Source organism: Alteromonas sp. CI.11.F.A3 (assembly GCF_032925565.1).
GTDB lineage: Bacteria > Pseudomonadota > Gammaproteobacteria > Enterobacterales > Alteromonadaceae > Alteromonas.
Window position 1 is genome coordinate 2,766,158 of sequence record NZ_CP136708.1, and the last position, 57,671, is coordinate 2,823,828.

Genomic DNA, 57,671 nt, shown 5'->3' on the forward strand with positions numbered 1-57,671 from the left:
TTTAAGATGCCCATAACCTGCGGGCGGGATAAGTCTAATTTGTGGGAGGAGAACTGCATTTACTTACTCTTAAAATCAATCAGCCAGCACGGCCTGGTATCGGTCATTTAAAATTATTACGGCACAAATAAAAAACGCCAGAAATACTGGCGTTTTATAAACTTTTTTAGCAACGTTTAGCTTGGTAAGTCACCTGGTTTACCAACAGAAGGCTTATCAACACCATCGTTAGTAATTTCGCCTTCGCGAGTAGGCTTACCGCCACTAGGCTTGTCGCCATCAGAAGGACGACGATCATCCCAATCTGAAGGAGGACGAACTTCACGACGTTCCATCAAATCATCAACTTGCTTCGCGTCGATAGTCTCGTACTTCATTAACGCATCTTTCATGGCTTCCAAAATATCCGCGTTATCTTTTAGGATCTTTTCAGCTCGTGCGTAGTTGCGGTTGATGATGTCTTTAACTTCTTCATCAATTGCTAAAGCTGTTTGATTTGACATTCTGATTGAACCAGATGAAGAACGACCTAAGAACACTTCGCCTTCTTCTTCTGCGTAAAGCAATGGTCCCATCTTGCTCGACAAGCCCCATTGCGTCACCATTTTTCGCGCAATATCGGATGCACGCTCAATATCGTTTGAAGCACCCGTAGTTACGCCTGCTTCGCCAAGGGTCATTTCTTCAGCAATACGTCCACCATACAAACTAGAAATCATGCTTTCTAAATGCTGTTTACTGTGGCTGTACTTGTCTTGTTCTGGAAGATACATAGTTACACCCAGCGCACGACCACGAGGAATAATAGAAACCTTGTAAACAGGATCGTGTTCTGGAACCAAACGACCAACAATTGCATGCCCTGCTTCATGGTAAGCCGTGTTGGTCTTTTCTTCCTCAGTCATCACCATAGACTTACGCTCAGAGCCCATCATGATTTTATCTTTCGCTTTCTCGAACTCTTCCATCGCTACTAGACGTTTATTACCACGTGCAGCGAATAAAGCAGCTTCGTTAACTAAGTTAGCTAAGTCGGCACCGGAGAAACCTGGTGTACCACGGGCAATAACGCTTGCTTCAACGTTATCGGCCACAGGCACTTTGCGCATATGCACTTTAAGAATCTGTTCACGACCACGGATGTCAGGTAAACCAACAACCACTTGACGGTCAAAACGACCTGGACGTAACAATGCAGGGTCTAATACGTCTGGACGGTTAGTCGCGGCAATAACAATAATGCCTTCATGACCTTCAAATCCATCCATTTCAACAAGCATCTGGTTAAGTGTTTGTTCACGTTCATCATGACCACCACCTAAACCTGCGCCACGTTGACGACCTACCGCATCGATTTCATCGATGAATATGATACAAGGCGCGGCTTTTTTCGCTTGTTCGAACATGTCACGAACACGCGATGCACCAACACCCACAAACATTTCTACGAAATCTGAACCTGAAATGGTAAAGAAAGGTACTTTCGCTTCACCAGCAATCGCTTTAGCAAGCAACGTTTTACCCGTTCCAGGAGGACCTACCATCAGTACGCCTTTAGGAATTTTACCGCCTAATTTTTGGAACTTAGATGGGTCACGTAAGAAATCTACCAATTCAGACACATCTTCTTTTGCTTCGTCACAACCTGCAACATCAGCGAATGTGGTTTTGATTTGGTCTTCACCTAATAGGCGAGCTTTGCTTTTGCCAAAAGACATTGCGCCGCGACCACCGCCACCTTGCATTTGACGCATGAAGAAAATCCATACACCAATAAGCAGAAGCATTGGGAACCAAGAAATGAAGATAGATGTGAGAAATGATTGTTCTTCTGGCGGCTCACCGTAAACGCGCACATCGTTTTTAACTAAGTCAGAAACTAACTTGTCGTCAAAATACGGTACGTACGTTTGGAATGTTTCGCCTGAACGTCGGGTACCACGAATTTCGCCGCTATTATTAATGCGAACTTCACGGATGTTACCCTGCTCAGCTTCTCTTAAAAAAGTTGTGTAATCGGTCTGTGTTTTCGACGATTCACCAGGTGAAAAGCTCTGAAAAACAGACATCAACACAACGGCGATAACCAACCATAAGATTAAATTTTTTGCCATATCGCTCAATGCTACTAACCTCTAAAAATCCGAAAGAATATACTTGTGAAAGATAAAACCACGAGAGTTTCACTAACACACATAAACTTTCGCAACGAAAATCGCTTACTCAAAGCGTACTACACTTTATACCCAAGAGCCACCAAATACACCTCACGAGACCGTGATCGTGATGAATCGGGCTTACGTGTTTTTATGGTTGTGAACGAGTCACGTAATGCGCGCAGAAAGGTATCAAAGCCTTCCCCTTGAAAAACCTTGATCATAAAACCTCCACCTGGTTTCAATACTTGATGACACATATCCAGTGCCAATTCACACAAGTACATCGACCCGGCTTGATCTACTGCTGCATTTCCAGACAGGTTCGGTGCCATATCAGACAACACTATATCTACGGTGTTCCCGCCAATTCTGTTCAATAACGCATTTAAAACAGCTTCATCTCTGAAGTCACCCTGCAAAAAATCAACGCCAACGATAGAATCCATCGGTAAAATATCGCATGCGATAACTTGCCCGTTGTCTCCTACCAGTTCAGAAGCGAGTTGTGACCAGCCTCCTGGCGCAGCCCCAAGGTCCACTACTGTGTTACCCGGACTGATAAGTTTGTCTTTTTGCTGAATTTCTTCCAATTTGAAGAAGGCACGCGATCGCTTACCCTGCTTCTGCGCTTTTTGCACATAATGGTCGTTAAAATGTTCTGTTAACCAGCGTTTACTGCTGGCAGAGTGCTTCTTTTTTGTCATTCCAATACATTGTCATTAGGATTGTAGAGAAGATGGCGTTAGAATACGTTAATTCAAGCTTAAATTTATAGATTAATTGTAAGAAAATTGACTACATGAAACTTTCAAATAAACAGAAACAATTTTTAAAAGGCCTAGCGCACCCGCTAAAGCCTATCGTACAGCTAGGTTCAAACGGCCTTACTGAAGGTGTTGTTGCGGAAATCGACAATGCATTAAATTTCCATGAACTGATTAAAGTTAAAGTTCCAACTGATGATCGTGAAGAAAAATCACTCATCATGGATGCGATTGTTCGCGAAACTAAGTCAGAAAAGCTACAAGTAATTGGACATACGCTAATTCTTTACCGTCCGAGTGAAGAGCGTAAAATTCAATTGCCAAAATAAGTCATACCGTGGTGCCGGTTTTTGCCGGCACCATAGTTTTCGTACCGTATTACCGTTAATATTATGTTAATAGACATGATAATGTCGATGTGGACATAAATTAACAAAAAAATAATACGGAACCTACGCGGAAACCCTATGATAGAAACAAAGCCTATCCCCGACTCGCTTCATACTACCTATTTACAGCAAAAGCCTCTTGAAAACCGAACCGCCATAGTCACGGGTGGATGCTCTGGTCTTGGTCATGCTACTGCCATTGCGCTTCGTGCGGCTGGTGCCAATGTGTGTTTACTCGATCTTAATGAAGAAATGGGTAAACAACGTGTTGAAGAACTTGGTGCTGAACATACGCTGTTTGTTAAGGTTGATGTGAGAAGTGAAGATGACATTACCCATGCTATCGATAAGTGCATTACTCGCTTTTCCGCGCTTTCCCTGTGCGTAAACTGCGCCGGCATTGCCCCGGCTAAACGTTTATTGGACCGCGACGGCAACCCAGCCCCCTTAGGTGACTTTCAAAACACGATTGATATTAATTTAGTGGGAAGTTTTAATGTGGCGCGCCTTGTGGCTGCAGCCATGGCGAAGCAAGCCCCATTGAATGAGGAAGGCGAGCGTGGCGTTATTATTAACACTGCCTCTGTGGCAGGCTATGAAGGGCAAATTGGCCAAACTGCGTATGCAGCCAGTAAAGGCGGGATTATTGCGCTTACGCTTCCTATGGCAAGAGATCTTGCTCCACTAGGCATTCGCGTCAACACTATTGCACCTGGGGTGATGGGAACCCCTATGCTGCTTTCCATGCCAGAAAAAGTTCAAGACGCCCTTTCTGCTAACGTTCAGTTTCCAAAACGCTTAGGCTTACCGGAAGAGTTCGGAAAATTGGTGCTGCATATTGCCGAAAATAATTATTTAAATGGCGAGACCATTCGCTTAGACGGCGGCTTAAGAATGCCGCCAAAATAATTAGCTATATTGGCTATAACAAAAGAGAGCATCATTGTGATGCTCTCTTTTACGAATAGCCTTTATTCGCCGTCGCCACCATTTACCATGAGTGCAATATTATATAGACGATTCACTGCATGATAATTAATGGTGTTTTTAGGGTAACGACCTCGGCTACTTAATGTACCGGCGTCTTGCCCCATTAATACGGCTAAGGCTTCATCTACCGTTTCAACCGTATGAATGTGGAACAAGCCTTTTTTCACCGCATCAATGACCGTGGCATCTAATACCAAATTTATCGCATTCGATTTAGGAATAACCACACCTTGGGTACCGGTTAGACCGCGGTGCTGACATAAATCGAAGAAGCCTTCGATTTTTTCATTCACCCCTCCCACCGCTTGCACTTCACCGTATTGGTTTATCGAACCTGTAATGGCAAGCGTTTGAACGCAGGGAATTTCGGTTAGCGCAGAAATTAATGCTACTAATTCGCCTAATGATGCACTGTCACCATCGATGTGCCCATAAGACTGTTCCAAGGCAATATTGGCCGATAAAGTTAGCGGGAAATGTTGGGCATATTTATAACCCAAATACCCTGTTAACAACATTACGCCTTTGGAGTGAATGGGTTGCCCCAGCTCTACTTCACGTTCAATATCGACTACGCCACTAGCGCCTGCAAATACTGTTGAAGTAATGCGCGCAGGCGTACCAAAGGCGGTATCGCCAATATCTAGCACCGTAAGCCCATTCACTTTACCTATGGCTTTGCCGTCGGTAGCGATAAGCACATGCCCTTCTTTAATATCATTCAGCAAGGTTTGGCTTACTCGCCCTGTTCTGCGTTTTTTGGCACTCAGCGCGGTGCGTAAATGATCAAGCTCTAGGGTTTCGCCACCTGACTTTACACAAAAATAATGGGCTTCGTTTACCAGCTCAATCACTTCGGCAAAATGCGCCGAGAGCTTTTCTTGGTGTTCAGCCATACGCAGTGAATATTCAACTAACCGGCACATGGCATTAGCGGTAATACCGGTTAAATTAAGCGCCAATATGTGTTTGCGCACTTTGCCCACAAAATCGAACAACGCTTGTCGGGTCACCAGTATTTCTAAATCAAAATCGACCAGTACTCGAAATAGCTCATCGAATTCATCATCAAAATCTTGCAAGGTGTAATATAAGTCTCGTGACCCCAGAAGCACAATCTTTACGTTCAAATCGATAGGTTGCGGGTTCAACGTAATGGCATTTACCATGCCTACATCTTGCTGCGGCAAATCCATTTTTAAGCGGCCTGATTTCGCCGCCAGTTTAAGGGTATCCCACACATAAGGCTGTTCTATTAACTGATCCACATCAAGCAGCAAATAACCGCCATTGGCACGATGAAGTGCACCTGGGCGAATCATTCTGTAATTGGTATAAACACTGCCATGAATATTGGTGTATTCAATTTTTCCGAACAGGTTTTGATACGTTGGGTTTGGCTCATAAATTACCGGCGCTGTGTCATCTAAACGATTTGCAACCAATACATTGGGCAAAAATTGCTCTTCTAAGAACAAGCGTTTGTCAAACTCATCATTTTTTTCTTCTTTTTGCTCTTCAGCTAAAATAAGCAAAATAGCATTCACGAGCGCGGTTTTAAGCTGCTTTAAATATTTTAAAATACCTAAATCTGACGCATATTTGTGCTCAAGCACTTTTAATAGCGGCTTGATGCCTTGCTCGGCAGTTTGCTTATCTAGCTCACGCAAGCGCTCTGAATTTTCACGCTTCCACGAAGGTAAACTTAATAAACTTTCACTTAATCTATTTTCTAGCTCATCTATTAAATTATAAAAGAATTGGCGCTTTTCATCGCTCGCGGTAGCAAATTCAGCATCACTAATGGGTTTGCCATCAACAATAGGTGAAAATGTAATGGTGCCGCCATCTTCACTCATGGCCACATCGTTAGCTTTTGCAAAACGTTCTACTGCATCAATAGCGCTATCGTATTTTTGATCGAACTCGCGGGAAATGCTGGTTCTGCGGCGCTGGTAGCCAGGATTGTCAAATGCCACTGGAAAGGTATCAAGCACATCATCAATTAAATGAGTGATATCTTTTTGGAATGCTTTGCCGCCGCCAGGGGGAAAACGAAGGGCTACGGGTTCGCGCTCTTCATCAAAATTATTGATATAACACCAATCATCAGGTGCAGGCAGCACGGCGACTTGGCGTTCAATGTAATCCTTTACCAATGTGAAGCGACCCGTGGCCGGTTCACCCATCACATAAAGGTTATAGCCTTTCGCGTTAATGCCAAGACCAAAAGTTAACGCTTCTCGCGCGCGCTCCTGCCCTATAAAAGTGGCATTTAAGGCTTCATCGTCTTTTAAGGCAGCATTCACTGCTTTTCGATTAATGGTTGGGGTGAGGTCAATTGGATCTAGGGCCATAGTGGTGCTTTCGCCTGGCATAGTGTTCTATTTATTGTGCTTTAGGGTAAGTGAAACCCTATTTAACTAGTGTGTCAAACCCTTATGCTGTAAAGCACTGTTTCAAGCCTCTAATCGGTGAATTAACGAGCAACTACCGCTATTAATTTTTCGTCAGTAAACGATGATGAAGGGAAACCTTTGCCAATACGCTTACTTTTTCAACAAGTAGTCACAAAAAAGTCGTGCTAACCTAGCACTAGCTATTGAGGCTAAGTGTAGCGCTGGGTTATTCTATGCGGCTACATGCAAGTTAAACCTGCAATATTGTGATTCAGCCTAATCGCGACTCACTTCCCCAGAATGAAATTTTCTAGGGAGCAGGTTTCATGAACGTTTTAACTCTAATAATGCGGAAGCCTAAGTTTCATGGCCGAAAATCAGTACAACCCGAAAGATATAGAACAACGTGTTCAGCAATACTGGGAAGAAAATAACTCATTTCAAGCAAATGACGATGTAGAAAAAGAGAAGTTCTACTGTCTCTCTATGTTCCCCTACCCAAGTGGTCGCTTGCATATGGGTCACGTGCGTAACTACACCATTGGTGATGTTATTAGTCGTTATCAGCGCATGCAGGGTAAAAACGTTCTCCAACCTATGGGTTGGGATGCTTTCGGTCTTCCAGCAGAAAACGCCGCTATTAATAATAATACTGCGCCTGCGAATTGGACCTACTCCAATATTGATTACATGAAAACACAGCTTCGCTCTTTGGGTTTCGGTTACGACTGGGACCGCGAAGTTACTACCTGTAAACCAGATTACTACCGCTGGGAACAATGGTTCTTCACTCGTCTTTATGAAAAAGGCTTGGTATATAAAAAGAACTCAACGGTTAACTGGGATCCAGTAGACCAAACCGTTTTGGCTAACGAACAAGTTATTGATGGTCGAGGATGGCGCTCAGGTGCATTAGTGGAACAAAAAGAAATTCCACAGTGGTTCATCAAAATTACCGACTACGCCGAAGAGTTATTGGCCGACTTAGAACAGCTTGAAGAATGGCCTGATCAAGTACGTGCAATGCAGGCAAACTGGATTGGTCGCTCTGAAGGGGTAGACATTACCTTTAACTTAGGTAAAAACGGCAGCGACATAAACGATTTAACCGTTTACACCACACGCCCTGATACTTTCTACGGCGTAACTTACGTGGCAGTGGCTGCACAACATCCACTAGCTGAATTTGCAGCGAAAACAAACGCTGAACTTGCCACCTTTATCGACGAGTGTAAAAACACCAAAGTAGCCGAAGCAGAATTGGCGACTATGGAGAAAAAAGGCTGCGATACAGGCATTAAAGCGGTACACCCTTTAACGGGTGAATTACTTCCTGTTTGGGTGGCTAACTTCGTATTGATGGATTACGGTTCAGGTGCAGTAATGGCAGTACCTGGTCACGATCAGCGCGATTGGGAATTTGCGACTAAATATGGCTTAACCATTAAGCAAGTTATCGCGCCTAATGCCGATGCAAAAGAAGAATGTGATTTAACTGCTTCTGCGTATACCGAAAAAGGCACGTTAATAAATTCTGAAAAGTTCGATGGTCTAGCGTTTGACGATGCGTTTAATGACATCGCCACCGCACTTGAAGAAAAAGGCTTTGGCAAGCGCAAAGTAAACTACCGTTTACGAGATTGGGGTGTAAGCCGTCAGCGTTACTGGGGCTCACCTATTCCAATGCTCAACTTGGAAAATGGCGAGTCGGTTCCTGTACCTGAAAGCGAATTGCCAGTTGTACTTCCAGAAGATGTAGAAATGAACGGTGTTACCTCACCGATTAAAGCCGATCCTGAGTGGGCAAAAACCACTTACAACGGTGAACCTGCGCTTCGTGAAACCGATACCTTCGATACCTTTATGGAATCGTCGTGGTACTACGCTCGCTACGCAAGCGCCACAAATCACGATGCCATGCTAGACCCAACTTCATCAAACTACTGGCTACCCGTGGATCAGTACATTGGTGGAATCGAGCATGCCATCTTGCATTTATTGTACTCTCGCTTCTTCCACAAACTTTTACGTGACGAAGGCTTGGTAAATTCTGATGAGCCGTTTAAGCGTTTGTTATGCCAAGGCATGGTACTAGCAGATTCTTACTACCGTGAAGACAGTGCGGGTAAGAAAACCTGGTACTCACCGACTGAAGTGTCTACTGAGAAAGACGAAAAAGGCCGTATTGTAAAAGCATGGCTAACTGCCGATGGTGAAGCCGTTATTCACGGCGGCATGACTAAAATGTCGAAGTCGAAGAACAACGGTATTGACCCACAAGAAGTTATCGACCTATATGGTGCCGATACGGTGCGTTTATTTACCATGTTCGCTGCGCCTCCTGAGCAAACATTAGAGTGGGTAGATTCAGGTGTAGAAGGTGCTAACCGCTTCTTACGTCGTATTTGGAAGTTAGTTACTGAGCACGTTGAAAAAGGCGTACCCGTTGCCCTTGATGCAAAAGCGTTGAATAAAAATCAACAAGCATTACGCCGTGAAGTACACAAGACCATTGAAAAAGTGTCTGATGACTTAGGTCGTCGCCAAACGTTCAATACTGCTATCGCTGCTATTATGGAATTATTGAACCATCTTCAAAAAGCACCACAAGAAGATGCGCAAGATATTGCCATTATGCGTGAAGCCGCAGAGTCATTAGTGTTGCTACTTAACCCTATTACCCCGCACATTTCTCATGAATTGTGGAAAGTATTGGGTCAGACAAGCGATATCGACCATGCCCCTTGGCCTGAAGCCGATAAAGCGGCCTTGGTTGAAGACGAAAAGCTTATCATCGTGCAAGTTAACGGTAAGGTTCGCGCTAAAATGACCGTGGCTGCTGATGCCAGCAAAGACGCCATTGAAGAAGCGGCAAAAGCACAAGATAACGTGCAGCCGTTTATTGAAGGTAAAACAATACGTAAAGTTATTGTGGTGCCAGGAAAACTTGTCAACATAGTGGCTAACTAATATGCGCCGTTTACTTCGTTACACAGTGGTATTGAGTGCACTTGTTGCACTCAGCGGTTGTGGATTTCATTTAAGAAGTGCGCCTAGCCTTCCAGAAAATGTTAAATCAGTGCTTATTAACAGTGCTCGCGCTCATGCACCGCTTGCAAGAGCGCTTCATAACCGCCTTACCGTGTACGGGTTAAATGGCGTTTACCAACAAGATACTACGTCGTCTACTGACGGCGTATCTTTGTATTTACTGCCTGAAAAATTAGAGCGTAGACTGCTTTCGGTTTACGCTTCGGGTCAGGTTGCTGAATACGAACTGATTTATACCGTACGTTATCGGGTTCAATTTCCTGACGAGGAAGCCATTATGGCTACCTTCGACGTAATGCGTGATTATCAAGATGACCCCGATCAAGTATTGGCGAAATCAAGAGAACTAGAATTAGTACTTGATGAAATGCGTGCCGAGGCAGCGGACATTATTATCCGTAAACTTTCAAGCCAAGCCTCTGCCGCTAAGCTGATTGATTAAGCATGCAACTCTACCCAAACCAATTTTCCAGTGAAATAGGTAAAGGATTAGCCTCCTGTTACTTGGTATTTGGTGATGAACCTCAGCAAAAGTTTGAGGTGATAGAGCAAATCCGTACCACGGCAAAAGCCAATGGTTTTGATGAGCGCACAGTGCTTGTGGCTGACACTGGTTTTTCATGGAACCAGTTGCTTGAAGCAACGCAAAGCATGTCATTGTTTTCAAACCAACAGTTTATTGAATTAGAACTCCCCACGGGCAAGCCCGGCGCTGAAGGCAGCAAAATGCTGCAAGAAGTCGCCAAAGGGTTAACCCGAGACACCTTGCTGTTAATTCACGGTCCCAAAATTGGCAAAGATGTTCAGCGTGGTAAGTGGTTTAAAGTACTCGATGAAATGGGTGTTTCTGTTCTGTGTTATCCCTTAGAAGGTAGACAACTCACTGCATGGCTGAGCAATCAAGTGAAACAACATCAGCTGACCATTAATGCAGCTGGAATGAAAATGATTGCCGATTTTTGCGAAGGCAATTTACTCGCAGCCAAACAAGAAATTGATAAGCTTGCCTTACTCTACCCGCAACAATCCGTCTCTGAAGCGCAAATTGAACGAGCGATGGTAGACCAATCTCGCTACAACGTGTTTCAGTTAGTGGATGTCATGCTAAGCGGCGATGCCAACCGCTGCGTGAAAATGCTTTACCGCCTTGAAAGTGAAGGTTTAGAGCCAAATATTATAATTTGGGCTCTCATTCGAGAGTGGGAAGTATTGTGGAAGTTAAAAAGTGCTGCCGCTAATGGTGAAGCAATTCAATGGCAAAAGTTTGGCATTTGGCGTAACAGGCAAGGCTTCTATCAAAGCGCGTTAAATCGCCTTAGCATAGAACAGCTGCTACAAATTCAGGATGCCCTTACCCAGGCCGATTTAGCGTTTAAACAAAACGTTATTTCACGCCCCTTCGTAAAGCTTTGCCATTTATGCATGATGTTTATGGCAATGGGTATTTTTCACCTTCCTTTGATGGAAGCTTAAGTTCTTGGCTATTTGCGCCATTTTAGGGGGCACTTTTAACCCGCCCCATTTAGGCCACGTTTCTCCTGCGCTTCATTTACTGTCAGAATTGAATATTGATGCATTAGGTTTAATGCCCTGTAAGCTTGCGCCGCATAAAGCCGTGGCTGTTAGCGAAAAGCATCGGGTAAACATGGTGAAGCTGTGTTGTGAGCAAGATAAACGCTTGTATCCAGAGCTTATCGAACTCTCGCTTCCCTCGCCGTCTTACACAGTAAAAACCCTTCGTGCATTAAAAGAAAGAGACAATAAGACAATCTGTTTTTTCATTGGCGCCGATTCCCTGTATAATCTTAAGTCTTGGTTTGAGTGGGAGCGTTTGCTTGATTTCTGTCACCTAGTGGTAATGCGTCGCGACAGCGATACGTTTACACCACCCGATGACTTAGTTGAGTGGTTAAAAGCCAACAAAACAGAGGACGTTCTGCAACTTCATGCTCAGCCTAATGGCTTAGTATTTCTTGCAGATACCCCATTACACCCTGTTTCATCAACGCAATTGCGCAGCGCCGTTCAAACGAACGCATCATCGACATTGCAAGAAACACATTTGAACGAAACAGCATTGCATGACGCAAAGTTTCAAGCCACGAAATTAATAGCAAAGTGGCTGCCCACGGCAGTCGCAGACTATATTCATACACATCGGTTATACCAAGAATTATCAAATAAGTGAGGAAACACTTGGAGAGTCAACAACTCAAGCAGTTCGTAAAAGATAAAGTAGACGACATGAAAGGCCGCGATATTATAGAACTGGATGTTCGTGGCAAATCAACCATTACCGACACCATGATTATTTGCTCTGGTAACTCAAAGCGCCATGTTGTTGCTATTGCTGAAAATGTAATAGTAGAAGCTAAAAGCGCAGACGAAGCACCAACAAGCGTTGAAGGCAAAGAAACTGGCGAATGGGTATTAGTAGATTTTGGCGACGTAATTTTGCACGTGATGCAAGATGAAACCCGCGATTTCTATCAGTTAGAGAAGCTGTGGTCTTAACAAAGCCAACCGCAGACTTATAAGAAAGGCTGCGGTCAACTTTGTTGGTAGTTTGATGTACTAAAGGATTTACCCACTGTGCGTATACAAATTGTCGCCGTAGGTACAAAAATGCCCGCCTGGGTCACCACAGGGGTAGATGAATTCCTTCGCCGCTTCCCCGCCGATTTGCCGGTAAGTTTCACCGAAATTCCCGCTGGTAAACGGGGCAAAAATGCCGATATTAAACGCATTTTAGAAAAAGAAGGCGAACAAATGCTCGCTGCTATTCCTAAAGGTAACCGAGTAGTGACATTAGAAGTTACCGGTAAACCTTGGGACACCCCAACATTAGCCAAACAGTTAGATAATTGGAAAATGGATGGCCGAGATGTCAGTCTTTTGATAGGTGGGCCGGAAGGTTTAGCGCCTGAATGTATTGCTGTGTCTGAACAAAAATGGTCACTATCGGCACTTACCCTACCTCATCCACTTGTAAGAATTATTCTTTCTGAAAGTTTATATCGCGCTTGGTCTGTTACTCAGAACCACCCGTATCATCGCGAGTGAGAGAATAGTCTTTTATGCATCGCAAGCGCCAAGCAATTCGAGACCACTCGGCCGAAGCAAACTTATTTGCAAGACGTGCGTCTATCGCCTTTATTATTGTTGTAATGATGTTAGGCGTGGTGCTGAATAACCTTTATTCCCTGCAAGTTGAACAACACGACGTTTACCAGACCCGTTCAAACGGAAATCGCATCAAGGTCTTACCTGTTGCGCCAAACCGGGGGTTAATTTACGACAGAAACGGTATATTGCTTGCGGAAAACCGTCCCGTGTTTAGCTTAGAGATCACGCCTGAGCAAACCAACGATTTAGACGCCACCTTAGATGGCTTAACCCAATTAATGGGTATCACCCCCGAGGAACGCGAAAGCTTTAATAGCAGTTTAAAAGGCCAACGACGCTTTAAACCCATTGCCCTTCGTACCAAATTATCTGAAGTAGATGTTGCGCTGTTTTCTGCCAGCAAACATTTATACCCAGGGGTACAAATTGAAGCACGTCTAGCGCGTCATTACCCCTATAAAGAAGCCCTTACCCATGTGTTGGGTTATGTGGCTCGCATCAATAAGAAAGACCTTCAAAAGTTAGTAGAAGCGGGCCAAGAAGATAACTATGCCGCCACCCACGACATTGGCAAATTGGGGGTAGAGAAATACCACGAAGAGCTGTTACACGGTTCCGTTGGCTACCAACAAGTGGAAGTAAATAACCAAGGCCGGATAATTCGCGTGTTAAACGTAGACCCTCCTGTGCCCGGTAAAGACATTGTATTAAACATCGACCTTTCGCTACAAATTGCTACCCAGCAAGCACTGGAAGGTCAGCGCGGCGCAGTCATTGTGAGTGATGTAAAAACAGGAGGGGTATTGGCGTTATTTTCAAACCCCAGTTACGACCCGAACTTGTTTGTGCACGGTATCAGCAGAAAGAACTACGCTGCCCTGCTCAACTCCCCTGATCGCCCATTAATAAACCGCGCCACTCAAGGTCAGTATCCGCCAGCATCCACTATTAAACCGCACCTTGGCTTAATTGGACTTGAAGAAGGCATAATTACCGAAGAATATACGATTCAAGATAATGGCCGCTATCAATTACCCAATGTATCGCACACGTGGCGAGACTGGCGAAAGTGGGGCCACGGCGAAGTAGATATTGCCAAAGCAATAGAAGTGTCCTGCGATATCTATTACTACGACTTAGCGTATAAGCTGGGTATAGATAAAATCAGTGAAGCCATGTACGAATTTGGGTTTGGTGATTTTACCGGTATCGATTTATATGAAGAATCTGATGCGAATATGCCTAGCAGGGGCTGGAAGCGTGCGAGATTTAACCAGCCTTGGTATATCGGCGACACCATTCCTGTGGGTATTGGGCAAGGGTTTTGGTCTACTACCCCTATTCAGTTATCGCACTCAGTGAACACCTTGGTTAATCGTGGCGAGCGTATTATTCCGCAAATTATTCGCGGGTTCATGCATGAAGATAGCTCGGTAGAAATTATTCCACTTAAAACCCTTCGGCCTATCGAAATTAAAAATCAGCATAATGTCGATATTGTACTTAATGCTATGCACGACGTGGTGCATGGTAAAGAAGGTGGTGCTCGCCATACCTTTGCCGATGCCCCCTATCAGTCTGCAGGAAAAACCGGTACTGCACAGTTATTTTCTGTGGGGCAAGATGAAAAATACGACGCCGAAAAAATTGATGAGCGTTTGCGAGACAATGCCATGTATGTAGGCTTTGCTCCTTTTGAAAACCCAGAGATTTCAGTGACAGTGGTGCTTGAAAACGCCGGAGGCGGTAGTAAAAATGCCGCTCCTGTGGCCAAAAAAATCATGGACTTCTATTTTCGTGATCGGGTTTTCGACACCGAAATTAGCAAGGTTGACGAATAATGAAAAAGAACACGCTCAACCCAAATAAAACCAGTTTCTTACAGCGTATCCATATTGATGGCTGGCTGTTTTTAAGCCTGTTAGTGCTAATGTCAGTGGGGCTGGTAACGCTATATTCCGCCTCAGGACAAGACACCGGCCAAGTAGAACGCCAAATTACGCGCTTAGCACTGAGTGTGGCCGTTATGTTCGGTATTGCACAAATTCCCCCTGGCGCATTTCGCCGGCTGTCGACTTACGCTTATATTGCCGGGCTGCTAATGCTTATCGCGGTATTGTTATTTGGTGACATGGGTAAAGGCGCGCAGCGCTGGCTCGACTTAAAATTTATACGTTTTCAACCTTCAGAGTTAATGAAGCTTGCCGTGCCTATGATGGTTGCATGGTATATTAGCCAGTTTACCTTGCCCCCTCGCACCATGAATATTGTGGTGGGCTTTTTAATGGTGGCTATTCCAACGGTGCTTATTGCCAAACAGCCCGATTTAGGGACATCGCTGCTTATCGCTAGCTCGGGGATTTTCGCTATTTTCCTTGCCGGTATGAGTTGGCGGCTTATCGGTTTTGTTGCTCTGTTGCTAGGTGGTTTTGCGCCCATTATGTGGTTCTTTTTAATGGCAGAGTATCAAAAGCAACGGGTGTTAACGTTTTTAAACCCAGAGAGCGATCCACTCGGTTCGGGTTACCATATTATTCAGTCGAAAATTGCCATTGGCTCAGGTGGCGTAGATGGAAAAGGCTGGTTACAGGGCACCCAATCACAATTAGAGTTTTTACCCGAACGACATACCGACTTTATTTTCTCGGTTTTCAGTGAAGAATTTGGCCTTACTGGGGTTATTGTTCTGCTGGTTATTTACCTTTGCGTTATTTTACGTGGGCTTATTATTGCCAGTCGCGCTCAAGACGCCTACTCTAAATTACTGGCAGGCAGTATTACCTTAACCTTCTTTGTTTATGTGTTTGTAAACATGGGAATGGTATCTGGATTACTGCCTGTTGTAGGGGTGCCATTACCTTTAGTGAGTTATGGCGGCACTTCCATGGTGACATTAATGGCCGGCTTTGGCATGCTAATGTCTATTGCCACTCAAAAACGACTAATGTCTCGATAATATGCGCACACTACTGTTGATACTGTTTGCTTCATTCATACTCGCTGCGTGTAAATCAGCGCCTACTGGCCGCTATACTCAACATCAAGATACTGCCCCAAACCATGTGGCAAAAGTGCCTGAAACCTTAGATGCAGTCCCCAAGTATGAAGCATATAGAATGTTTAACAGCCGCCCTTATAAAGTGCTCGGTAAACATTATACGCCGCTTACATCTGGTAAAGGGTTTGAAGAAGTAGGTTACGCCAGTTGGTATGGTCAGAAGTTTCATGGCCATTTAACCTCAAACGGTGAAACTTACAATATGTTTGCCATGTCAGCAGCCCACAAAACGCTTCCGCTGCCTTCTTATGTGCGTGTGACTAATTTAGATAACAACAAACAAGCCATTGTTCGCGTGAATGATCGTGGCCCTTTTCACGATAATCGTATTATCGATTTGTCTTATGCTGCGGCAGTAAAATTGGGTTATCACAACAAAGGCACGGCAAAGGTTAAAATTGAAGTCATTCACTTCGACCCCGACAATAACGTTACGGTTGGCGTAAACCCAACGGTAACTTACGATGAATACATTGGCATTGCGCCTCTTCCCTCAGCGCCAATACCTTCATCAGAAGTGGCCGCGAATGCGCCTGTACAAAGCGACAACCTTCCACAAACGTCAATGTCATTAAACGGCTACTTTATTCAAGTGGCAGCACTATCGAATCAGAAAAAAGCCGAGTCTATTTCGAATGTACTGTCGGCGCTTTATCAGGTGCCGACACACATGCCAGTGGTAGGCAATGTGTATAAACTTCAACTTGGCCCTATTGAAGATGAAGCCCTTGCCCACGAATTGCTAGAACAACTTAAACAAAACGGCTACCCGCAAGCGTATAAGATAAAACAAACCTTATAGTCTCCCATTTAAAAAAAGCGCTTGTACAAAAAAGCGCTCACTCAAAAATTCACCCGTTTAAAAAATCGCCACAACTGTGGCGGCAATGTGGCGAAACGCGTTTCAAATCTGTCATTTATGGCGCTTTTTCGTTGTTTCGTAGCCTAATCTCTATTAACAGCTAAACTTTTTGGTTTAACCCTAGTCGAACTATGCGCCTTACGTTAGAATTCTAAACTAAGTAGTAGTATTAACTGTATAGCGTGCCTGCTGTGCAGTTTTAAACGGATAATAAACGGTCAAAGAAAATAAAATCATGCTCAGAATAATTCAACGCGCTAAACCGTCTTTTCTCTCCTTCGCTTTTATGCTTTTCAGTGTGCTAGCACTGTCAGCTAATGCAGCAGTGGTTACTCCACCCGCTCCATCTGTAGCGGCGGGAGGCTTTCTTTTAACCGACTTTGAAACCGGACACGTAATCGCGTCGAAAAACGCAGACATGCAATTGGCACCTGCCAGCTTGACTAAAATCATGACCATTTATGTTATTGGTAAAGAACTGCAAGCCGGTAACATTAGCCTTTCTGACGAAGTAACCATTTCTGAAAATGCATGGGCCAAAAAATTCCCAGATTCTTCAAAAATGTTCATTGAAGTGGGTACACAAGTTACGGTAAGCGATTTATTACGCGGAATTGTAGTGCAATCAGGTAACGATGCTTGCGTAGCAATGGCCGAGCACGTTGCTGGTTCACAAGCCGCATTTGCCAGCATGATGAATGCCCACGCCCAAGCGCTTGGTATGACAGGCTCACACTTTGTGAATGCACACGGTCTTCACGACCCTGACCATTACACCACACCTCGTGATATGTCATTAGTGTCTCGTGCGCTTATTGCTGAAACCCCTGAAATGTATAAAATTTACAGCGAAAAAGAATTTACATTTAATGGCATCAAGCAATATAACCGTAACAGCCTATTATGGGACAAAAGCTTAAACGTTGATGGTATTAAAACTGGCCATACGTCAGACGCGGGTTACAGCCTTATTACTTCAGCATCACAAGGCGATATGCGCTTAATTTCTGTGGTTATGGGCACCGACAGTGAAAGAGCCCGTAAAGTAGAAAACAAAAAGCTACTTAAATATGGCTTCCGTTTTTATGAAACGCTAACGCCTTACAAAGCTGGCGATAGTTTTGTAGCACACCGCATTTATATGGGCGATAGAGAAACTGTAGACCTTGGAATTAACCAATCTACCCCCATTACCATTCCACGCGGCCAAGCGGCTAACTTGGAAGCCAATTTTGAACTAGATAAAAAACTAGAAGCGCCACTGGCTAAAGGCCAAGTTGTAGGCACACTTTTCCTTCAACTTGAAGGCGAAGATGTTGCTAGCTACCCCCTTGTCACTTTACAAGAAGTGAAAGAAGGCAGCATGCTAAACCGCATTAAAGATTACATTATGCTGCAACTGGGTTTCGACGAAGCGTAACATTACGCATCGCTACACTAGTTCAAGGGCGGCCTGATTGGTATAATCGGGCCGTTTTTGTATTTAATGATTGTATAAAAAGGATATCGCATGGATACCCGTTTCGATGAACTTCTAGATTTTCCAACAAATCAAACTTTTAAAGTAATGGGCATTGCCCATGACGATTTACCTAATCACGTAATTGAGTGCTTACAGCAGCACGCGCCAGGTGATTATTCACCTGCAGTGAAGCCAAGCAGTAAAGGTAATTACCATTCTGTATCGGTAAGTGTACGAGTGACCAGCAAAGAGCATATGGAAACTATTTACACTGAACTGGCTAAGTTAGAACTTGTAAGAGTCGTACTATAAGTGAGCACCCTAACCGACTCTGTCATTATTCGGCAACTTGGCAGACAAAGCTACGAGCCCACATGGGCTGCCATGAAAGCGTTCACGGATGAGCGTGACGATACGACTGAAGATGAAATTTGGCTGGTTGAGCACGACCCTGTATTCACACAAGGTCAAGCAGGCAAAGCTGAACACATCTTGATGCCCGGTGACATTCCCGTGGTACAAGTCGACAGAGGCGGTCAGGTAACCTACCACGGCCCAGGCCAGCAGGTTATTTATCTTCTTATTAATATTCGAAGACGCAAGCTAGGTGTACGTCACTTAGTGACTGCGATGGAAGACGCGGTAGTAGGCTTGATGGCTAAATACGGTGTTACCGCCTACCCTAAACCCGATGCACCTGGGGTTTATGTAGATGAGAAAAAAGTCTGCTCATTAGGGTTAAGAATTCGTCACGGTTGCTCATTTCATGGTTTGGCATTAAATGTTAATATGGACTTGTCACCGTTTCAGCGCATTAACCCATGTGGTTATGCAGGTATGGAAATGATTGATACCGCCAGTCTGAATGGCCCTGATTCGATAAGTGTTGCCGGTGAAGTTCTTACCGACTTACTACTTGAAGCGCTTTCCATTACGGAAAAACGACATAAAGAAGGTTTTGATGAGTAACGCACGACCTGTAGCTGGAGTTAAACTCCGCGACGACGAAAAAGTAAAACACATTCCTGTCACCATTATTCCTACTGAAAAGGAAGAAATGCTGCGCAAGCCTTCGTGGATCAAAATTAAGCTGCCACGCAGCACAGATAAAATTGATCACATTAAGAAGACATTAAGAAAGAATAAACTGCATTCTGTGTGCGAAGAAGCCAGCTGCCCTAACTTAGCTGAGTGCTTCAACCATGGTACGGCAACCTTTATGATTCTGGGTGACATTTGCACCCGTCGTTGTCCGTTCTGTGATGTTGCCCACGGTAAACCGCTTCCGCCAAGCGCGGAAGAGCCAGAAAAGCTAGCGAAGACCATTGCTGAAATGAATCTTCGTTACGTGGTAATTACCTCGGTAGACCGCGATGATTTGCGTGACGGTGGTGCACAACATTTCGTTGATTGTATTAACGCTATTCGCGAGCACAGTCCGACTACCACTATTGAAGTGCTAGTACCAGATTTTCGTGGCCGTATGGATCGCGCATTAGAAATTTTCAAAAATGGTGTTCCTGATGTGTTTAATCACAACTTAGAAACCATTCCTCGCTTATATCGCGAGTGCCGCCCTGGTGCGAACTACCAGTGGTCACTAGACTTACTTAAGAAGTTTAAAGCTCAGCATCCTGATATTAAAACCAAATCAGGCTTGATGATGGGCATGGGCGAAGAAAACGTGGAAATTGAAGGCGTGCTTCGTGATTTACGTGCTCATGACGTGGACATGTTGACCCTTGGCCAATATTTGCAGCCAAGTCGCCATCACTTCCCTGTTAAGCGTTACGTTCATCCTGATGAATTTGATGCACTAGGCGCTTACGCCAAAGACATAGGCTTCACTCATGCAGCCAGTGGCCCTATGGTTCGCTCTAGTTACCATGCAGACCAACAGGCAGCAGGTAAAGAAGTAAAATAAATATAAAAAAAGCGGCTTTCACAGCCGCTTTTTTATTTGCCTTTCTTTTTACTTAGCCAGTTATCAACTTACTCGCCTTGGCTTTTAGATTTTACCTCGTCTATCCACATCGACATTTTGTCACTTAAAATAGGCATTGGCATTGCCCCATCGGTCAGAATATTGCTGTGGAACGCTTTGATATCGAAGTCGTCACCTAAGGCTTCAGTGGCTTGATTACGCAAATGTCTGATATGACGCTCACCCACTTTATACGCTAACGCTTGACCGGGAATAGAAATATAACGCTCTACTTCCGCAACCGCATCAGACTCAGCCATAGAAGAATTCTCAAGCATATACGCAATAGCCTTCTCACGGCTCCAGCCCTTGGCATGCAACCCAGTATCGACCACTAAACGCATAGCACGAAGCTGTTCATCGTTTAAGCGCCCGTACCACATGTAAGGGTCGGTAAACATACCTAGCTCTTTTCCTAAGCTTTCAGCATACAAAGCCCAGCCTTCACTAAACACGGTATAGCCGTTGAATTTTCTAAACAAAGGTAAGCCTTCCACTTCTTGCTGAATAGCAATTTGGAAGTGATGACCAGGCGCAGCCTCATGAATACTCAAGGTTTCCAAACTAAATTTAGGTTGGGCTTTAAGGTCACGGGTATTGATATAGAAAATACCAGGTCTGCTGCCATCTGGTGCAGGAGACATATAACTGGCTGCGGCCGAGGACGCTTCACGATACGGCTCTACCGCTTTTACAATATAATCGGCTTTAGGAAATACGCTGAAAAGTTTAGGTAACCGAGCGTCTATATCCGTTTTAACATCGGTATAGGCTTTTATGAGGGCTTCATCAGATTCAAAGTAGAACTTATCGTCAGTACGAAGGTGATCAAAGAACGCCGCTAAGTTGCCTTCAAAGCCTACGGTTTCTTTAACCGCTTTCATTTCATCTAATATGCGCGACACTTCAGATAACCCAAACTCATGCACTTCATCGGCACTTAGCGGCAAGGTAGTGTTGTCTTTAATTTTGTATTCGTACCAGGCCTTTCCATTTGGTAAATCTGAATACCCTACCGTAGCGCGTGTATGAGGCAAATATTCTTCTACTACGAAGTCGTGCAGTTTTTGATACGAAGGTACAACCATTTCAGTGATCATTCCTTCATAGGCAGCAGCTAAGCGTGCTTTTTCATCATCGCTAATATCTTCATTTTGCTCGAGCTGTTTTACAGGTCCGTAGAACACACTCTCAGAGGCTTTCTTCACAACATGAGCGCTTAATTGCGGTACCATTTTTTCGGTGATAGCGGTCGGTAATACTACCCCTTCCTCAATCCCTTTTTTCATATACAGAATTACGCTATCGATAAATTCGACGTAGCCTTTAGTACGTGAAATAAAGTTTTCATAGTCTTTAACTGTCGCGAACGGCTGCGCAGATTGGCCAGAGCCCAGCATGGGGAAAAAAGTATGCACGCCATACATTTGATTAATTGGCATGTACTGGCTACCAAACTGGTAACCGGTAATGGCATGTTCTCTGTCACTTTTGAAAATATGGTAACTGATCCAATCTTGCCCAGTAAGTTTAGACGCATCAATAGCATTAATGGCTTCTAAATAAGTTTGCTCATGCGCCTTTGATTTAGCAATAAATGCCTCGCTTAAAGGCTCGTTAAACTTATCGTTGTAATCGCTTACGCCATAAAATGTCGCCATTATAGGGTTTCGTTCTAACGACTCGTTGAAATATTTAAGCGTTAGGGCGGCTAATTTTTCTGCCTCTGTTTTCTTTGCCTCAACGTCTGTGATGTCTTTGGCATCACTAACCGCAGACTGCAATTGAGTAGAAACCGACGTATCGGCTTGCTGATGGCCTAAGGCTGGGACAGCTAGTAGGCTACTTACGATGGCAGCACTAAGTAAACTTATCTTCATTGTTTTCATTATTAAAAATAACCTGTCGTGTATTTATTATTGATTTACCGTCTAATATTGCCTGTTACCGCCTATTGATTACAAGGTTTTTGCGCGAACAGGATGACTTTACTTTTCGGGCTGTTAGAATGCCGTCATTCTGCCTAAACCCACACAAGAAGTGAGGTTACGCAATGCGTAAACATATCTATATTGCCTATACAGGTGGCACCATCGGCATGAAACCATCAGATCATGGTTATATTCCAGCCGCAGGCTTCCTTGGTGATACATTGAATGACATGCCGGAATTTCATCGCAGTGAAATGCCATTATTCACACTGCATGAATACGATAACCTGATTGATTCATCGGATATGGATCCCTCTGATTGGCAGCGCATTGCTGATGATATTGCAGAAAACTATGATAAATACGACGGTTTTATTATTCTGCATGGCACTGATACCATGGCCTACACTGCCTCAGCACTAAGCTTTATGCTGGAAGATTTAATCAAGCCTGTGATTGTAACAGGTTCGCAAATTCCTCTTGCAGAACTGCGATCTGACGGCCAAGTAAACCTGTTAAACGCGCTTTACGTTGCCGCTAATTTTCCTATTGCTGAAGTGGGCTTGTTTTTTAACAACCGCTTGTTACGGGGAAACCGTAGCCGTAAGGTGGATGCTGATGGATTTAGTGCCTTCGACTCACCTAACTTTCCACCGCTTCTTGAAGCGGGTATTAACATTCGCCTTAAAGCGGGTGAACTCGCGACTAAGTCGGATAAAACGCTTAAGGTTTCCAGTGTAACAGCGCAACCTATTGGCATGGTGAGTTTGTACCCTGGTATTTCATCCGAAGTCCTTAAAAACACGCTACAGCAACCTGTCAACGCACTCATATTATTAAGTTACGGCGTAGGTAACGCACCCCAAAGCCCTGCCCTTATTGCGCAACTAGAATATGCGCGAGACAGACAAATACCGGTGCTTAACTGCACACAGTGCATGCGCGGTCGCGTAAACATGGGCGGCTATGCCACCGGACATGGATTGCAAGAAGCCGGCGTATTGTCTGGCAGTGATATGACCCCAGAAGCAGCATTGGCAAAATTACATTACTTATTAAGTAAGAATTTACCGTTTGAAACCATCAAGGCCAAGCTTACCCAAAATCTTTGCGGCGAGCTTAGTGAATAGGAATACACCATGACCACATCTTATAGCGGTGCGCTGAGAAAAATGCACACTCATGCTGACGACAACAATACGGTTAACTACCAGCTTCCAATTGGAAACCACAACGTCGATATAAATCCGGTTATCGGACAAAAAGTTTCTCTGGGTTTTACGGGCGACATTAACTGCGTACATTGCAATAGAAAGACTAAGAAAAGTTTTAGCCAAGGCTATTGCTACCCTTGTCTAATTTCACTAGCCCAGTGCGATAGTTGTATTATCAAGCCTGAAAAATGTCACTACCATGAAGGGACATGCCGAGAACCCCAATGGGGCGAAGAGCACTGTTTTAGCGAGCACTTTGTGTACCTGGCTAATACCGGCAATGTAAAAGTGGGGATAACTCGCCACGTTACCGATGGCGTATCGTCACGCTGGATGGATCAGGGCGCTACCCAAGCCACCGTCATGTTACGCGTAACAGACAGGCTCACTAGCGGCCTAGTGGAAATGCTTTGCAAAGAACATATTGGCGATAAAACCAATTGGCGCACTATGCTGAAAAGTGCTCCAGATCAAGTTGATTTACTTGAGCTTAAAACCACTATATTGTCGAAAATTGCTGATGGCTTAGCAGAAATTCAGCAGACAAAAGGGATACAAGCGGTATCTGAAGCCGATGGTGAAGTGCATAACATTCATTACCCTGTTGATACTTATCCTGAAAAAATAAAATCGATTAACTTAGATAAGACGCCAGAATTTGAAGGAGTACTCACTGGAATTAAAGGGCAATATTGGATGCTAGATGGCGACCGTGTTATCAATATCCGTAAATACGCCGGCTACAATGTAAATCTGCATGTAGGATAAAATCTGGCTTAAAATCTAGGTTGAAATGCAGGTTAAAAAGCGGCTTAAAGTGTAATACATAGCTTTCCCGCTCGATCCGTGCAGATAAAATTATCTTATCTGCACGGTTAGCTTTCTACCTAAGCCTGTAATGAAAAGCCTGTAACGCAAAGTTTGCTACATTAACCATGTAAAACCCTATAACACTGGGCGTGAAGCGGAAGCCCAGCTCTCAAGTGATTAGCACGCCAATACTGAAAGTTAGCGCCAGTATTCGAAGTAGTCAGATGTATCACGCTCTGGTTTTGCTGCTGGTTCAAACGCTGGCGTACCTAAATATAAAAACCCAACAATTTCGTCGTCATCGCTTAAATCAAAACCACGCTTTACCGTATCGCAATGAGCATAACTCCCCGTTCGCCACATGCCATTGAACCCCTGGGCTACCGCAGCCATTTGCATTGCCATCACCCCGCAAGACGCTGAAGCAATTTGCTCTACGCGTGGCACTTTTTCATGCTCAACATGTTTAGCAATGGCCACCACAATCATAGGCGCTCGATGTGGTAACTGCACTGCCCGCTCAATTTCTTTTTCAGATTTATCGTTATCGATAGCTGATTGCTCGTATAAGCTGCCTAGTTTATCTAAGCCTTTCCCTTCACAAACAATAAAACGCCACGGTGTTAAACACGCATGATCGGGGGCACGAAGTGCAGCTTGCATGATATTTTCAAGCGCATCACCTGACGGTGCAGGTGCATTAAGTCTAGGTTGAGAGCTTCTGTTAAGCAGTAACGTAAGTGCATCCATTTCAGTATCCTATTATCGAACAAAGCGTTATAGGAAGATCCTACGTTCTATAATGAGAAAAGACCAGCATAGCTGGTCTATTTCAAGGTCAAATTACCTAAAGCCGTTATCTTGTAATTTAGGGCGAAAGAAATAATCAATACTTACATAGCGACCACCACCATAGAAAAATAGCACCAGTAACATGACGAAATAGGTAGCACCGAATTCAATACCGTTGTTTAGCACCACCAAACTGCCACTGGAAGTAAGCCAATCGTAGTTTCCATAGGTTTGCAGTAGAGATTTTGCAGCACTAAGTTTCTCTGGAGCAGCCATCACACTGTCGTTCATCAAAATAGTGCCATCGGCTAACCAAGAAGATGCATCAGCAATGGCCAACCACCCATTGTCGATGTGTACCGTAAATATGGCCACTAACATGGTTACCATTAACGGTATCGCCACTAATCTTGTTAGCAAGCCTAATAATAAGAAAATACCGCCTATCAATTCAGCTGCCGTGGCCAAAAAGGCAAGCACTAATGGAAAGGGTAGTCCCAGTCCGTAGTCTTCATTCCCGAACCAGTCAACGATGCTCGAAAAGCTACTGGCTTTGTTCCAACCAGCCTGAATCATTACAGGGGCTAAATAAAGCCTTAATAGCAGTAATGGAATACCATCTGCCACACTGAGTTTTTTAAAGAGGTTTGCGTATAATTGCTTTATCATTATCAAGAGCCTTGTTATTGGGACTTCGTTTTTAACGTCTTGTTATAGGAACGTGATGAAGTGAATAAACTTTCACTTAACAATAGGAAACAACCGCAGGGAAAGCAAAATGCATCGCCGCTTAAACGGCTATTCGTTCGTGGGCACAAAAAAGTGGGTTACAAAAAGACCACTGGCGACTTGATGATGCAGCTAAGCGCGAATGATCATAAACACATCGCTGAAGTGATTGCGCAATGGCTCACAGATGACGAGAATGCCCATAAGTGAGTGACTTTGCGGTACAATCACAAACAATTACAAATTAGTTAGCGATCTAGTTTCGATTCGGTAACATAATAGAGTTAAACAAACAGAAGGTAATGTAATTTATGGCAGCCAAAGGAAACTGGACTAAATCCTTATTTATTGGCCTGTGGACGGTTTTAAACTTCACCCGTAAGCTTTTTTTCAACGTCATTTTTCTGGTGATTTTTGTTGGCATAATCATCGCGATTACCTCTCAAGAAGATGACCAACTTACGGTAAAAGCCAATAGTGCGCTTTTACTTACCTTGAACGGACAACTTGTTATTGAAAAAGAAACTGTCGACCCGTTTGAACAGTTTTTACAAGATGCCATGGGTTCAGAGCCTGACAATCCAGAAGTACTTGTGCGTGATGTGGTAAAAGTTATTGAAAACGCTAAGCAAGACCGACGGATTAAAGCATTAGTATTAGACCTTCAAGGTTTATCTGGCGGCGGTTTAGATAAACTTCGCACGGTAGCGCGAGCCATCAACGATTTTAAAACCTCTGAAAAGCCTGTGTATGCCATTGGTGATTATTACACCAAAGAACAGTACTACCTTGCAGCGCATGCGAATCAGGTTTATCTCAATCCTATGGGTTCATTACTGCTAGATGGCTATGGTCGTTATGGCATGTATTTCAAAGATTTCTTGGAAAAGCTTAAAGTGACTACGCACATTTTCCGTGTAGGTACTTATAAGTCTGCCGTAGAACCACTTATTCGCAACGATATGTCTGAAGCAGCTAAAGAAGCTGAGCGTAAATGGTTAGACGGTTACTGGCAGCAATATAAAGAAGACGTTGCCGCTGCCCGTGGCATTCCGCTTTCCAACTTTGATGAAACACTAGAAGGCTTGTTGGCTAAGTTTGAACAAGCTGGCGGTGATTTTGCCAATTACGCTTTACAAAATAATTGGGTAGATGCACTTAAAACCCGTGAAGATGTTCGCGTAGAACTTACTGATCTTGTGGGCGAAAACGAAGACAATCACGGTGTTAACGTCACTCACTTTAACACCTACTTAAAAGTCGTTAATCCTCCCCTACCTTCTATCAACAGTGACATCGACCAAGTTGCGATTGTAGTAGCAAAGGGCACTATTTTAAACGGCAATCAAAAAGCCGGCACCATTGGCGGCGACAGTACCGCACGCTTATTGCGTAAAGCACGTTTAGATGAAAACGTTAAAGCAGTAGTACTGCAAATAGATTCGCCAGGGGGCAGCACATTAGGTTCAGAGATTATTCGCCAAGAAGTACTTGAGTTGAAAAACGCAGGTAAACCGGTTGTGGTTTCTATGAGCACGTATGCTGCATCAGGCGGTTACTGGATTGCAGCAAACGCTGACCGCATATTTGCTAGCCCAAGCACTATTACTGGCTCTATCGGGGTATTCGGTATGTTTATGACATACGAAAACTCGCTTGATTACTTAGGCATTCACAGTGATGGCGTTGGCTCGAATGAACTAGCAGGCTTTTCAGCAGTACGCCCTCTTGCGCCAGAATTTGGCCAAATTTTGCAACGTAATGTTGAAACGAGTTACGGCAACTTCCTATCTTTAGTATCGAACGCTCGAGATATGACGGTAGATGAAGTAGATGACGTTGCACAAGGTCGTGTATGGATTGGTACCGACGCCCTAGAGCTTGGATTAGTTGATGAGCTAGGTACGTTAGAAGACGCGGTTAATGCGGCGGCAGAATTCGCTGCACTAGATAACTACGACACTTTCTATGTTCAGCGTACACTTTCAGCACAAGAGCTGTTTTGGAAAGAGTTCTTTGGTCAAGCCTTTACGTTTGTTGGAAAGTGGCAGTTTGCTAATTCAGACTCTGCGTTAATCAATGAATTTAAACGAGTACTTGGCGAGTTCGATATCTTTAACGAACTGAACGATCCCATGGGTACCTATATTCTTTGCTTGCAGTGCCAAGTAGAATAATTAGTAACTCAGTTAAGGTACTACCATAGCAAGCCATGATTTAACCTCTCTACAGCGTCAGCATATTGCTGATGCTGTAGAAGGCTGCTACCAACGCGCTGATAAATATTTTAAGCGTACATTTCCCCGCCCTGCGCTTACCTTTAGACGCTCTGGTAAAAATGCTGGCACCGCGTTTCTACAACAAAATCGCATTAATTTGCACCCCGAATTATTTAAACAGAACGAACAGGAATTCATAGAAGATGTTATTCCTCATGAAGTGAGTCATTTGCTTACTTGGCAGTTGTTCAAGAAGGTAAAGCCCCACGGCGTGGAATGGCAAGCCATTATGATTGATGTGTTTAACCGTCCGGCTAAAGCTACCCACAGTTTTGATGTTGAAGGCGTTATTGGCAAGCAGTTCAGCTATGCCTGCCTTTGCAGTTCACACCAGCTGACAATAAGACGACATAATAAAATTTTGAAAGGGGCGCAGTACAAGTGCCGAAAATGTAATGGCGTGCTTGTAGAAGAGAAAATGGTGAGTTAGCTGTTTATTCAGTTAGTCAGTTACTTTGTAAATTAACCCGCTAGCTAGCAAACATACCTGGGCACAGCAGAACCTAACGGGATTTTAGCGGAACCAATGTTTAGTAAATACGTTATCTAAATCGTTAAATGCGGTTTTGAGTAACGCTGCTAACTCTTTATATTTCGGTTTCGATTTAACCGACGATACGTTGCAACCTTCTGATCGCATTTTACTGTGAATATCTTGATACCAGCTGTTTAATTGCGGTGGTAGGTATTGGTTTGAACGATGACCCAACCACAATAACCCTTGTAGCGGAAGGCTTAAAAAGAAAGCACCTATGGTGATGGTTTGCGGAATATAGTCTGTGCCCATATTCTGAAGTAACAATGCACACGAAAGTATTGCCACAGGCGGCATGGTTTTAATAGCAAAACGCGTGGCGGCAACTACCCGGCATTCGGGGAAGTAGGCATACAGTTCTTTTTTGACGGGCCAAGTTTTCATATAGTGCTGGCCATCTTTTAGCATTGTAATCACAGACTGTGACATAAACCACCTCGTTTCACTTCAGTAAGTAGCGCACTCTGGATGCCTTATACTTGGTATTCAATAGCAGGTTAGCGCTGCTTTAACGCCGGCCAGTTGGCGCTGTTTTAACGCCGGATATATCGTGATTATAATAAGTATAAACGTCATGTTTATTTAAACGTTGTTTTTGCAAAAAAGCCCAGTGATAACACTAATACTTAATTATAACCCCAATACTAGGCGTTACATACTTGGCGTTAACATACATAGCATTAATATGGTGCCAAACACTGATTTCTAAAGCACAGATTTAACGTATTGCTACAACATGAATTGTAATACGAATTTCGTCTAATACAACGCAAGTTCGTCGCAATAACGCCGCTTTTCATTATAAATAATTTAAAAACAACATTAATTACCTAATTAATGATAGCCAAGCACATCAGATGGGTGACTTTTCATCATCATGAAGGCATCATAATGCCCTTCTTTCAATGCTATTTTCCGAAGGTATCGTGTTTTTCGAAGGTATTGGCCGATTAGCAGTTGAAAAAGCAAGGTTCAGTCCTTACCTAGCTACCTATAGCGACAGTTGGCTACTGCGACAGACAGTTAGCAAGTTTCGTTTCAAAATTATAGCAGAATTCAGCCCGGATAAATGGGCATTAGTTGGAGATACAAATGGCAGATAACAGACATGTTCGCCTACTTATTTTAGGATCGGGCCCAGCAGGCTACTCAGCGGCAGTGTATGCAGCTAGAGCAAATCTAGAACCTGTGCTTTTAACGGGGATCCAGCAAGGCGGACAGCTTACTACGACCACAGAAGTAGAAAACTGGCCAGGCGATCCTGAAGGACTAACGGGTCCTGACCTTATGGTTCGTATGCAAAAGCATGCAGAGAAGTTCGATACTGAAATTATCTTCGACCATATTAACAAGACAGACTTAACTAAGCGTCCTTTCACCCTTTATGGTGACAGTGGCACGTACACGTGTGACGCCTTAATAATTGCTACAGGTGCATCTGCTAAATATCTTGGTATGGAATCTGAGCAAGCGTTTATGGGTAAAGGGGTTTCGGCCTGTGCTACCTGTGACGGCTTTTTCTATCGCAACCAAAAAGTAGCGGTCATTGGCGGTGGTAACACGGCCGTTGAAGAAGCCTTGTATTTATCTAACATTGCATCTGAAGTTCACGTTGTGCATCGTCGTGATACTTTCCGTAGTGAAAAAATCCTTGAGCAGCGTCTTCGCGACAAAGCTGAAAATGGCAATGTGGTATTACACTTAGACCGTACCCTTGATGAAGTCATGGGTGACGAAATGGGTGTGACGAAAATTCGCATTAAAGAAACCGATGGCGAAGCAACTGAAGAACTTGATGTAATGGGTCTTTTCGTGGCAATCGGTCACAAGCCAAATACTGACATTTTTGCTGAACAGCTTGAAATGAAAGACGGCTACATTGTGGTAAATAGCGGCCTACATGGCAATGCTACACAAACCAGTGTTGAAGGGGTATTTGCGGCCGGTGATGTGAGCGATCATATTTATCGTCAAGCAATAACGTCTGCGGGAACGGGCTGTATGGCCGCGTTAGATGCAGAAAAATTCCTAGATGGCTTTATGCCTGAGCAAGGCTAAGCCTTGTTTGATTTCAAGCCCTGCACTGTAATTTTCAGGGCTTGATGTCTTTCCTTTTATGATAGCGCTGCCTTATTTAGACATTGATACACCCTTCCCCCCTGTATCTGAAGCACTTGACGATCCAAACGGCCTATTAGCCTTTGGCGCAGATCTTAGCGCCCAGCGTCTTTTTTCGGCCTATTCTAGCGGTATATTCCCTTGGTTTAGCGATGATGAACCCTTGCTGTGGTGGTCACCTAACCCACGCTCTATTATCGAATTAGATGATTTTGTGTGTTCAAAAAGTTTACGCAAGCTAGCTCGACAAAAGCGCTACAAGGTCACTCTTAATAATGCATTCGATTCGGTAATTAATGCCTGTGCCAATATTCCTCGTAAGAACCCTAATTCACAAGCCCCCAGTCAAGACACCTGGATAACCGATGACATGCAAAAAGCCTATAGCTATTTGCATCAGCTTGGTTTAGCCCATTCTGTTGAAGTGTGGGATGGTGAAGAGCTGGTAGGAGGCTTATACGGCGTTGGTGTAGGGAAAGTGTATTGCGGTGAGTCTATGTTTCACAAACAAAGCAATACCTCTAAATTGGCTATGCTAGCGTTGGTTGAGCACATGAAACGTAACAAGATGGCATTCATTGATTGTCAGTTGCCAACGGAGCATCTTAGCTCGCTAGGTGCGAAAACCATTTTCCGTAACGAATTTATTGAAAAACTGCAGACTAGCAACCACACTCTAACCGATGAAGGCTCTTTGACTGATGAATACAAGCATCAGTGGCACCCGCAGGTTATCACACCGTGAGATTTGGAATTACGCAATCTTTTGATTGTAGCTATTTGCCCAATCAACAAGAACAATTACTGGTTTATGCTGAATCAGATAACCAGCTTGCGTGGCGTTACGGTCAACTTATTCAAGTAGGGTTTAGACGCAGTGGCGAGCAAATCTACCGCCCACACTGCCCAGACTGTCATGCCTGTGAATCGGTAAGAATACCTGTGGTTACGTTTCGTCCTTCGAAAAGTCAAAAACGCATTCTTAATCGCAATCAGCATTTTGTGGTAACCAGCGCCAAGAGCGCCAATCATTTATATTACCCGTTGTACGAGAAGTACATTTGCGCCCGTCACACCGATGGCAGCATGTACCCGCCTTCTAGCGAACAGTTTGAAAACTTTATTTTGTGCGAATGGAAACGCCCACAGTTTATTGAAGCCTACGATGGCGATACGTTAATTGCGGTGGCAGTAACAGACACCATCGACAATGGTGAAGAGCATCAAGCCTTATCGGCACTTTATACTTTTTACGATCCTGATTACCATTCATCGTCTCTTGGGACGTGGATGATCATGATGCAAATCGAACAGGCAAAGCAACAAGAACGAGATTTCGTATACTTAGGGTATTATGTAGAAGAATGTCAAAAAATGTCTTATAAGCACAAATTTTACCCTTATGAGCAATTTTCTGGCAACAAATGGCACCGTTTTGATAAAAAACCTGCTTAATCGCTTTACACGCAAGGCAAGATTGGTTAATGTCTGCGCGGCAAAAAATTTGAATTACTGAGGTAACTGCTTTACATGGCAAAAGAAGATTGTATTGAAATGGAAGGTACGGTTCAAGACACCCTACCTAATACTATGTTCCGTGTTGAACTAGAGAATGGTCACGTAGTGACAGCACACATTTCTGGTAAGATGCGTAAAAACTATATCCGAATTCTTACTGGCGATAAGGTCACTGTTGAGATGACTCCTTATGACCTAACAAAAGGTCGTATCATTTATCGCGCCAGATAATGAGCCATTAAGCGGTCAACGCATTCCAAAAAAAAAGCCCAATGTAAATCATTGGGCTTTTTTGTCTGTGTCTGGTTATGGTCTGCGATGGTATTTAGCGATGTCTTTGCGCCTGTTGTTAACGCCTGTTGCTAGCGCCAGATGTTAATGCCTAGTTTAGCGTTTAGTGCTTAGCATTTGGTATTGAGCATTAGATGCTTGGCGTTGGAAATTGGGCACTTTGCGTCAACATGTAATGAAACGACTTATTAAACGCAAATTTAACGACTTTCGCCTTCAACATTAAACGCTCGAATGTTTTATTATAAAAGACACAAAAAAATGCCACACCCTTTCAGGTGCAGCATTTTAAAATCGACATTAAACGTTTAATAAAACAAGTTCACTAGGTGTTAGCTAGACTCGGTTTCTTCCTTAACCGCGTCAACGCCTGAATATTCAAACTCCAACTTATCGTCGTTCAAATCTACTTTAACGTCGCCGCCTTTAGTTAATTCACCAAACAGCAATTCGTTCGCTAGCTCTTTCTTAATCTCTTCTTTGATTAAGCGAGACATAGGACGCGCACCCATGGACTTGTCGTAGCCCTTCTCGGCTAAATAAGCTCTAGCTGCAGGGGTAACCTCTAAAGATACACCTTTCACGTCCAGCTGCGCCTGAAGCTCAATTATGAACTTATCGACAACCTGTAAGATAACCTCAGCATCTAGGTGATTAAACCAAATAATGCCGTCTAGACGGTTTCTGAATTCAGGGGTAAACACCTTATTGATTTCAGATAGCGCATCGTGGCTATGATCTTGCTGTTTAAAGCCAATAGACTTGCGCACCGTTTCCTGCACACCCGCATTGGTCGTCATTACCAATACAACATTTCTGAAGTCTACTTTACGGCCATTGTTGTCGGTAAGCGTACCGTGATCCATTACCTGCAACAGAATGTTGTAGATATCACTGTGCGCTTTCTCGATTTCATCTAGCAGTACCACAGAGTATGGGTTTTTGATCACAGCATCGGTTAACAATCCACCTTGCTCAAAACCCACATAACCTGGAGGTGCACCAATCAAACGGCTCACCGCGTGGCGCTCCATGTACTCAGACATATCGAAACGAACCAATTCAACGCCCATAATTTTAGCGAGTTGCTGCGTAACTTCGGTTTTACCAACGCCCGTAGGCCCTGCAAACAAGAAACTACCGATTGGTTTTTCTTCAGCACCTAACCCAGAACGCGATAGCAAAATAGCATCGTTAAGCGTCTCTATGGCCTTGTCTTGGCCAAACACCATCATTTTAAGGTTACGGCCAAGGTTCTTAAGTACTTCTTTGTCAGACGCTGACACAGACTTTTCAGGAATTCGGGCCATTTTCGCAATAATCTGCTCAATATCCCCTACCCCAATCGTTTTCTTACGCTTCGATTGTGGCAACAAGCGCTGGCTTGCCCCGGCTTCGTCCATTACGTCAATCGCCTTATCGGGCAAATGACGTTCGTTAATGTACTTAGCCGATAGCTCGGCTGCCGCCTGAATAGCTTTTTGCGTGTAGCGTACGTTGTGATGATCTTCATATCGGCTTTTAAGGCCAAGTAGAATTTTAGTGGTATCACTAACGCTTGGCTCAGTCACATCCACTTTTTGGAAACGACGGGCCAAGGCTCTGTCTTTTTCAAAAATACCTTGGTATTCCTGATAAGTTGTTGAACCAATACAACGAAGTTCGCCGCTTGAAAGCTTAGGCTTCAGCAAGTTAGATGCATCCATAACACCGCCAGATGCTGCACCCGCACCAATGATGGTATGAATTTCATCAATAAACAAAATAGCGTCTTCGTCTTTCGACAATTCTTTCAATATCGCTTTTAAGCGTTTCTCGAAATCACCACGGTATTTAGTACCGGCTAGCAGGCCACCTAAATCTAGCGAGTAAACGGTACTGTTACTGATAACCTCAGGCACGTCTTCGTTGACAATGCGATAGGCCAACCCTTCAGCAATAGCGGTTTTACCTACGCCAGCTTCACCCACCAATAGCGGGTTATTCTTTCTACGACGACACAAAATTTGAATAGTACGCTCTACTTCTTTATCGCGTCCAATTAATGGGTCTACTTTGCCTTCTTTGGCATGGCGATTTAAATCGGTAGCGTACTTACTTAATGCCGACCCACTTTCTTCCGCACCATCACCTTCTTCACCAGAATCTGAATTAATGGGTGCGTCGTCTTCGGCTTTACTTACACCATGACTAATGAAGTTAACGATATCTAAGCGGGTTACATCAGACTTTTTAAGAATGAAAACGGCTTGAGACTCTTGCTCACTGAAAATAGCGACTAGTACATTGGCACCAGTAACTTCTTCTTTACCAGATGATTGCACATGGAAGACTGCACGTTGGAGCACGCGCTGAAAACCTAAAGTAGGCTGGGTTTCTCGTTCGTTCATTTGCTCGTCAAGAATCAACGGGGTAGTGTCTTTAACGAAAGAGATCAGCTCACTTTTAATTGCTTCAATATCCGCACCACAGGCATGCAGTGCTTCACGGGCTGCCGAGTTATCAAGTAGCGCCAGCAATAAATGCTCGACCGTCATAAACTCATGGCGGTGTTCTCTGGCAAATACAAACGCATCATTCAACGTTTGTTCTAATTCTTTATTTAACATATCGCTCGCCCTCTACAAATTGACTTACGCCTGTTCCATAGTACACATAAGCGGATGACTGTGCTTACGTGCATACTGATTCACCTGCATCACCTTGGTTTCTGCTATCTCAGCAGTAAAAATGCCACAAACCGCCTTACCTTGGTAGTGTACTGTTAGCATTATTTGATGCGCTTTCTCAGCATCCATATTAAAAAATTGTATGAGCACTTCAATTACAAAGTCCATTGGCGTGTAATCGTCGTTGTTCAACAACACTTTATACATTGGCGGCGGCTGCGTTTTTTGGCGCTGCGCGTCTTTGAGTTTTTCCCTTTCGATGCTAATGGCGTTGTCTCTACTCATAATTAATAATAGTGCTTTGTTGGCAGATGTCTCACTAACTTTAGGATAAAATTAATTCACATTTGCTCTTGACATAATATGGTTAAAAAATCTACATTTTAGGGGTGACGTTGTTGTTTTCAAAACACGTCACACTGCCTTCAATTATATTGTGGGGGCATAATCGTGTTAGTTCAAGGATTAAGAGGAAGTCGAAGTATGGCGATTGGCAAAGTTAAATGGTTTAACAACGCGAAAGGATTTGGTTTTATTGTACCTGAAGATGGTGGTGAAGATATTTTCGCACACTACTCAACTATCCAGATGGAAGGATATCGCTCACTTAAAGCTGGTCAAGAAGTCACGTATGACGTGCAACAGGGCCCTAAAGGCCTACACGCCGAAAACATAGGCTTTAAAGAAGAACCAGAGCGTTAAGTAACACCAAAAAAATTCTACAGAAGCCTGTTGTTGCCAATTAAGGCAGCAGTGGGTTTTTTCTTAGGGAGTCGACAATCGTTCACTCTCATAGAGCTGTATGGCCTACTCTTTTTATTAAATTTTATTTATTTCCTCCCAACACTTCTTTTAATTATTACTTATTTTTAAATATTCTGAGCTTAATTCAGATAATTTACTTTTCTGCTTACCCATATTTTTAGATTAAATCGCGCTAACCAGTAAAAAACTAAAATTAATAAGCATAAAGCTAAGTAAATATTCTGGAATATTTTCACTAGTAACTTTTTTTTAAATTTTAATATTTATAAAAAAAAGCGCCCCTGACTATTTGGTCAGGGGCGCTTTTAAAAATTAGGTTACTAAAATATCAGCAGCCTATTTAATTTTATTAAGCGTTAAGAATCGCTTTCAACGTTTCACTAGGTGACATAGTCGCTTCTAGTTTCGCTGAATCAGGGTAGTAGTAACCACCGATATCTTGAGGCTTACCTTGAGATTCATCAATCTCAGTAATGATAGTATCGATTTTTGCCGATAATTCGTCATATACCGCTTTAAACTGGGCCGCTAAATCAGCGTCTTCAGTTTGGTTAGCCACTTCTTCTGCCCAGTACAAACCAAGATAAACGTGGCTACCACGGTTATCTAGCTGGCCAGCTTTACGCATTGGTGACTTACCATTATTTAGCAATGTTTCCGTCGCTTTATCTAACGCAGTAGCAATAATTTTCGCTTTCTTGTTGTCGTGCTTAATCGCCACGTCTTCAAGTGAAACCGCTAGCGCTAAGAACTCACCGAGTGAATCCCAACGTAAATGCCCTTCTTCAACAAACTGTTGAACGTGCTTTGGTGCACTACCACCAGCGCCAGTTTCATACAAACCGCCGCCTGCCATTAGAGGCACAATTGAAAGCATTTTAGCGCTGGTGCCAAGCTCAAGAATTGGGAACAAGTCAGTAAGGTAGTCACGTAGCACGTTACCGGTTACTGAAATAGTGTCTAGGCCGCGAATTGCACGTTCCATGCTGAAACGGATAGCGCGAACAGGTGCCATGATAGAAATGTCTAAACCTGACGTATCGTGGTCTTTTAAGTAAGTCTCTACTTTAGTGATTAGCTGTGCATCGTGAGCACGCTCGTCATCTAACCAAAATACTGCTGGCATACCAGATTGGCGTGCACGAGTAACCGCTAGCTTAACCCAGTCTTGAATAGGTGCATCTTTCACCTGACACATACGCCAGATATCGCCTTCTTCAACAGCATGTTCCATCAATACGTTACCGTCTTGATCAACAACTTGTACCGTACCGTCAGCTTCCATTTCAAACGTTTTATCGTGTGAACCGTATTCTTCCGCTTTCTGCGCCATCAAACCAACGTTAGGTACTGTACCCATTGTTGTTGGATCGAATGCACCATGGGTTTTACAGAAGTTGATCACTTCTTGGTAAATAGTCGCGTACGTGCTTTCAGGAATAACCGCTTTAGTATCGTGCGACTTTCCATCTGGTCCCCACATTTGACCAGAGTTACGGATCATTGCAGGCATAGAAGCATCTACAATTACATCACTTGGTACATGTAGGTTAGAAATACCTTTATCAGAGTTCACCATTGCGATAGGTGGACGGTCGGCATAACAAGCATTGATGTCTTTTTGAATTTCAGAACGCTGAGATTCAGGAAGACTAGCAATTTTATCGTATACGCTACCAAGACCGTTGTTAGCGTTAACGCCTAGCTCTTCAAAAAGGTCGCCCCATTTTTCAAACAAATCTTTGTAGAATACTTTAACGCAGTGACCAAATACGATGGGGTGAGACACCTTCATCATTGTCGCTTTAACGTGTAACGAGAATAAAACGCCGGTGTTTTTCGCGTCTTCAATTTGTTCTTCGAAGAATTCACACAGTGCTTTCTTGCTCATGTACATTGCATCGATAACTTCACCAGCCAGCAAATTCACCTTAGGCTTAAGGGTTTTCTTGCTACCGTCACTACCGGTAAATTCAATGCTTACATGGCCTTCTTTTTCTACCGTTACTGATTTTTCACCTGAGTAGAAGTCGCCGCCGCGCATGTGCGCTACGTGAGTGCGAGATGCTTGTGACCACTCGCCCATTGAATGCGGGTGCTTACGGGCAAAGTTCTTAACCGCAGTAGGAGCACGGCGATCTGAGTTACCTTCACGTAATACAGGGTTTACTGCACTACCTAGTACCTTGCCGTAACGCTCACGAATCTCTTGGTCTTCGTCAGTTTTAGGCGAATCTGGGAAAGCAGGTACGTTAAAACCTTTTTCGTTTAATTCAGCGATAGTGGCGCGTAACTGAGGAATAGACGCACTTACATTTGGTAGCTTAATGATGTTAGCTTCAGGGTCTTGCGTCATCTCACCAAGTTCAGATAACGTATCAGTTACACGTTGCTCTTCAGAAAGAAACTCGGGGAAAGTAGCCAAAACACGGGCTGCAAGAGAGATATCACTTAGCTCTACTTCAACATCGGCAGCACTAGCAAACTTCTTAATAATAGGAAGCAACGAGTACGTCGCCAGCATTGGCGCTTCATCTGTTTTAGTATAGATGATCTTAGACTTGGTCATTATGTACCTCAATGTTGTCGGTAGCGTACTACCGTTTTAGTCCATTAGTCGCACTAACACAAAGCATGTGAAAAGCCTTCGGTCACTACGATACGTAATTGATGTTTTATGTTCTGTTGCACATAACAGCAGAACCACTTGTTGTTTTCGTCCTCGTGCTGAGATTAGCGCAACCTTCATGCACTCAACACGAATGGGCAGTCTGTTATTTTTATAACTGCGAACATTAGTATAAGGTCGAAACTTTTAGTTACAAGTCATACCATTGTCTTAACCGACGACTTGCCTGAATTTCGCCGAATTTCCCGCACATTTTTATGCCCTTTATTGTTTTAGCTTTGTCTTACTCGGGCAGTTTTTCACGCATTGTGGTAGGCTTTTGTGATAGAAGACATCCTAAGAATAAGAGTAATTATTCACACCATGGCAAACGAAAGCAAAATCGTACTTTTCAACAAACCTTTCCAAGTACTGTCTCAATTTACTGATGCAGATGGCCGAGAAACCCTTAAAGATTATATTGATGTACCAGGGGTATATGCTGCCGGTCGACTAGACCGAGATTCCGAAGGGTTATTGGTGCTGACTAACGACGGAAAGCTACAACATAAACTGGCACACCCCGAGGCCAAAACCAGTAAAACCTATTGGGTGCAAGTGGAAGGCACTCCTAACGAAGCAGCGCTAGACGCCTTACGTAACGGGGTTGAGCTTAAAGACGGTATGACCAAACCAGCCAAGGTTGTGGCCATAGAACCACCTGAATTATGGGACAGAAACCCACCAGTTCGTTTTCGACAGACTATTCCTACTAGCTGGCTGTCTATCACAATCAGTGAAGGCAGGAACCGCCAAGTCAGGCGTATGACCGCCCACATTGGTTTCCCTACATTGCGTTTGGTGCGCTATCGCGTGGGCAACTGGACCATTGATGGCATCGATAATGGTAAGTACGTGTGTTTCTAACAGTAGTAGTAACACAATGCTGATTTCACCAAACGCTAACGAGTGTATGGCTCATTTTGTAGACCGCTATAACGATGAACCTTAACGACTATTGCGTTCATTATTAGTTATAGCTTTTTGGTTTATTGAATATTGAAATTTCACGCTTGAAATACAATGTTAAACGACCAATTTACTCATCCCGACAATAAAATTTGTCGAGAAAGCAAAACGATTGAACACAATCGCTTTATTATGTGAATTGGTGGGCTTTATCTGGTAAAATCCGCCACCCTGAAATCAACCTAAATGAGTGTTATCTACGTTGTGACTGATATTGAATCAAACGCGAGCAAAAAAGTAATCGTCGGAATGTCCGGCGGCGTCGACTCTTCCGTTTCTGCCTACTTGTTATTACAGCAAGGTTATCAGGTGGAAGGCCTGTTCATGAAGAACTGGGAAGAAGATGATAATGATGAATATTGCTTAGCCGCCGAAGATTTAAAAGATGCACAAGCCGTAGCGGACAAATTAGGTATTGAGCTTCACACCATCAATTTTGCCGCTGAATACTGGGATAACGTGTTTGAGTATTTCCTAGAAGAATATAAAGCAGGCAGAACCCCCAACCCCGATATTATGTGCAACAAGGAAATTAAGTTTAAAGCTTTCCTTGAATTTGCTGCTGAAGATTTAGGGGCAGACTACATTGCTACCGGTCATTACGTGCGCCGTCGTCATCAAGATGGCAAGTGGCAGCTATTGCGTGGGTTGGATGAAAACAAAGATCAAAGTTACTTCCTCTATACCCTAGGTGAAGAACACGTCGCGAAAACCTTGTTCCCAGTGGGCGATATTGAAAAGCCACTGGTACGCAAAATTGCTGAAGAACAAGGGCTAATCACGCACGATAAGAAAGATTCCACCGGCATCTGTTTTATTGGTGAGCGTAAATTCAAAGACTTTTTAGGCCGTTACTTACCCGCCCAACCCGGTATTATTGAAACCGCGGAAGGGGAAGAAATTGGTAAACACGAAGGCTTGATGTATCACACTTTAGGTCAACGTAAAGGGCTGCACATTGGTGGCCACGCAAAATACGGCGAAGAACCTTGGTACGTGGTAGATAAAGACGTAGCACGCAATGTATTAATTGTAGGCCAAGGTGCCGACCACCCTCGCCTATACTCTAAAGGCTTGGTGGCAAAACAACTGCATTGGGTAGACCGCACTGCTATTACAGAGCCTATGCGCGCTGTGGTTAAAACTCGTTATCGTCAAACTGATATTCCCTGCGCAATCGCGCCAATCAATGATGATATGATTGAAGTCATTTTTGATGAACCGCAAAAAGCGGTTACACCTGGTCAATCTGCCGTTTTCTACCTAGATGAAGTGTGTTTAGGCGGCGGAATTATTGAGAGCTATATTCGTTAATGTTAGATACCGACGTAGAAAATAATTTAGCCTTGGCTGGTGTTTGCCAGTCGGCGGCACTTGTGCAAAGCCTTGCAAGAAAAGGCACGGCAAACGAGGAAGCGGTAGAAGCGAGTCTTTCCAGTATATTGGTTACCGACCCTGAAAACCCGCAGCAAGTGTTCGGCAAGTTAAGCAACCTTGAGGTTGGGTATAAAACCTTATTCGCACAACTGTCAGATAAACAACAGAGCAAAGACACCGAGCTAACCCGTTATATTGCCAGCATTCTTGGTCTTGAAAGAAAACTCGCACGCAAACCTGCCGCCATGAAAGAGCTGGCAGAGCGTATTTCTCACGTGCAGCGCCAGCTGGCGCACGTAGACTTTCAAAACCCACAAATTGTGTCGTCTTTGGCCAGTATATACAGCGATATTATTAGTCCATTAGCACCGCGTATTCAAATAGCGGGCAATCCGGACCATCTTGGCCAACCGGCTACGCAGCATAAAGTTCGCGCTATATTACTTGCTGGCGTGCGCGCCGCGGTAATGTGGCGTCAAATGGGTGGTAAACGTCGGAACATTTTGTTTCGCAGAAAACAAATTTTAAATAGTGCTGTAAAGGCGCTCAGGCTGATAAACTAGTTAAGGAGCTGAAGGTGGAACTGAGTCAGTTAACTGCAATTTCCCCTGTCGATGGTCGATATGCTGGAAAAAGCGTAGAATTACGTAGTATTTTTTCAGAGTACGGCTTACTGAAATACCGTGTTGAAGTGGAAGTACGTTGGCTGCAAATGCTATCGGCGAACACCAAAATTGAAGAAGTTCCTGCGTTTTCTGATACCTCAAACGCATTATTAGATGCTATTGTGGCTAACTTTAGTGTTGATGATGCCATGCGCATTAAAGACATTGAGCGCACCACCAACCACGATGTTAAAGCGGTTGAATACTTCCTAAAAGAACAAGTGGCTAGCAACAGCGAATTATCTGCTGTAAACGAGTTTATCCACTTTGCATGTACGTCTGAAGATATTAACAACCTTTCTCACGGCCTTATGCTTACCGAAGCCCGTGACACTGTGTTACTGCCTTACTGCGACAAGCTTATCGATGCCCTTATTGCACTTGCCAAGGAATACCAACATATTCCAATGATGGCACGTACACACGGCCAACCTGCCTCTCCTTCTACCATGGGTAAGGAAATGGCTAACGTGGCAATGCGTTTGAAGCGTCAACGCGCACAAATTGCTAACGTAGAAATATTAGGCAAAATTAATGGTGCTGTAGGTAACTACAATGCGCATTTGTCTGCTTACGCTGATGTAGATTGGCACAGTGAGTCTGAAAAGTTTGTAACATCACTAGGCTTGTCGTGGAACCCATACACCACGCAAATTGAACCGCATGATTATATTGCTGAGTTGTTTGATGCAGTAGCCCGCTTTAATACCATTCTTATCGATTTCGATCGTGATGTGTGGGGTTACATTGCCCTTGGCCACTTTAAGCAAAAAACTATTGCCGGTGAAATTGGTTCTTCAACCATGCCGCATAAAGTTAACCCTATCGATTTTGAAAACTCGGAAGGTAACTTAGGCCTAGCCAACGCTATCTTTAACCACTTAGCCGCTAAGCTTCCTATTTCTCGCTGGCAGCGTGATTTAACCGACTCTACCGTACTTCGTAATTTAGGTGTGGGTGTGGGTTATGCGGTTATCGCTTATCAAGCTACCCTTAAAGGTATTAGCAAGTTGGAAGTTAACGAGCAAAGCTTGTTGAATGAACTTGATAACAACTGGGAATTACTTGCAGAGCCAATTCAAACGGTAATGCGCCGTTACGGTATTGAAAAGCCTTACGAGAAATTGAAAGAGTTAACCCGTGGTAAAAAGGTTAATGCTGAAATCGTGGCTGAATTTATCGATAACTTAGACATGCCAGAAGCAGCAAAAGCTGACCTTAAAGCATTAACACCAGCGAGCTACATTGGTGATGCAATCAGGCTGGTAGATCAGTTATAAAGGCATCGCCTTTTCCATACACTTAAAAACGCGGCCAGTCCGCGTTTTTTTATGGTTGGAATTTAGGCATGCATACACACAAAACATTTCATTCAAAAGCAGCAATACTTCACACAACCGCGTGCTATTTTGCTCTGTGCTTATTGTTACAGGCGCCGTTATTAGTGGCCTATGCTGAACATAGCGCGCATCATATAGCACTGTGGTGGAATCTGACCTTCCATATTCTTTGTGCTTTCTCCGTTCTATGCCTTTGTATCCAAGGCCAGCCCACCCATGCTCGCACACTGCTGTTTACCAGTTATTACAGCTATATAGTGCTAGCAACGTTTCTGTGGCGTGGTGACGTATACATTCAGCACTTTTTATTAATTGGCTGCTTATGCTGCGTGGGGCTATTTAGCCAGCATGAACAACGCCCACGACTTTATTGGGGGTTAGTTTTCGCCCTAACATTCTGTGTTATTGATGGCCTATTTAGCTACTCGCTTCACGGTTGGCAAGGCGCTATTCGTCGCAGCAACAGTATTACCCTAACCCTAGCAAGCGTGGGACTTATACTGACCTTGCATGCCCATAGTCGGCGCCACCTTCATCACCTTGCGGTGAACTACCGTCATACGCGGCAACTATTAATAAAAACCACCCCTGCAGCCAAGCTTACGAATGCGTTTACTCGCCCTTTGAGCCATGATTCGAATACTCCTTTAACTGGGTTTTCAAGTAGTGCATCAACAGGCTTTTCGACCGGGCTGATGCGGCAAAGCTTTACCTCGGCCTGTGTGTTATTCGCAGATATAAAAGGCTATCAAACATTAGCTCCTTTGTTTGGGGAACAAAAGGTGATAGAAGCACTGGATGCCTTTTACAGCCAAATTGATGTGCTCGCCGCTGCGCATAATATGTACCCAGTAAAAACGAATGGCGATGAATACATGGCGGTTAGCGAACTGTGTATGTTTCCTCCTTCAAGTGCTTCATGCACTTCAAATGGCGAACAAAAAGGCGAGCAAAAAAGTACACATCATATAAATAATGGCGTGTTGTTTGCGCTTGCTGTTACCGCCACCTTTAAAATTTTTGCGTTAAAAGAAGGCTGGCCTTGCCAAATTCGTATCGGCGTTGCAGCAGGCCCAGTTACTGCTGGCATGCCTAGAAGGCAGCACGGTATTTTCGATGTGTGGGGTAAGACCGTGAATTTGGCGTCTATGCTAGAACAACATTGCAACGGCAATGCGGTTACCGTTTGCGATAGCACATTTCCTCATTTAGCCGCTGAAACCCAAGCTAAGTTCTGCCCTATTTTAATTGATAGCAAAATTGGTGAATTGGCTGCCTTCGAGCACCGGCTTACCGATACACACTACGCTAGTAACCCTTTATAGAATAAACGATAATACCCCCATAGATGCGTGGAGATTACTTAATGAAAGAATTCGATATAGAACATTTTCTATCTCATTATTGGCAACAAAAGCCTGTTGTATTACGTGGCTTTTTTCAAGATTTTGAAGATCCTATCGATGAGCACGACTTGGCCGGCTTAGCCCAAGAAGAAGAAATAGATAGCCGACTACTAAGCTTCGAAAATACCAGTGGCAATACAGCTGATGGCACAGGCGAATGGAAAGTACATCAAGGGCCAATTCATGATTTTGAAGCCGTTTGCGAAGGGGCTTGGACACTACTTGTCCAAAGTGTAGACAGGTACGTACATGATGTAGCAGACATTCTTGAACCCTTCCGCTTTCTTCCAAACTGGCGTTTGGACGACCTAATGGTAAGTTTTGCCACTAAAAATGCAGGTGTTGGGGCGCATATCGACCAATACGATGTGTTTTTGGTGCAGGGAAAAGGTCAGCGTCGTTGGCGTGTAGGCAAGCCTGGTGAATACAAAGAAGTATTCCCACACCCTAAACTTCGTCAAATTGAAGGCTTCGATCCTATTATTGATGAAGTACTAAACCCAGGTGACGTACTGTATATTCCGCCGGGTTGGCCGCACGATGGCAAAGCGTTGGAAGACTGCTTAACCTACTCTGTAGGCTTTCGTGCCCCTGAAACCGCGCAGCTCGCTGATAGCCTGTCGTTAATGTTAGAAACCAGCGACATTAATGTGCGATTTACCGATGCAGGTAGAAAGTTGTCAATGCCTTCGGCGGTGGTTGACCCCAGTGATATCGCCGCGTTGAAACAGCAGCTCATCACAGCGATTAATTCCGATGACTTCACCCAAACATTGCTTGAATCGCTAAGTGAACAAGGCCTTCCAGAGTATCCACCTGAACATTTATATACTGATAGCCAAATTACTGCCGGATTTGAAGAAGGTGTGGAGTTTGCAGCCGCCCCAGGAGTACGTGCACTCATTGCAACAGATACTGAAAACACGCCATCCTCTCACCATGCTCGCTTCTTTTACGTTAACGGCGAACGTTTCAGTTATAACAAAGAAGATGAGCAATGGGTTCAGCTTTTAGTGAACAACGATGTACTTTTTGCGGACATCCTGCCTGATCTCCCCTCTTTTGCGTTTTTAGCAACATTAACTACACTTATTAACAAAGGATACTGGGAATGGATAGAAGCATAAAACAACGATATGGCTTATACGATAGAGAACGTCGATTGGGCAAGGGATAAGCATCGGCTAAAAGCAATCAGGGAAGATGTATTCGTTTTGGAATGGCGAGTACCCCAAGACAGTGAATTTGATGAGCGCGATGCCAGCGCTTTTCATGTACTGCTTTTGGAAGACGGTGGAGAAGCTAACCAACCCATTGCAACAGGACGGTTAACTCAGTGTGGGGAAATTGGCAGAATTGCAGTGAAACGCGGCTACCGAAATATGTCTATTTATCGCGCGCTGTTTGCGGCTTTAATAGACGTCGCCAATCGCCATAATGTCACTATTTTAAAAGTAAGCTGCAGCCTTGATAGTGTGTCGTACCATCAAGGCTTAGGGTTTAAGCCCGAGGGGCAAGTATTCATGGACGGTGGCGTAGCACGTCAGCGCATGCAATGCCCTGCAGAGCGTTTTCCATTCCCCGACGTTTCACAAATGCATTAGCTAATTATTAGCCATTGCATCATTAAAGGTTAGCTTAAACGCCTTGCCATAGTTCATCTTGGTTCTGTATGGCGTGCAAACCTTCTGCTCTACTTTCTAATAATTCTGCATACTCCAACGATGAAGCATCCGCACTGTCTGACTCACGTAAATTTGCCGCCTTTAACTGCCATGCCATTGCGAAATGCTTAATTGCATCGCGAGCAGTAGCCGCCGTAGACTCAGCAATGTAGTCAGTAGGTAAATCGCCACTCATTACCCAATACATCGCATTGTTGGTGTCTTTTATCTTCCATACCGCCAAGTAAGGCACTAAATAGCGGCTTTCATTGGTTACGACTGATTCAAAAAGCACACCATTTTCTGCTAGGTGTTTATTTGCTTTTTGAAATTGCTCACGCACCCATTCACTACGTTGCTGGTCGGTTATTTCATTTTGTGGTGTATTGTCTGTCATAGTATTCTCTAATCTATTTCGTTTTATTTTTAGTTTTTACGTAGCTGGCTGATGTTGGGTTTAGGCTACTGCGATGATGAAACACAGGCCAACAAACCTTGTAAGGGATGCTTCGGCTTAAACTGCTCTATACGGGCTACCTGACTTCGACAAGAATAGCCTGTGGCAAGAATAGCATCTGCGGGATAGCGTTTGACCGCTTGCTCCCAACTTAACCCATAAATGGCTAACGACTTTTCTTTTTGATCGGCTTCATGACCATAAGTTCCGGCCATACCGCAACAACCTACAGCAACAATATCAACTGGCTGATTAACTTTAGCAAACAAACCCTGCCATTGCTTTTCAGATGCGGGCAACGCCGTTTTTTCTGTACAGTGACTTAGCAGCGCGAATGGCTGCGCTAAATGCTCTGGCGCATTGGCCTTCTTGCTTGTCGCTTGCCATACATCACTGGGTACCGTTTCAAGCCATTCATGCACAGCTAACACATGAAAATCCCCGCGGGCTTTATCTAAGGTTTTAGTATATTCATCACGATAAACCAATACCAAAGACGCATCTACACCCACCATAGGAATGTTTAACTGCGCCACTTCATTTAAAAAGGCAGCGGTATTTTTTGCGGTTTTTGCAAATTTAGCTAAAAAGCCTTTTACGTGTTCAGGCTTACCGTTTGGTTTAAACGGCAACATTACCGGTGTAAAGCCAAGGGCATTAACTAGGGCAACAAAATCTTCAACTACACTCGCGTCGTAGAAGCTGGTGAAAGGGTCTTGCACTATTAACACCGTCTTTTGCTTTTCTTGGGCACTTAGCTTCGATAACGCATCATGGTTATAACTTGCCACTTTCCCTTCTACCCTGTTTGCCAACGTTGGCTCAGATAAAATAGGCGTGTCTACATAACCAATGGTTTTTTCAATACCGTCTTGCATCCATTTTCGTTTCAAAAACAGATTCACCATAGGCGAGAACTTGGCCATAATCGGTGCCATGCGTTCAATATTGCCTACAAGGTGGTCTTTCATTGGGCGCATGTAGCGCTGGTAATAAATAGATAAAAACTTCGACCTAAAATCAGGCACGTCTACTTTCACCGGGCATTGGCTTGAGCACGACTTACAGGCTAAACAACCATTCATGGCGTCTAACACTTCATGGGAAAAATCGTCTTGTTTGTTTCGGCTGTTGCTAAAGCGTTGCCACCATGACGTGTCGAATTGATCGGCACTTAACGTTTTGGTGTCTACCCCATCTTTAGCAAGCAAGCGTATCCACTCACGAATAAGGCCAGCACGGCCTTTCGGGCTATGGCGTCTATCGCGAGTTACCTTACTTGAGGGGCACATCGGCGACGTGGTCTCGTAGTTAAAGCACAAGCCATTACCATTACATTCCATAGCCGGCGCAAAGGCTGCTTTAAAGCTAACAGGAATAGTTCTATCGAATGTTGCCCGTTTGGTATCGCTAACTTTAACCAAGCTTTCAGTGCTGTCTAAAGGCGTACACACCTTACCTGGGTTCATTTTATTAAGGGGGTCGAACGCGCTTTTAATTTTGCGTAGTTCAGTAAATAACATGTCGCCGAAAAAAGCAGGGCCGTATTCGCTGCGGTAACCTTTACCGTGCTCGCCCCACATTAACCCGCCATACTTAGCTACTAGTGCTACCACTTCATCTGATATTTGATGCATTAACTTTTCTTGTTCAACATCACACAAATCAAGGGCTGGGCGCACGTGTAACACACCTGCATCAACGTGACCAAACATACCGTACTTTAAACCGTGACTGTCTAACAGAGCCCTAAACTCCATGATGAAATCAGCCAAGTTTTCAGGCGGCACTGCGGTATCTTCTGCAAAGGCGATAGGCTTTTGCGCACCCTTGGTTTTACCCAGCAGGCCCACCGACTTTTTACGCATGGCGTATATTTTACCAATGTCCGCTTTATCAAACGTAACCTGATAACCAATTACCCCACCCTCACCTGTTTCAGCGGCGGCGGTAAGCCTAGCTTCTAGCTCGGCTATACGAGTGCGAATTTCTTCTTCATCGTTACTGTTGTACTCCACCATGTTTAAGCCCAACATTTCCTTATGTGGGACGTCGGTGATTAAATCGGCGATGGAATGCCAAATAATGTCGGTTTTAGCCAAATTAAGTACTTTCGAGTCTACTGTTTCGACAGAGGTGGCGTTCGCTTTTACCATTTCAGGTGCATGACGAAGTGCCGATTCAAAGGTATCGTACTTAATATTAACGAGAGCTTTGTGTTTCGCGATAGGCGTAAGCGATAGCTTAGCTTCGGCCACCATCGCAAGCGAGCCTTCAGCACCGGTAATTAAGCGGCTTACATCTATAAGCTGCTCGGTATCGTTATATGCATGTTCTAAATCGTAACCGGTTAAAAAGCGGTTTAAACGGGGGAATTTTTCAATAATGGCTTCGCGCTTGTCTACGCAAGTAGCAAGGACTTGGCGCAGAATACCCGCATAGGCACTGTTATCTGCGTTTGTGTCTGCTATTTGTTTCGCTTCTTGCACACTTATTGGCGTGGTATTTAATACTTCACCGTTAGCCAGCACCGACGTTAAGCCCAATACATGGTCACTGGTTTTACCGTAAACCAACGAGCCCTGTCCAGAAGCATCGGTACTAATCATTCCACCTACGGTGGCACGGTTACTGGTAGAAAGGTCGGGCGAGAAAAAGAAGCCATGTGGGCGAAGTGCATCATTTAATGCATCTTTCACTACACCAGATTGAACTTTAACCCACTGCTCTTCAACGTTGATTTCTAGAATTTTGTTCATGTAGCGCGACATATCAACCACAATGCCGTCAGTTAAGCTTTGGCCATTAGTGCCTGTGCCGCCGCCTCGAGCAGAGAACTTTACTAGCGGATGGTCGTTAACCAGCTTGCCCAATACTTGTAAATCGGCAATGCTTTTGGGAAATACCACAGCTTGAGGAAGTTTTTGATATACCGAGTTGTCGGTAGCCACAGCAAGACGGCTGGCATAGCTGTACTCAACATCACCAGTAAAGGTGGTACTAGCAAGCTGTTCTAGGTATGTCTTATAATGTGTTAAAAGACTCTGCTGGGGCACCACACGTGGCAAACTCATTGTGCTCAATTGCTGTAAAACCTCTAGAAATGCGTTCTGCGGCTAGTATAACCACAGCGCCTGCGAGTCTCTAGCCAATTACACATATTTCATGTGGTTTTAATGACTAATTTTGCACTTTATATAACCGTAAGTGTTTTTAGGCGACCTACTTTTGTAAATAGGAATATCTTAGAAACTCACAAGTTAGCCATTCACCCATAAATATTGCACAATGCACGCTCTTCTATTCTCGATAAAAGGAAAGCAGTTTATGTCTTTTACAGTAAACAGTTATTTTGATGACAAGGTTCGTTCAATTGCATTTGAGTCGGCAAATGGCCCATGCACTTCAGGCGTAATGGCGCCAGGTGAATACACCTTCAACACCAGTCAGCACGAAGTAATGAAAGTAATGGAAGGCGAAATGACCGTTAAACTTCCTAGCTCAAGCGACTGGCAGTCTTTCAAAAAGGGCACAGAATTTACCATAGACGCTAACTTGTCTTTCGATGTAAAAATTGAAACGCCTACTGCTTACCTTTGCTTTTATAGCTAGTATTGCTTTATGGCTTAAGTTTTTAACTAACAATAGTTTATCGCTTAGGCTTACCTAACGCTGCACTTGTGTTTTTGTGCAGGCGGCAGCGTTAGGTAGATTCGATACTCGTACCTTGAGTGTTGCCTTACCCTCTTTATCCTCTGTATCCTCTGTACTCTCTGTACTCTCTGTACTCTCTGTACCTTCTGTCGCCTTATTTATTTGCTAATAGCGATTTCATATCTATCACTGAACTCTGACACCATCACCTAGAATAATTAAGTCTACCTCCGGCCAGACAATAATTTTTTTCGTCGGCGTACCTCTCGCCCTATCAGTGCTACGTCGCTTTTACTTTGTTTTTAAATTTATTTCGTACCTTTAAGTTAGGTTGAACTTATTTTTATAAAAAGAAGCAAATGATTGAAATGCACCTTTGCCCCTAGACATATCGTTTTGGTACTTTTAATTCATGAACAAAAAATACCATTCTGATTTATTGTTTTATTTTGTGAAGTTAGCGGGTAATCTGACAATATGGATAGCGTAAAAACCCCATAATAGTTTTTTTAAACAGGCCGGATTGGGGTCTAGTTAACTCACTCACTTCGTTCGCTGAAACGCTTCTCCATTATACCCTACGTACCTGCGCCCGTTATTGAAATGTTAGGCACTTAGAAGAAGAATTAAATATAGGGAGATTAAATGAAAATTTTAAAAAATATCTTAATTGGGTTTGGGGGTTTATTTGTAATTTTAATCTTTCTTGTCGTTTTTCTTGCAGGAAGCTCAAGTGACTTCAAAGAAGAATATGAACCATTTACTAAACAGTTCTTAGCGGACTTTTCCGTAAATTGGGATAGAGCAAGTGTTATCGATAGAATGTCCAACTCACTAATTGAAGACACTTCCACGCAGGATGTGCAAAACTTTTTACAACAGTTGCAGGGATTAGGTGAATTAAAAAGTTTTGGAGAAATCACAATTGAAAACTATACAACTCATACAGACACCGGTGAAGAAGCCATATTCAGTATCAGTACGCAATTTGAAGCAGGCCACGCTCTATGGAAAATTAGTGTAAGCGTGATTGACGATGCTGCAAGGATAACGGGCATACATTTGGTTAACTTTGAGGGCGAAATGATTGAAGCTGAAAACGTTGTAGAAACAAGTGCCTAACAAAACACTAAACACCTTGACCGGGACAATAACGCAGCGGCGCTTCGTCATTATAGCCCCGCGCTAGCGCCATTTATCACGAAGGGAAGTACGGCGCTGAGTTCTTTTACCCTAAAAGTGCGGTCGATACAGATAAGTCGACCTGGAAAAAGTTTTCATTTTCGAAAGTTAAAAGTGCCAAAGACTAAATCTCCAGCCTACTAAGGCTATCGTAGTCACACTAAGGAAATATTTAGCAACGTGAATTTAGTATTGTTTGATTTTGACAAGACAATAATAAACAAAGATACCGGCGCCGAGTATCTTAAGTTCATGCTGCAAGGCAGTCCTACTCGGTTTGCTTTATGCTTTTTAGCGCTACCTTTCACGCTGCCCTTTTTGATACTGAAAAAAACGAAGTTTATTGGTTTTTCTGTGCTTCTGTGGCTGGTAACGTGTGGTATGCCCCCTAAAAAAGTAGCCGCGTTGCGCAAGCGCTTTATCAATAGGTATTTGGGTAATAAGACTACCGCCATATATAAAAGCGCGATTGAAAAGTTAATTTCACATGTGCAAAATAAAGACACAGTGGTTATTGTTAGTGGTGCTTCAGAATGGATGGTAAGGGGTATTATTTCGAAGCAGTGTATTCCAACATTGGAGTTCGCCTGCTCTGAAGAAACTCGGTTTGCTGGGGGTATGGTCAGCAAGTTTCACTGTTATTCGGCTAACAAAGTAAGACGCATCAAAACACGCTATAACCTTGAAGAATACGAAACAATCATAGGTTACTCAGACAGTTCAATTGATATCCCTCTATTACGCCTTTGCAATCAACAAATCATAGTTAATCCAAAGCCGCGCTGCTTTAAGAAGCTGAGTAAATCTTTTGAACAGTCGATGAAAACAGTGAACTGGGTATAACAACGCAAACAGCGAAAATAAAGTCAGAGCACGTTAAAAGCTAAAACTGTACTCTGACTTTTTCCCAATACTTATAAAACTATTCTTTCACCGGTTTCAGTTAGCCGATAAAAGTTACCCTTTTCAATCAACAATCCCTCAGAGTGTTTTGTTGGAAAGCTTCCGCGATAATCGTCAGGATGTTTCACATCAATAGCATACACGCGGCCATCAAACTGTTTATTCACCTTAAACTGTAAGGTATGCCCTACCGTTACTGATAGTGCGTCGAACTTATCTAATGTTTTCTGTAAAGAGGTACTACTTGCATCACCTTTGAAATACCCTCGATACCATGCTAACCCCGTCTCAGTTGAAATTAACGCTTCTGTTACCTTGTCAGCTACACCGGGAAAATACATTTGTCGGTAATAGGCTTTAGCCTTGCTGTTTATCTGTTGCAAACTTAAATCAAGGTTCGCGATATCTTCATGAATACCGCCATGTACAAATAAATGGCCGTTTATTTTTTCAATGGTATTTTTACTGGCAAGCCAACGCCCTATGTACGAATTGTGGCTGAATAAATCGGCCTGGGTTTTGCCAAGCAAACCCGCGATGGGAATATACTTATTAGCCGCCGATTTAAAATTGCCTTGAAGGTTTTTAAGCTCGTGATTGCCAATAATGTAATGCACCACCCCGCCCGCTTTTTGGGCTTCTTGCTCTAGCTTATAAATAAACCAGAGCAATTGGGTAGTAGAAAACCCTCTGTCTACCATGTCGCCCACTAGCACTAAATGACCTTCACCAAATTGCCACTCAAGGTTTTCATTAATGACGTTATGGGCAATAAGGAAATCACGGAAGGCTTTGTAATTCCCCTCTAAGTCGGATATTGCCAAAATAGGTGCGTTGCTTTCATATACCGACGCCGTATTGGTGTTCAATGCGTTTAATGGCTTTAGATTGAAGGTAAACGTGGCATCTTCTAAAGCAAAATAAACGTCAAGAGGCTCTGCTATCTTTTCTGTTAAAGGCACGTGGCGTTTTTCTATAAAGAAGTTATCTTCTCGGCTTCCTCGAATGTAATTTATTTCAACAGAAGTATCACCATTACCAGAGCCTTTAGCATCTGCGCCTGTAACATCAGAGCCTGCTACATCAGAGCTTGTTACATCAGAGCTTGTCGGCGTTTCATTCTTGAAAAATACAAACGGTCCTTCTCCACCTACTTTATAGGCCAATGGCGCATCGCCCATATTGATAGACCCATGCTGGCTTATTAAGACACCCACACCAATAACTGCCAATACAAAAGAAACAAGCAGAAAATGTCCTAGTGATTTGGCTAAACGTTTCGCTGCACGCTTAAGCATACTGATAGCCAATAGCAAACCGTTTAAGCAAAGCCAAAATACGATAAGTAAGTAAGCTAATCGCGTAGGCACTTACCAACGCCACCGGCGTTATCCAAAAGCCTGTAATAGTAGCGTCGCTATTTGCCAATATAGGGTTACTTAAAAAACCAATAGCAACAGAGTTCCCCTCAGCCTCTACCCAAAAAGCAATACCGTTGGGCAACAACAGGTTCGCAAATGCTAATAGAGCCAACGCTAAACCTGTACCATAGCCAAAGGCTAACATGCCCCAATATAGGGTTTTCGATAGCCCTTTGGTGACTGATGCTAATGGACGAAATCCTTTTGGTGGCGGCGTACCTTGTTGAATATGACTTACGTAGTTTTCGGCAAGCACCCTAGGCGCACCAAGGCCAGCTAAGATACCTTCAATATCGGCGTCTTTTCCAGCCATTTCCTGCTGATCGATAGCATCATAAATATGAGACTCAATTTCTTTAATCACTTCAGCCGCATCTTCAGAACTTAACGAGGCCAAGTAGCGGTTAAAGCTTTTTAGGTAGTTGCTTATTTGTTCCCTTCCACTCATTGTGCTTATCCTTTTCTTTTTCCAGTTTCTTTGCCGTTGTCTGTGCTGTTATTCGCGCCACTTTTTGAATCGGCTAACAACGATTCCATATCAACTACCGAACGCTTCCACCGCGCGCGCAGAATATGTAATCGTTCAAGACCGCTTTCGGTGAGTGAATAATACTTTCGTGGGCGCACTTCACCCTCTTGGTGCCATTTTGCATTAAGTACCCCTTCGCGCTTAAGCCTGTCTAGCAGCGGGTAAAGCGTACCTTCACTGATCACCATGGTTTCAAACCCATGTAGGTAATTGAGAATTGCCAGCCCGTACTTTTCTTCACCCGCAACGGCCGCGAGTACCGCCAACTCTAAAGTACCTTTGCGGAGTTGGGCATCCCACTTCGCGCTTTGATGTGAAGTTTCTGTCATGACTTTTCCGCTAGGTTAAACTTATTACTATGTAATACATAGTATGATTTATAGCATAGTAAATAACTAAAATACAACTTACGCTTTTAACGGTTCGTTTTTGCTTTTTAATTTGTGAGCGAAGTGCACCAATTTAATTTGTTGTTTAATTTTGAGGAGTTGGAGGGTAATCTGAATTTATTGAATAAAGGATTGAGCTCAGAATAATGTGTTTAGACGGGTCGGTTTAGAGGTCTAGTTAGCTGTAATCCACTTTAATAAGAACAATATAAGCATCTAGCACTGAGCCCTATTTAAGGTTGCTGAAAAGATGTAAAAAAGGATTTTTATCAGAATGAAATTGGTTAAATTTGCAGCGTTAACTTTAATAGCCATCATTATTGCATCAGCACTGTCTTATGAAAAAATTATCACCAGCATACTATTGCCTCAATATATTGACTGGGCACATGAAATAGAACGAAAAGGGCTGGATATCGGCGTCCCACTTAATAAAAAAGAGTTATTGTTGGCATCTAATATAGGTATTGTGCACCCAGAAAAAGTAAGGATTGTTTATGTTAATGAAGTTCCTTTCCCTTATGAAAACTTCGCATTGAAGGTTTTTGGCGAAGCTGTCGGACTTGTTGGTGAAGGAATAATTAACAATGCACAAGTATTCGGATATTCAATTTACACTCGCAAAGACTTTGAGTTAAACAGACCCAAATTAGCGCATGAATTGGTGCATGTTCTGCAAATCGAAAGGTCTAGTTTAGGTAAAGTCGTCACCCAACATTTTTCTGATATGGCAGAGTACGGATACGATAGAGCACCATTAGAAGTCGAAGCTTCTGAAGCAAATAAGAAATACAGCACGAGTTGGTAGTCAGGTAGGTTGTGGCGAAGTTAACCCACTACTTACCACTTATGCGCGACGGCTGAAGCTTGGCTCAGTCTCTATTCGCTACAAAAAGTTTAGCCAAGCGTTATCACCCGTAATTGAAAAGTTATGCACTTAACTACAATCTTAGGAAATATTCAGTATGTCTACATGGAATAAAATTGGGACTTGGTCAATGTTGGTTATTGCTATCGTAGTTTTTATGGCAGCTGCATTTGTGCTTGGTTCAACAATTGGCACTATGTATGTACTAGGGTCATTTGAACTATCGTTCCTTGAAGTCGGAATCATTTGTGGTGGAATAACATCTATATCTGTTTTTGTACGCTGCGTTAAACAACTGAAAAGTAACGCTGAATTAGCAAGTACATAAGCAAAAAAATACCCAACGCTGCGTGCTTTGGCGCATACTAAACAAGCAGGATGTTAGCGCTACAAGGAGTTATCAATGAGAAAGTTAGTTCCATTATCAATTCTAAGCGTTTTTTTGATGTCTTGTGCATCGCTAAAGCCCAACGAAACTACCCAAGCTTTTGCTGAAGAACCAATTCGGTACATAGATTTAACCGCAGACAGTAAAAAGGGTTTAACCGAGAGGTATTGGGTAGTAATAAAAAGTGCAGACCCTAAGTACCCCGTTGATGCTGCTAGAAGAGGCTTGTCTGGTTGTGTTGATTTTATCGTAGCAATTGATAGTAACGGAACACTAGGTGGGTTTAAAATTAAAAAGTCATACCCTGAAGGCGTATTTGACAAATCTGCGGCAGCAGCATTAAACCGGTGGAAGTGGTCAGCGTCAGAAGACAACATTGAAAACGCACCGGTACTAACCACAATCCAATTGAACTTTATGGTTAGCAATTCTAAAAATAAAGCTGAAACAGAAAAGCAATGCAGCTTTTCTCATATATGAACAAGTAGTTTAAATATTAAGAACCACTTACCCATTTAAACTAAGGAACATAGGATGTTTTCAAATTTACGCGCAAAATTTGCGTCAGTCATGTATGTACAAATTTGGGAGCATCGATTAAAAGTCACTGATACTGCAACGCGCGAATCTTTTGACGATTACCCCGCTATAGTCATTAAAACTAACGATAAAGGTGAGAAGCTGATTTCAGGAGTTGGTAAAGAAGCGAGTGAAAGGCTTCAACATAATGAAATTGCCATTAATCCATTTTCCCACCCTAGAGTGCTTTTTTCAGATTTCTATGTAGGCGAAAAACTACTGCAACACACGTTTAGACATTTAGGTAATAGTAAAATGCTACGGCCAAGACCTAAGGTTATTATCCACCCGATGGAAAAAACTGAAGGTGGCCTCACTATGATCGAAAAGCGAGCGTTCAAAGAGTTAGCGATTGGTGCAGGTGCAATAGCAGTAAAGATTTATATCGGCTCCGCATTAAGTCTAGAAAAAATAAACTTTGACGAACTAGAAGATGACGATAAACCTACAATACAAAGTAGTTCACCACCATCAAAGTTGACTAGCTATGGCGTATTTGTCTTTTACCTTGTAATGTTAACTTTAGCTGTTTGGTATTTAGGCAAATGAAATAGATTATTTAGACCAGAGCGGGTTGGGATACTTTGATTTTTATTAATTAACTCTTATCCCATTCACTAAAGGAAAATGACAACCGGATGGAATATCTCTATTTAGTAGCAATACTTACAACACTAGTTACTTTCTTATTGTTCCGCTCGCCACGCCTGAATAGTCCTGCGCATATCCTGCAAGAAATCGGGGATGAAGCCCTAATTGTTCGCTAAAGGAGCTCTCATGAAAGTCTCTGTTGAAATAGTAAATGCATTTATTGACGGTGACGCAGGTGGAAACCCAGCTGGTGTGGTTTTAGATGCGAACGCTTTAACCGCGCAGCAGAAGCTACACGCGGCGCAAAAAGTGGGGCTTTCTGAGACTGCTTTTGTTTCTCGCTCAGACGTTGCCACTATAAAGCTGGAGTTTTTCACCCCAGTACAGCAAATTGCGCATTGCGGCCATGCCACCATAGCAACGTTTAGCAGAATGAGTGAGCTTGGCTTGGTGCAAAATGGTCGAATGTCGAAAGAGACCGTAGATGGCGTGAGAGAAATAATTATTGATGGTTCAATGGCATTTATGGAGCAGTCTCGGCCAACCTATACCGATGTATTAGATACCGAAGAAGTACGAGCAGCACTTAATCTTCCAAGCGACGTGCCGCTCGACTCAGTAACCATTGTAAATACTGGGAATGCTTTTTTACTTGCTCCACTTCAAAATGCGTCTTCTGTAGCTGAGATACACCCTAATCAAGCCCTTATTAATGAAATAAGCGAA

Annotated in this window: 56 protein-coding genes (2 of these 56 running past the window's edge); 40 read left to right on the forward strand and 16 right to left on the reverse strand. The window is 43.5% G+C overall.

The window, feature by feature from the left end:
- The 3 genes from folP to rlmE form a co-directional block, all read right to left on the reverse strand.
- Nucleotides 1-59, reverse strand: the 5' end (the start) of a protein-coding gene (gene folP, locus R1T43_RS11955; protein WP_317349141.1) for a dihydropteroate synthase. It extends 766 nt beyond the left edge of the window; only the first 59 of its 825 coding nucleotides appear in the window; its start codon is at nt 57-59; its stop codon lies beyond the left edge, outside the window.
- Between the two features lie 117 nt (nt 60-176).
- Complete coding sequence (gene ftsH / locus R1T43_RS11960) at nt 177-2,123, reverse strand: ATP-dependent zinc metalloprotease FtsH (protein ID WP_211070784.1); 1,947 nt, start codon at nt 2,121-2,123, stop codon at nt 177-179.
- 110 nt (nt 2,124-2,233) lie between these two features.
- Nucleotides 2,234-2,863, reverse strand: coding sequence for a 23S rRNA (uridine(2552)-2'-O)-methyltransferase RlmE (gene rlmE, locus R1T43_RS11965; RefSeq protein WP_211070783.1), 630 nt, complete (start codon nt 2,861-2,863; stop codon nt 2,234-2,236).
- A 95-nt stretch (nt 2,864-2,958) separates the two neighbouring features.
- Here rlmE and yhbY point away from each other — a divergent pair, with 95 nt between their 5' ends.
- Nucleotides 2,959-3,252, forward strand: a complete 294-nt coding sequence (yhbY, locus tag R1T43_RS11970; RefSeq protein ID WP_013784361.1) for a ribosome assembly RNA-binding protein YhbY — start codon at nt 2,959-2,961, stop codon at nt 3,250-3,252.
- Nucleotides 3,253-3,390: 138 nt separating this feature from the next.
- Nucleotides 3,391-4,221, forward strand: coding sequence for a 3-hydroxyacyl-CoA dehydrogenase (locus R1T43_RS11975; protein ID WP_317349146.1), 831 nt, complete (start codon nt 3,391-3,393; stop codon nt 4,219-4,221).
- Nucleotides 4,222-4,283: 62 nt separating this feature from the next.
- On the opposite strand, the gene R1T43_RS11980 is transcribed toward R1T43_RS11975, so the two are convergent.
- On the reverse strand, nt 4,284-6,659 hold the full coding sequence (locus R1T43_RS11980) for an ATP-binding protein (protein ID WP_317349149.1): 2,376 nt from the start codon (nt 6,657-6,659) through the stop codon (nt 4,284-4,286).
- A 408-nt stretch (nt 6,660-7,067) separates the two neighbouring features.
- Here R1T43_RS11980 and leuS point away from each other — a divergent pair, with 408 nt between their 5' ends.
- The 13 genes from leuS to lipA all read left to right on the forward strand — a co-directional run bounded on the left by leuS (nt 7,068) and on the right by lipA (nt 20,184).
- Complete coding sequence (gene leuS / locus R1T43_RS11985) at nt 7,068-9,671, forward strand: leucine--tRNA ligase (protein ID WP_317349151.1); 2,604 nt, start codon at nt 7,068-7,070, stop codon at nt 9,669-9,671.
- A gap of 1 nt (nt 9,672) precedes the next feature.
- Nucleotides 9,673-10,194: an LPS assembly lipoprotein LptE gene (gene lptE / locus R1T43_RS11990; RefSeq protein WP_317349154.1), complete on the forward strand. Its 522-nt coding sequence runs from the start codon at nt 9,673-9,675 to the stop codon at nt 10,192-10,194.
- A 2-nt stretch (nt 10,195-10,196) separates the two neighbouring features.
- Nucleotides 10,197-11,225 (forward strand): DNA polymerase III subunit delta, encoded by a 1,029-nt coding sequence (holA, locus tag R1T43_RS11995; RefSeq protein ID WP_317349155.1) that lies wholly within the window; start codon nt 10,197-10,199, stop codon nt 11,223-11,225.
- Nucleotides 11,226-11,229: 4 nt separating this feature from the next.
- Nucleotides 11,230-11,940 carry a nicotinate (nicotinamide) nucleotide adenylyltransferase gene (gene nadD, locus R1T43_RS12000; protein WP_211070778.1) on the forward strand — a complete coding sequence of 237 codons (711 nt, stop codon included), beginning with the start codon at nt 11,230-11,232 and terminating at the stop codon, nt 11,938-11,940.
- 8 nt (nt 11,941-11,948) lie between these two features.
- Complete coding sequence (rsfS, locus tag R1T43_RS12005) at nt 11,949-12,266, forward strand: ribosome silencing factor (RefSeq protein ID WP_013784368.1); 318 nt, start codon at nt 11,949-11,951, stop codon at nt 12,264-12,266.
- Between the two features lie 78 nt (nt 12,267-12,344).
- Complete coding sequence (gene rlmH, locus R1T43_RS12010; protein ID WP_013784369.1) at nt 12,345-12,815, forward strand: 23S rRNA (pseudouridine(1915)-N(3))-methyltransferase RlmH; 471 nt, start codon at nt 12,345-12,347, stop codon at nt 12,813-12,815.
- 14 nt (nt 12,816-12,829) lie between these two features.
- Entirely contained in the window at nt 12,830-14,719 is a 1,890-nt protein-coding gene (gene mrdA, locus R1T43_RS12015; RefSeq protein WP_211070777.1) for a penicillin-binding protein 2, read from the forward strand.
- Nucleotides 14,719-15,834: a rod shape-determining protein RodA gene (gene rodA, locus R1T43_RS12020; RefSeq protein WP_211070776.1), complete on the forward strand. Its 1,116-nt coding sequence runs from the start codon at nt 14,719-14,721 to the stop codon at nt 15,832-15,834. Before mrdA ends, rodA begins: the two co-directional genes overlap by 1 nt.
- Nucleotide 15,835: 1 nt before the next feature.
- On the forward strand, nt 15,836-16,738 hold the full coding sequence (locus tag R1T43_RS12025; RefSeq protein ID WP_317349159.1) for a septal ring lytic transglycosylase RlpA family protein: 903 nt from the start codon (nt 15,836-15,838) through the stop codon (nt 16,736-16,738).
- A gap of 295 nt (nt 16,739-17,033) precedes the next feature.
- Complete coding sequence (locus R1T43_RS12030) at nt 17,034-18,218, forward strand: D-alanyl-D-alanine carboxypeptidase family protein (RefSeq protein WP_211070774.1); 1,185 nt, start codon at nt 17,034-17,036, stop codon at nt 18,216-18,218.
- A gap of 90 nt (nt 18,219-18,308) precedes the next feature.
- Nucleotides 18,309-18,572, forward strand: coding sequence for a DUF493 family protein YbeD (ybeD, locus tag R1T43_RS12035; RefSeq protein ID WP_013784374.1), 264 nt, complete (start codon nt 18,309-18,311; stop codon nt 18,570-18,572).
- 72 nt (nt 18,573-18,644) lie between these two features.
- Nucleotides 18,645-19,229, forward strand: a complete 585-nt coding sequence (gene lipB, locus R1T43_RS12040; RefSeq protein ID WP_247670735.1) for a lipoyl(octanoyl) transferase LipB — start codon at nt 18,645-18,647, stop codon at nt 19,227-19,229.
- Nucleotides 19,222-20,184 (forward strand): lipoyl synthase, encoded by a 963-nt coding sequence (gene lipA, locus R1T43_RS12045; protein ID WP_057792240.1) that lies wholly within the window; start codon nt 19,222-19,224, stop codon nt 20,182-20,184. Before lipB ends, lipA begins: the two co-directional genes overlap by 8 nt.
- 68 nt (nt 20,185-20,252) lie before the next feature.
- Here lipA and R1T43_RS12050 read toward each other — a convergent pair whose 3' ends face one another.
- Entirely contained in the window at nt 20,253-22,133 is a 1,881-nt protein-coding gene (locus tag R1T43_RS12050; RefSeq protein WP_317349163.1) for a DUF885 domain-containing protein, read from the reverse strand.
- A 164-nt stretch (nt 22,134-22,297) separates the two neighbouring features.
- Between R1T43_RS12050 and ansA the strand changes: the two genes are divergently transcribed.
- Together ansA and R1T43_RS12060 are read left to right on the forward strand one after the other, a co-directional pair.
- Nucleotides 22,298-23,305, forward strand: a complete 1,008-nt coding sequence (gene ansA, locus R1T43_RS12055; RefSeq protein WP_317349165.1) for an asparaginase — start codon at nt 22,298-22,300, stop codon at nt 23,303-23,305.
- A gap of 9 nt (nt 23,306-23,314) precedes the next feature.
- Nucleotides 23,315-24,157 carry a DUF2797 domain-containing protein gene (locus R1T43_RS12060; protein WP_317349166.1) on the forward strand — a complete coding sequence of 281 codons (843 nt, stop codon included), beginning with the start codon at nt 23,315-23,317 and terminating at the stop codon, nt 24,155-24,157.
- Between the two features lie 240 nt (nt 24,158-24,397).
- On the opposite strand, the gene R1T43_RS12065 is transcribed toward R1T43_RS12060, so the two are convergent.
- The gene (locus R1T43_RS12065; protein ID WP_211070769.1) at nt 24,398-24,949 is read right to left on the reverse strand and encodes an NAD(P)H nitroreductase; all 552 of its coding nucleotides are present in this window, start codon (nt 24,947-24,949) and stop codon (nt 24,398-24,400) included.
- A gap of 93 nt (nt 24,950-25,042) precedes the next feature.
- A complete protein-coding gene (locus R1T43_RS12070; RefSeq protein ID WP_317349169.1) occupies nt 25,043-25,660 on the reverse strand; it encodes a DoxX family protein in 618 nt (205 codons plus the stop codon).
- A 60-nt stretch (nt 25,661-25,720) separates the two neighbouring features.
- Between R1T43_RS12070 and R1T43_RS12075 the strand changes: the two genes are divergently transcribed.
- The 3 genes from R1T43_RS12075 (at nt 25,721) to R1T43_RS12085 (ending at nt 28,429) form a co-directional block, all read left to right on the forward strand.
- Nucleotides 25,721-25,930: a hypothetical protein gene (locus tag R1T43_RS12075; RefSeq protein WP_317349170.1), complete on the forward strand. Its 210-nt coding sequence runs from the start codon at nt 25,721-25,723 to the stop codon at nt 25,928-25,930.
- A 101-nt stretch (nt 25,931-26,031) separates the two neighbouring features.
- Complete coding sequence (sppA, locus tag R1T43_RS12080) at nt 26,032-27,897, forward strand: signal peptide peptidase SppA (protein WP_317349171.1); 1,866 nt, start codon at nt 26,032-26,034, stop codon at nt 27,895-27,897.
- Nucleotides 27,898-27,961: 64 nt separating this feature from the next.
- Nucleotides 27,962-28,429, forward strand: coding sequence for a SprT family zinc-dependent metalloprotease (locus tag R1T43_RS12085; RefSeq protein WP_317355801.1), 468 nt, complete (start codon nt 27,962-27,964; stop codon nt 28,427-28,429).
- Nucleotides 28,430-28,513: 84 nt separating this feature from the next.
- Here R1T43_RS12085 and yfbV read toward each other — a convergent pair whose 3' ends face one another.
- The gene (gene yfbV / locus R1T43_RS12090; RefSeq protein WP_211070765.1) at nt 28,514-28,963 is read right to left on the reverse strand and encodes a terminus macrodomain insulation protein YfbV; all 450 of its coding nucleotides are present in this window, start codon (nt 28,961-28,963) and stop codon (nt 28,514-28,516) included.
- Nucleotides 28,964-29,626: 663 nt separating this feature from the next.
- On the opposite strand from yfbV, the gene trxB reads away from it, so the two are divergent.
- The 4 genes from trxB (at nt 29,627) to infA (ending at nt 32,401) form a co-directional block, all read left to right on the forward strand.
- Complete coding sequence (gene trxB, locus R1T43_RS12095; protein WP_211070764.1) at nt 29,627-30,592, forward strand: thioredoxin-disulfide reductase; 966 nt, start codon at nt 29,627-29,629, stop codon at nt 30,590-30,592.
- Nucleotides 30,593-30,650: 58 nt separating this feature from the next.
- Nucleotides 30,651-31,397 carry a leucyl/phenylalanyl-tRNA--protein transferase gene (gene aat, locus R1T43_RS12100; protein WP_317349174.1) on the forward strand — a complete coding sequence of 249 codons (747 nt, stop codon included), beginning with the start codon at nt 30,651-30,653 and terminating at the stop codon, nt 31,395-31,397.
- Nucleotides 31,394-32,107: an arginyltransferase gene (locus tag R1T43_RS12105; RefSeq protein ID WP_211070763.1), complete on the forward strand. Its 714-nt coding sequence runs from the start codon at nt 31,394-31,396 to the stop codon at nt 32,105-32,107. The genes aat and R1T43_RS12105 overlap by 4 nt, the downstream gene beginning before the upstream one ends.
- A 75-nt stretch (nt 32,108-32,182) precedes the next feature.
- Nucleotides 32,183-32,401, forward strand: a complete 219-nt coding sequence (gene infA / locus R1T43_RS12110) for a translation initiation factor IF-1 (RefSeq protein WP_013784390.1) — start codon at nt 32,183-32,185, stop codon at nt 32,399-32,401.
- A 392-nt stretch (nt 32,402-32,793) separates the two neighbouring features.
- Here infA and clpA read toward each other — a convergent pair whose 3' ends face one another.
- The gene (gene clpA / locus R1T43_RS12115) at nt 32,794-35,070 is read right to left on the reverse strand and encodes an ATP-dependent Clp protease ATP-binding subunit ClpA (protein ID WP_057792268.1); all 2,277 of its coding nucleotides are present in this window, start codon (nt 35,068-35,070) and stop codon (nt 32,794-32,796) included.
- A gap of 24 nt (nt 35,071-35,094) precedes the next feature.
- The gene (gene clpS / locus R1T43_RS12120; protein WP_057792270.1) at nt 35,095-35,415 is read right to left on the reverse strand and encodes an ATP-dependent Clp protease adapter ClpS; all 321 of its coding nucleotides are present in this window, start codon (nt 35,413-35,415) and stop codon (nt 35,095-35,097) included.
- A gap of 198 nt (nt 35,416-35,613) precedes the next feature.
- Between clpS and cspD the strand changes: the two genes are divergently transcribed.
- Entirely contained in the window at nt 35,614-35,832 is a 219-nt protein-coding gene (cspD, locus tag R1T43_RS12125; RefSeq protein ID WP_013784394.1) for a cold shock domain-containing protein CspD, read from the forward strand.
- A 412-nt stretch (nt 35,833-36,244) separates the two neighbouring features.
- Here cspD and R1T43_RS12130 read toward each other — a convergent pair whose 3' ends face one another.
- Nucleotides 36,245-38,464 carry an NADP-dependent isocitrate dehydrogenase gene (locus R1T43_RS12130; protein WP_211070761.1) on the reverse strand — a complete coding sequence of 740 codons (2,220 nt, stop codon included), beginning with the start codon at nt 38,462-38,464 and terminating at the stop codon, nt 36,245-36,247.
- Nucleotides 38,465-38,887: 423 nt separating this feature from the next.
- On the opposite strand from R1T43_RS12130, the gene R1T43_RS12135 reads away from it, so the two are divergent.
- From R1T43_RS12135 to R1T43_RS12165, 7 genes are all read left to right on the forward strand, one after another.
- On the forward strand, nt 38,888-39,430 hold the full coding sequence (locus tag R1T43_RS12135; protein ID WP_317355804.1) for an rRNA large subunit pseudouridine synthase E: 543 nt from the start codon (nt 38,888-38,890) through the stop codon (nt 39,428-39,430).
- Between the two features lie 288 nt (nt 39,431-39,718).
- Nucleotides 39,719-40,846: a tRNA 2-thiouridine(34) synthase MnmA gene (mnmA, locus tag R1T43_RS12140; RefSeq protein ID WP_156501790.1), complete on the forward strand. Its 1,128-nt coding sequence runs from the start codon at nt 39,719-39,721 to the stop codon at nt 40,844-40,846.
- Complete coding sequence (hflD, locus tag R1T43_RS12145) at nt 40,846-41,472, forward strand: high frequency lysogenization protein HflD (protein WP_317349180.1); 627 nt, start codon at nt 40,846-40,848, stop codon at nt 41,470-41,472. The genes mnmA and hflD overlap by 1 nt, the downstream gene beginning before the upstream one ends.
- A gap of 14 nt (nt 41,473-41,486) precedes the next feature.
- Nucleotides 41,487-42,854: an adenylosuccinate lyase gene (purB, locus tag R1T43_RS12150; protein ID WP_317349182.1), complete on the forward strand. Its 1,368-nt coding sequence runs from the start codon at nt 41,487-41,489 to the stop codon at nt 42,852-42,854.
- 68 nt (nt 42,855-42,922) lie between these two features.
- The gene (locus tag R1T43_RS12155) at nt 42,923-44,239 is read left to right on the forward strand and encodes an adenylate/guanylate cyclase domain-containing protein (RefSeq protein WP_317349184.1); all 1,317 of its coding nucleotides are present in this window, start codon (nt 42,923-42,925) and stop codon (nt 44,237-44,239) included.
- A 41-nt stretch (nt 44,240-44,280) separates the two neighbouring features.
- Nucleotides 44,281-45,447: a JmjC domain-containing protein gene (locus R1T43_RS12160; RefSeq protein WP_317349187.1), complete on the forward strand. Its 1,167-nt coding sequence runs from the start codon at nt 44,281-44,283 to the stop codon at nt 45,445-45,447.
- Nucleotides 45,448-45,456: 9 nt separating this feature from the next.
- A complete protein-coding gene (locus R1T43_RS12165) occupies nt 45,457-45,924 on the forward strand; it encodes a GNAT family N-acetyltransferase (RefSeq protein ID WP_317349189.1) in 468 nt (155 codons plus the stop codon).
- Nucleotides 45,925-45,958: 34 nt separating this feature from the next.
- On the opposite strand, the gene R1T43_RS12170 is transcribed toward R1T43_RS12165, so the two are convergent.
- Together R1T43_RS12170 and R1T43_RS12175 are read right to left on the reverse strand one after the other, a co-directional pair.
- A complete protein-coding gene (locus tag R1T43_RS12170; protein WP_317349191.1) occupies nt 45,959-46,381 on the reverse strand; it encodes a DUF4826 family protein in 423 nt (140 codons plus the stop codon).
- A gap of 65 nt (nt 46,382-46,446) precedes the next feature.
- Nucleotides 46,447-49,515 carry an FAD-binding and (Fe-S)-binding domain-containing protein gene (locus tag R1T43_RS12175; RefSeq protein WP_317349194.1) on the reverse strand — a complete coding sequence of 1,023 codons (3,069 nt, stop codon included), beginning with the start codon at nt 49,513-49,515 and terminating at the stop codon, nt 46,447-46,449.
- 253 nt (nt 49,516-49,768) lie between these two features.
- Here R1T43_RS12175 and R1T43_RS12180 point away from each other — a divergent pair, with 253 nt between their 5' ends.
- From R1T43_RS12180 to R1T43_RS12190, 3 genes are all read left to right on the forward strand, one after another.
- A complete protein-coding gene (locus tag R1T43_RS12180; RefSeq protein ID WP_317349196.1) occupies nt 49,769-50,053 on the forward strand; it encodes a pyrimidine/purine nucleoside phosphorylase in 285 nt (94 codons plus the stop codon).
- Nucleotides 50,054-50,740: 687 nt separating this feature from the next.
- Nucleotides 50,741-51,217: a hypothetical protein gene (locus R1T43_RS12185; RefSeq protein ID WP_317349198.1), complete on the forward strand. Its 477-nt coding sequence runs from the start codon at nt 50,741-50,743 to the stop codon at nt 51,215-51,217.
- Nucleotides 51,218-51,457: 240 nt separating this feature from the next.
- On the forward strand, nt 51,458-52,120 hold the full coding sequence (locus R1T43_RS12190) for an HAD-IB family phosphatase (RefSeq protein ID WP_317349201.1): 663 nt from the start codon (nt 51,458-51,460) through the stop codon (nt 52,118-52,120).
- Nucleotides 52,121-52,191: 71 nt separating this feature from the next.
- Here R1T43_RS12190 and R1T43_RS12195 read toward each other — a convergent pair whose 3' ends face one another.
- From R1T43_RS12195 to R1T43_RS12205, 3 genes are read right to left on the reverse strand one after another with little or no spacing between them, the layout of a single operon-like run.
- Complete coding sequence (locus R1T43_RS12195; RefSeq protein WP_317349203.1) at nt 52,192-53,478, reverse strand: metallophosphoesterase; 1,287 nt, start codon at nt 53,476-53,478, stop codon at nt 52,192-52,194.
- Entirely contained in the window at nt 53,471-54,049 is a 579-nt protein-coding gene (locus tag R1T43_RS12200) for an HAAS signaling domain-containing protein (protein ID WP_317349205.1), read from the reverse strand. The genes R1T43_RS12195 and R1T43_RS12200 overlap by 8 nt, the downstream gene beginning before the upstream one ends.
- A gap of 5 nt (nt 54,050-54,054) precedes the next feature.
- A complete protein-coding gene (locus tag R1T43_RS12205; RefSeq protein ID WP_317349206.1) occupies nt 54,055-54,459 on the reverse strand; it encodes a PadR family transcriptional regulator in 405 nt (134 codons plus the stop codon).
- Between the two features lie 334 nt (nt 54,460-54,793).
- Between R1T43_RS12205 and R1T43_RS12210 the strand changes: the two genes are divergently transcribed.
- From R1T43_RS12210 to R1T43_RS12230, 5 genes are all read left to right on the forward strand, one after another.
- The gene (locus tag R1T43_RS12210; protein WP_317349208.1) at nt 54,794-55,327 is read left to right on the forward strand and encodes a hypothetical protein; all 534 of its coding nucleotides are present in this window, start codon (nt 54,794-54,796) and stop codon (nt 55,325-55,327) included.
- A 157-nt stretch (nt 55,328-55,484) separates the two neighbouring features.
- The gene (locus tag R1T43_RS12215; protein ID WP_317349210.1) at nt 55,485-55,715 is read left to right on the forward strand and encodes a hypothetical protein; all 231 of its coding nucleotides are present in this window, start codon (nt 55,485-55,487) and stop codon (nt 55,713-55,715) included.
- A 75-nt stretch (nt 55,716-55,790) separates the two neighbouring features.
- Nucleotides 55,791-56,255: an energy transducer TonB gene (locus R1T43_RS12220; protein WP_317349211.1), complete on the forward strand. Its 465-nt coding sequence runs from the start codon at nt 55,791-55,793 to the stop codon at nt 56,253-56,255.
- Between the two features lie 54 nt (nt 56,256-56,309).
- On the forward strand, nt 56,310-56,903 hold the full coding sequence (locus tag R1T43_RS12225) for a rod shape-determining protein MreB (RefSeq protein WP_317349214.1): 594 nt from the start codon (nt 56,310-56,312) through the stop codon (nt 56,901-56,903).
- 228 nt (nt 56,904-57,131) lie between these two features.
- A protein-coding gene (locus R1T43_RS12230; RefSeq protein WP_317349217.1) for a PhzF family phenazine biosynthesis protein crosses the window boundary here: on the forward strand, nt 57,132-57,671 show its 5' portion. It continues 321 nt past the right edge of the window; the window shows 540 of its 861 coding nt (coding positions 1-540); its start codon is at nt 57,132-57,134; its stop codon lies beyond the right edge, outside the window.

What these genes read in the sequence shown, in the direction of transcription:
- rlmE (WP_211070783.1), bottom strand. Translation starts at nt 2,863, where the DNA reads ATGACAAAAAAGAAGCACTCTGCCAGCAGTAAACGCTGGTTAACAGAA.
- yhbY (WP_013784361.1), top strand. Translation starts at nt 2,959, where the DNA reads ATGAAACTTTCAAATAAACAGAAACAATTTTTAAAAGGCCTAGCGCAC.
- R1T43_RS11975 (WP_317349146.1), top strand. Translation starts at nt 3,391, where the DNA reads ATGATAGAAACAAAGCCTATCCCCGACTCGCTTCATACTACCTATTTA.
- R1T43_RS11980 (WP_317349149.1), bottom strand. Translation starts at nt 6,659, where the DNA reads ATGGCCCTAGATCCAATTGACCTCACCCCAACCATTAATCGAAAAGCA.
- leuS (WP_317349151.1), top strand. Translation starts at nt 7,068, where the DNA reads ATGGCCGAAAATCAGTACAACCCGAAAGATATAGAACAACGTGTTCAG.
- lptE (WP_317349154.1), top strand. Translation starts at nt 9,673, where the DNA reads ATGCGCCGTTTACTTCGTTACACAGTGGTATTGAGTGCACTTGTTGCA.
- holA (WP_317349155.1), top strand. Translation starts at nt 10,197, where the DNA reads ATGCAACTCTACCCAAACCAATTTTCCAGTGAAATAGGTAAAGGATTA.
- mrdA (WP_211070777.1), top strand. Translation starts at nt 12,830, where the DNA reads ATGCATCGCAAGCGCCAAGCAATTCGAGACCACTCGGCCGAAGCAAAC.
- rodA (WP_211070776.1), top strand. Translation starts at nt 14,719, where the DNA reads ATGAAAAAGAACACGCTCAACCCAAATAAAACCAGTTTCTTACAGCGT.
- R1T43_RS12025 (WP_317349159.1), top strand. Translation starts at nt 15,836, where the DNA reads ATGCGCACACTACTGTTGATACTGTTTGCTTCATTCATACTCGCTGCG.
- R1T43_RS12030 (WP_211070774.1), top strand. Translation starts at nt 17,034, where the DNA reads ATGCTCAGAATAATTCAACGCGCTAAACCGTCTTTTCTCTCCTTCGCT.
- ybeD (WP_013784374.1), top strand. Translation starts at nt 18,309, where the DNA reads ATGGATACCCGTTTCGATGAACTTCTAGATTTTCCAACAAATCAAACT.
- lipB (WP_247670735.1), top strand. Translation starts at nt 18,645, where the DNA reads ATGAAAGCGTTCACGGATGAGCGTGACGATACGACTGAAGATGAAATT.
- lipA (WP_057792240.1), top strand. Translation starts at nt 19,222, where the DNA reads ATGAGTAACGCACGACCTGTAGCTGGAGTTAAACTCCGCGACGACGAA.
- R1T43_RS12050 (WP_317349163.1), bottom strand. Translation starts at nt 22,133, where the DNA reads ATGAAAACAATGAAGATAAGTTTACTTAGTGCTGCCATCGTAAGTAGC.
- ansA (WP_317349165.1), top strand. Translation starts at nt 22,298, where the DNA reads ATGCGTAAACATATCTATATTGCCTATACAGGTGGCACCATCGGCATG.
- R1T43_RS12060 (WP_317349166.1), top strand. Translation starts at nt 23,315, where the DNA reads ATGACCACATCTTATAGCGGTGCGCTGAGAAAAATGCACACTCATGCT.
- R1T43_RS12065 (WP_211070769.1), bottom strand. Translation starts at nt 24,949, where the DNA reads ATGGATGCACTTACGTTACTGCTTAACAGAAGCTCTCAACCTAGACTT.
- R1T43_RS12070 (WP_317349169.1), bottom strand. Translation starts at nt 25,660, where the DNA reads ATGATAAAGCAATTATACGCAAACCTCTTTAAAAAACTCAGTGTGGCA.
- sppA (WP_317349171.1), top strand. Translation starts at nt 26,032, where the DNA reads ATGGCAGCCAAAGGAAACTGGACTAAATCCTTATTTATTGGCCTGTGG.
- yfbV (WP_211070765.1), bottom strand. Translation starts at nt 28,963, where the DNA reads ATGTCACAGTCTGTGATTACAATGCTAAAAGATGGCCAGCACTATATG.
- trxB (WP_211070764.1), top strand. Translation starts at nt 29,627, where the DNA reads ATGGCAGATAACAGACATGTTCGCCTACTTATTTTAGGATCGGGCCCA.
- aat (WP_317349174.1), top strand. Translation starts at nt 30,651, where the DNA reads ATGATAGCGCTGCCTTATTTAGACATTGATACACCCTTCCCCCCTGTA.
- infA (WP_013784390.1), top strand. Translation starts at nt 32,183, where the DNA reads ATGGCAAAAGAAGATTGTATTGAAATGGAAGGTACGGTTCAAGACACC.
- clpA (WP_057792268.1), bottom strand. Translation starts at nt 35,070, where the DNA reads ATGTTAAATAAAGAATTAGAACAAACGTTGAATGATGCGTTTGTATTT.
- clpS (WP_057792270.1), bottom strand. Translation starts at nt 35,415, where the DNA reads ATGAGTAGAGACAACGCCATTAGCATCGAAAGGGAAAAACTCAAAGAC.
- cspD (WP_013784394.1), top strand. Translation starts at nt 35,614, where the DNA reads ATGGCGATTGGCAAAGTTAAATGGTTTAACAACGCGAAAGGATTTGGT.
- R1T43_RS12130 (WP_211070761.1), bottom strand. Translation starts at nt 38,464, where the DNA reads ATGACCAAGTCTAAGATCATCTATACTAAAACAGATGAAGCGCCAATG.
- R1T43_RS12135 (WP_317355804.1), top strand. Translation starts at nt 38,888, where the DNA reads ATGGCAAACGAAAGCAAAATCGTACTTTTCAACAAACCTTTCCAAGTA.
- mnmA (WP_156501790.1), top strand. Translation starts at nt 39,719, where the DNA reads ATGAGTGTTATCTACGTTGTGACTGATATTGAATCAAACGCGAGCAAA.
- hflD (WP_317349180.1), top strand. Translation starts at nt 40,846, where the DNA reads ATGTTAGATACCGACGTAGAAAATAATTTAGCCTTGGCTGGTGTTTGC.
- R1T43_RS12155 (WP_317349184.1), top strand. Translation starts at nt 42,923, where the DNA reads ATGCATACACACAAAACATTTCATTCAAAAGCAGCAATACTTCACACA.
- R1T43_RS12160 (WP_317349187.1), top strand. Translation starts at nt 44,281, where the DNA reads ATGAAAGAATTCGATATAGAACATTTTCTATCTCATTATTGGCAACAA.
- R1T43_RS12165 (WP_317349189.1), top strand. Translation starts at nt 45,457, where the DNA reads ATGGCTTATACGATAGAGAACGTCGATTGGGCAAGGGATAAGCATCGG.
- R1T43_RS12170 (WP_317349191.1), bottom strand. Translation starts at nt 46,381, where the DNA reads ATGACAGACAATACACCACAAAATGAAATAACCGACCAGCAACGTAGT.
- R1T43_RS12175 (WP_317349194.1), bottom strand. Translation starts at nt 49,515, where the DNA reads ATGAGTTTGCCACGTGTGGTGCCCCAGCAGAGTCTTTTAACACATTAT.
- R1T43_RS12180 (WP_317349196.1), top strand. Translation starts at nt 49,769, where the DNA reads ATGTCTTTTACAGTAAACAGTTATTTTGATGACAAGGTTCGTTCAATT.
- R1T43_RS12185 (WP_317349198.1), top strand. Translation starts at nt 50,741, where the DNA reads ATGAAAATTTTAAAAAATATCTTAATTGGGTTTGGGGGTTTATTTGTA.
- R1T43_RS12195 (WP_317349203.1), bottom strand. Translation starts at nt 53,478, where the DNA reads ATGCTTAAGCGTGCAGCGAAACGTTTAGCCAAATCACTAGGACATTTT.
- R1T43_RS12200 (WP_317349205.1), bottom strand. Translation starts at nt 54,049, where the DNA reads ATGAGTGGAAGGGAACAAATAAGCAACTACCTAAAAAGCTTTAACCGC.
- R1T43_RS12205 (WP_317349206.1), bottom strand. Translation starts at nt 54,459, where the DNA reads ATGACAGAAACTTCACATCAAAGCGCGAAGTGGGATGCCCAACTCCGC.
- R1T43_RS12210 (WP_317349208.1), top strand. Translation starts at nt 54,794, where the DNA reads ATGAAATTGGTTAAATTTGCAGCGTTAACTTTAATAGCCATCATTATT.
- R1T43_RS12215 (WP_317349210.1), top strand. Translation starts at nt 55,485, where the DNA reads ATGTCTACATGGAATAAAATTGGGACTTGGTCAATGTTGGTTATTGCT.
- R1T43_RS12220 (WP_317349211.1), top strand. Translation starts at nt 55,791, where the DNA reads ATGAGAAAGTTAGTTCCATTATCAATTCTAAGCGTTTTTTTGATGTCT.
- R1T43_RS12225 (WP_317349214.1), top strand. Translation starts at nt 56,310, where the DNA reads ATGTTTTCAAATTTACGCGCAAAATTTGCGTCAGTCATGTATGTACAA.